General features: G+C 37.8%; 53 protein-coding genes (2 of these 53 cut by a window edge). 51 read left to right on the forward strand and 2 right to left on the reverse strand.

The genetic code is table 11. The features are described from left to right. The 43 genes from V7108_RS08840 to V7108_RS09050 all read left to right on the forward strand — a co-directional run. A protein-coding gene (locus V7108_RS08840) for a TRAP transporter substrate-binding protein (RefSeq protein ID WP_335567948.1) crosses the window boundary here: on the forward strand, positions 1-818 show its 3' portion. It extends 259 nt beyond the left edge of the window; the window shows 818 of its 1,077 coding nt (coding positions 260-1,077); its start codon lies beyond the left edge, outside the window; the stop codon is at positions 816-818. Between the two features lie 123 nt (positions 819-941). Further along, complete coding sequence (locus tag V7108_RS08845; RefSeq protein ID WP_335567949.1) at positions 942-1,490, forward strand: TRAP transporter small permease; 549 nt, start codon at positions 942-944, stop codon at positions 1,488-1,490. Positions 1,491-1,517: 27 nt separating this feature from the next. Next, positions 1,518-2,801, forward strand: coding sequence for a TRAP transporter large permease (locus V7108_RS08850; protein WP_335567950.1), 1,284 nt, complete (start codon positions 1,518-1,520; stop codon positions 2,799-2,801). An 839-nt stretch (positions 2,802-3,640) separates the two neighbouring features. Continuing rightward, positions 3,641-5,227: an AMP-binding protein gene (locus V7108_RS08855; RefSeq protein ID WP_335567951.1), complete on the forward strand. Its 1,587-nt coding sequence runs from the start codon at positions 3,641-3,643 to the stop codon at positions 5,225-5,227. Between the two features lie 135 nt (positions 5,228-5,362). Further along, a complete protein-coding gene (locus V7108_RS08860) occupies positions 5,363-6,535 on the forward strand; it encodes a thiolase C-terminal domain-containing protein (RefSeq protein ID WP_335567952.1) in 1,173 nt (390 codons plus the stop codon). A 16-nt stretch (positions 6,536-6,551) separates the two neighbouring features. Further along, the gene (locus V7108_RS08865; protein WP_335567953.1) at positions 6,552-6,980 is read left to right on the forward strand and encodes a Zn-ribbon domain-containing OB-fold protein; all 429 of its coding nucleotides are present in this window, start codon (positions 6,552-6,554) and stop codon (positions 6,978-6,980) included. 144 nt (positions 6,981-7,124) lie between these two features. Beyond that, positions 7,125-8,711, forward strand: coding sequence for an ATP-dependent acyl-CoA ligase (locus V7108_RS08870; RefSeq protein WP_335567954.1), 1,587 nt, complete (start codon positions 7,125-7,127; stop codon positions 8,709-8,711). Positions 8,712-9,130: 419 nt separating this feature from the next. Continuing rightward, complete coding sequence (locus tag V7108_RS08875) at positions 9,131-9,919, forward strand: SDR family NAD(P)-dependent oxidoreductase (RefSeq protein ID WP_335567955.1); 789 nt, start codon at positions 9,131-9,133, stop codon at positions 9,917-9,919. 33 nt (positions 9,920-9,952) lie between these two features. Next, on the forward strand, positions 9,953-11,008 hold the full coding sequence (locus V7108_RS08880; protein ID WP_335516852.1) for a TRAP transporter substrate-binding protein: 1,056 nt from the start codon (positions 9,953-9,955) through the stop codon (positions 11,006-11,008). A gap of 90 nt (positions 11,009-11,098) precedes the next feature. Next, on the forward strand, positions 11,099-12,181 hold the full coding sequence (locus V7108_RS08885; RefSeq protein WP_335567956.1) for a TRAP transporter substrate-binding protein: 1,083 nt from the start codon (positions 11,099-11,101) through the stop codon (positions 12,179-12,181). Between the two features lie 217 nt (positions 12,182-12,398). Further along, the gene (locus V7108_RS08890) at positions 12,399-13,004 is read left to right on the forward strand and encodes a TRAP transporter small permease subunit (RefSeq protein WP_335516845.1); all 606 of its coding nucleotides are present in this window, start codon (positions 12,399-12,401) and stop codon (positions 13,002-13,004) included. Next, positions 13,005-14,324 (forward strand): TRAP transporter large permease, encoded by a 1,320-nt coding sequence (locus V7108_RS08895; RefSeq protein ID WP_335516842.1) that lies wholly within the window; start codon positions 13,005-13,007, stop codon positions 14,322-14,324. Positions 14,325-14,458: 134 nt separating this feature from the next. Continuing rightward, positions 14,459-15,541 carry a TRAP transporter substrate-binding protein gene (locus V7108_RS08900; protein ID WP_335567957.1) on the forward strand — a complete coding sequence of 361 codons (1,083 nt, stop codon included), beginning with the start codon at positions 14,459-14,461 and terminating at the stop codon, positions 15,539-15,541. Between the two features lie 91 nt (positions 15,542-15,632). Continuing rightward, a complete protein-coding gene (locus tag V7108_RS08905) occupies positions 15,633-15,917 on the forward strand; it encodes a Dabb family protein (protein WP_335516835.1) in 285 nt (94 codons plus the stop codon). 451 nt (positions 15,918-16,368) lie between these two features. Beyond that, positions 16,369-16,722, forward strand: a complete 354-nt coding sequence (locus V7108_RS08910) for a Rieske (2Fe-2S) protein (protein ID WP_335516832.1) — start codon at positions 16,369-16,371, stop codon at positions 16,720-16,722. Positions 16,723-16,752: 30 nt separating this feature from the next. After that, entirely contained in the window at positions 16,753-17,883 is a 1,131-nt protein-coding gene (locus V7108_RS08915) for an amidohydrolase family protein (RefSeq protein WP_335567958.1), read from the forward strand. A gap of 261 nt (positions 17,884-18,144) precedes the next feature. Further along, entirely contained in the window at positions 18,145-19,215 is a 1,071-nt protein-coding gene (locus tag V7108_RS08920) for a TRAP transporter substrate-binding protein (protein ID WP_335567959.1), read from the forward strand. Between the two features lie 164 nt (positions 19,216-19,379). Continuing rightward, positions 19,380-20,987 (forward strand): MFS transporter, encoded by a 1,608-nt coding sequence (locus V7108_RS08925; protein ID WP_335567960.1) that lies wholly within the window; start codon positions 19,380-19,382, stop codon positions 20,985-20,987. A gap of 511 nt (positions 20,988-21,498) precedes the next feature. After that, positions 21,499-22,287: a glucose 1-dehydrogenase gene (locus V7108_RS08930; protein WP_335567961.1), complete on the forward strand. Its 789-nt coding sequence runs from the start codon at positions 21,499-21,501 to the stop codon at positions 22,285-22,287. A gap of 272 nt (positions 22,288-22,559) precedes the next feature. After that, positions 22,560-24,017, forward strand: coding sequence for a DUF1254 domain-containing protein (locus tag V7108_RS08935; protein ID WP_335567962.1), 1,458 nt, complete (start codon positions 22,560-22,562; stop codon positions 24,015-24,017). A 250-nt stretch (positions 24,018-24,267) separates the two neighbouring features. Then, on the forward strand, positions 24,268-24,819 hold the full coding sequence (locus V7108_RS08940; protein WP_335516813.1) for a TRAP transporter small permease: 552 nt from the start codon (positions 24,268-24,270) through the stop codon (positions 24,817-24,819). Position 24,820: 1 nt separating this feature from the next. After that, a complete protein-coding gene (locus V7108_RS08945; protein ID WP_335567963.1) occupies positions 24,821-26,122 on the forward strand; it encodes a TRAP transporter large permease in 1,302 nt (433 codons plus the stop codon). Positions 26,123-26,370: 248 nt separating this feature from the next. After that, entirely contained in the window at positions 26,371-26,814 is a 444-nt protein-coding gene (locus V7108_RS08950) for a nuclear transport factor 2 family protein (RefSeq protein ID WP_335567964.1), read from the forward strand. A gap of 83 nt (positions 26,815-26,897) precedes the next feature. Further along, positions 26,898-27,986, forward strand: coding sequence for an NADPH dehydrogenase NamA (gene namA / locus V7108_RS08955; protein ID WP_335567965.1), 1,089 nt, complete (start codon positions 26,898-26,900; stop codon positions 27,984-27,986). A 72-nt stretch (positions 27,987-28,058) separates the two neighbouring features. Next, complete coding sequence (locus tag V7108_RS08960; protein WP_335567966.1) at positions 28,059-28,493, forward strand: nuclear transport factor 2 family protein; 435 nt, start codon at positions 28,059-28,061, stop codon at positions 28,491-28,493. 210 nt (positions 28,494-28,703) lie between these two features. Further along, positions 28,704-29,774, forward strand: coding sequence for a TRAP transporter substrate-binding protein (locus V7108_RS08965; protein WP_335567967.1), 1,071 nt, complete (start codon positions 28,704-28,706; stop codon positions 29,772-29,774). Positions 29,775-30,012: 238 nt separating this feature from the next. Next, complete coding sequence (locus V7108_RS08970; RefSeq protein ID WP_335568140.1) at positions 30,013-30,492, forward strand: TRAP transporter small permease; 480 nt, start codon at positions 30,013-30,015, stop codon at positions 30,490-30,492. 42 nt (positions 30,493-30,534) lie between these two features. Next, positions 30,535-31,803 carry a TRAP transporter large permease gene (locus V7108_RS08975; RefSeq protein ID WP_335567968.1) on the forward strand — a complete coding sequence of 423 codons (1,269 nt, stop codon included), beginning with the start codon at positions 30,535-30,537 and terminating at the stop codon, positions 31,801-31,803. A gap of 145 nt (positions 31,804-31,948) precedes the next feature. Continuing rightward, positions 31,949-32,302 (forward strand): Rieske (2Fe-2S) protein, encoded by a 354-nt coding sequence (locus tag V7108_RS08980; RefSeq protein WP_335511383.1) that lies wholly within the window; start codon positions 31,949-31,951, stop codon positions 32,300-32,302. A gap of 24 nt (positions 32,303-32,326) precedes the next feature. Beyond that, the gene (locus V7108_RS08985; protein ID WP_335511381.1) at positions 32,327-33,457 is read left to right on the forward strand and encodes an amidohydrolase family protein; all 1,131 of its coding nucleotides are present in this window, start codon (positions 32,327-32,329) and stop codon (positions 33,455-33,457) included. A gap of 139 nt (positions 33,458-33,596) precedes the next feature. Beyond that, on the forward strand, positions 33,597-34,040 hold the full coding sequence (locus V7108_RS08990; RefSeq protein WP_335511380.1) for a nuclear transport factor 2 family protein: 444 nt from the start codon (positions 33,597-33,599) through the stop codon (positions 34,038-34,040). A gap of 778 nt (positions 34,041-34,818) precedes the next feature. Then, positions 34,819-36,438 carry an MFS transporter gene (locus tag V7108_RS08995; protein ID WP_335567969.1) on the forward strand — a complete coding sequence of 540 codons (1,620 nt, stop codon included), beginning with the start codon at positions 34,819-34,821 and terminating at the stop codon, positions 36,436-36,438. A 415-nt stretch (positions 36,439-36,853) separates the two neighbouring features. After that, a complete protein-coding gene (locus V7108_RS09000) occupies positions 36,854-37,153 on the forward strand; it encodes a hypothetical protein (RefSeq protein WP_335519686.1) in 300 nt (99 codons plus the stop codon). Between the two features lie 44 nt (positions 37,154-37,197). Next, the gene (locus V7108_RS09005) at positions 37,198-37,980 is read left to right on the forward strand and encodes a GntR family transcriptional regulator (protein ID WP_335567970.1); all 783 of its coding nucleotides are present in this window, start codon (positions 37,198-37,200) and stop codon (positions 37,978-37,980) included. 92 nt (positions 37,981-38,072) lie between these two features. Next, positions 38,073-39,278, forward strand: coding sequence for an acyl-CoA dehydrogenase family protein (locus V7108_RS09010; protein WP_335519692.1), 1,206 nt, complete (start codon positions 38,073-38,075; stop codon positions 39,276-39,278). A gap of 53 nt (positions 39,279-39,331) precedes the next feature. Beyond that, positions 39,332-40,501, forward strand: a complete 1,170-nt coding sequence (locus tag V7108_RS09015; protein ID WP_335519695.1) for an acyl-CoA dehydrogenase family protein — start codon at positions 39,332-39,334, stop codon at positions 40,499-40,501. After that, on the forward strand, positions 40,488-41,555 hold the full coding sequence (locus tag V7108_RS09020) for an acyl-CoA dehydrogenase family protein (protein WP_335519698.1): 1,068 nt from the start codon (positions 40,488-40,490) through the stop codon (positions 41,553-41,555). The genes V7108_RS09015 and V7108_RS09020 overlap by 14 nt, the downstream gene beginning before the upstream one ends. Positions 41,556-41,925: 370 nt before the next feature. Further along, positions 41,926-44,067 carry an acetate--CoA ligase family protein gene (locus tag V7108_RS09025; protein ID WP_335519702.1) on the forward strand — a complete coding sequence of 714 codons (2,142 nt, stop codon included), beginning with the start codon at positions 41,926-41,928 and terminating at the stop codon, positions 44,065-44,067. Between the two features lie 115 nt (positions 44,068-44,182). Further along, entirely contained in the window at positions 44,183-44,971 is a 789-nt protein-coding gene (locus V7108_RS09030; RefSeq protein WP_335567971.1) for an alpha/beta fold hydrolase, read from the forward strand. A 67-nt stretch (positions 44,972-45,038) separates the two neighbouring features. After that, a complete protein-coding gene (locus V7108_RS09035; RefSeq protein WP_335519708.1) occupies positions 45,039-46,256 on the forward strand; it encodes an LLM class flavin-dependent oxidoreductase in 1,218 nt (405 codons plus the stop codon). 201 nt (positions 46,257-46,457) lie between these two features. Next, positions 46,458-47,531, forward strand: a complete 1,074-nt coding sequence (locus V7108_RS09040; RefSeq protein WP_335519711.1) for a TRAP transporter substrate-binding protein — start codon at positions 46,458-46,460, stop codon at positions 47,529-47,531. A 194-nt stretch (positions 47,532-47,725) separates the two neighbouring features. After that, entirely contained in the window at positions 47,726-47,908 is a 183-nt protein-coding gene (locus V7108_RS09045; protein ID WP_335519714.1) for an aspartyl-phosphate phosphatase Spo0E family protein, read from the forward strand. A 178-nt stretch (positions 47,909-48,086) separates the two neighbouring features. Further along, positions 48,087-49,604 carry a carboxylesterase/lipase family protein gene (locus V7108_RS09050; RefSeq protein ID WP_335519716.1) on the forward strand — a complete coding sequence of 506 codons (1,518 nt, stop codon included), beginning with the start codon at positions 48,087-48,089 and terminating at the stop codon, positions 49,602-49,604. Between the two features lie 46 nt (positions 49,605-49,650). Here V7108_RS09050 and V7108_RS09055 read toward each other — a convergent pair whose 3' ends face one another. After that, complete coding sequence (locus V7108_RS09055) at positions 49,651-50,445, reverse strand: GntR family transcriptional regulator (protein ID WP_335567972.1); 795 nt, start codon at positions 50,443-50,445, stop codon at positions 49,651-49,653. Positions 50,446-50,658: 213 nt separating this feature from the next. Next, on the reverse strand, positions 50,659-51,570 hold the full coding sequence (locus V7108_RS09060) for an EamA family transporter (RefSeq protein WP_335567973.1): 912 nt from the start codon (positions 51,568-51,570) through the stop codon (positions 50,659-50,661). 330 nt (positions 51,571-51,900) lie between these two features. Here V7108_RS09060 and V7108_RS09065 point away from each other — a divergent pair, with 330 nt between their 5' ends. The 8 genes from V7108_RS09065 to V7108_RS09100 form a co-directional block, all read left to right on the forward strand. Next, positions 51,901-52,500 (forward strand): short chain dehydrogenase, encoded by a 600-nt coding sequence (locus tag V7108_RS09065; protein ID WP_335516036.1) that lies wholly within the window; start codon positions 51,901-51,903, stop codon positions 52,498-52,500. A 250-nt stretch (positions 52,501-52,750) separates the two neighbouring features. Continuing rightward, a complete protein-coding gene (locus V7108_RS09070) occupies positions 52,751-53,350 on the forward strand; it encodes a TetR/AcrR family transcriptional regulator (protein WP_335516038.1) in 600 nt (199 codons plus the stop codon). Positions 53,351-53,366: 16 nt separating this feature from the next. Further along, complete coding sequence (locus V7108_RS09075) at positions 53,367-53,735, forward strand: DsrE family protein (protein WP_335516040.1); 369 nt, start codon at positions 53,367-53,369, stop codon at positions 53,733-53,735. 15 nt (positions 53,736-53,750) lie between these two features. Next, positions 53,751-54,461, forward strand: a complete 711-nt coding sequence (locus V7108_RS09080; RefSeq protein ID WP_335516044.1) for an isochorismatase family protein — start codon at positions 53,751-53,753, stop codon at positions 54,459-54,461. Beyond that, the gene (locus tag V7108_RS09085) at positions 54,458-55,267 is read left to right on the forward strand and encodes a DUF3891 family protein (protein ID WP_335516047.1); all 810 of its coding nucleotides are present in this window, start codon (positions 54,458-54,460) and stop codon (positions 55,265-55,267) included. Before V7108_RS09080 ends, V7108_RS09085 begins: the two co-directional genes overlap by 4 nt. 126 nt (positions 55,268-55,393) lie before the next feature. Continuing rightward, positions 55,394-55,624, forward strand: coding sequence for a hypothetical protein (locus tag V7108_RS09090; RefSeq protein WP_335516050.1), 231 nt, complete (start codon positions 55,394-55,396; stop codon positions 55,622-55,624). Between the two features lie 58 nt (positions 55,625-55,682). Further along, positions 55,683-56,780 carry a zinc-dependent alcohol dehydrogenase gene (locus V7108_RS09095; RefSeq protein ID WP_335516054.1) on the forward strand — a complete coding sequence of 366 codons (1,098 nt, stop codon included), beginning with the start codon at positions 55,683-55,685 and terminating at the stop codon, positions 56,778-56,780. 5 nt (positions 56,781-56,785) lie between these two features. Next, positions 56,786-57,671 carry the 5' portion of an aromatic ring-hydroxylating oxygenase subunit alpha gene (locus V7108_RS09100; RefSeq protein WP_335567974.1) on the forward strand. 272 nt of this gene lie beyond the right edge of the window, so the window shows 886 of its 1,158 coding nt (coding positions 1-886); its start codon is at positions 56,786-56,788; its stop codon lies off the right edge, out of view.

A 57,671-nucleotide genomic window follows, 5' to 3' on the forward strand; every position in this document is an offset into this window, starting at 1 on the left:
AGCAGTTAGGGAAAGGACATGATTTGCTAGACTTAACCAAAGATGGTGTAGCTGATATCGCTTATTATGCAACACCTTATTACCCTAGTAAAATGCCAATTGGAAGTTCGTTGACTGGAATGCCGGGTTTATTTGTAACTGCCTATCAGGGGACCATGGCATATCATGCTGTTATTCAACAAAGTCCTATATTGGAAAAAGATTTCTTGAATAATGGCGTTAGGCCTATTACGACCTTTTTAACCCCAACTCTAGAATTCTATACAAAGGGGAAGGAAATTAAAGTTCCGGAAGATTTAAAAGGATTAAAAGTTAGAACACCAGGTGGAGTAGCCAGTGAGATATTAGAGTTTGTCGGAGCCACCCCTATAAATGTTGCTGCTCCTGAATTATATGAGTCCTTTGAACGTGGCGTGGTTAATACCATGTATACCTATAATACCGCAATCGATAACTTCGGTTTAAGTGAAATAGTAAAGTATGGTACCCATGGTGCAAGTTTCGGTTCAAATGGTGTTGGACTTGTTATCAATGAAAATGTGTGGAAAGGTCTTCCTGAAGATGTTAAAGAAATTATTAGCCAGGTTGGCCAGGAAGTGACGGAAGAAAATGCAAAAAAAGCGGACCATGAAAATAAGACAGTAATTGATAAATGGAATACTAAAGGAATTACAAATTATGTATTCTCTAAGGCAGAAAAAGAAAAATGGCAAAGAGTTGCAGATGAATTTAATAAATATTGGCTAAAAGAACAAAATAGCCCGGATTTTAATAAAGCGTTTGAAATGTTTAAAGAAGAAGTAGAAAAACATAAATAAATATTGATAAATTGAATATCTTTTCATTATCCAGTCACCTTAGTCAGGAGCTAATTTTTACAAATTCTTAGAAAAGTATAAGGAAGAATGGAGCTGCCAAATAGATATAGAGGAGCAACAAAAATGAACAAACTAATTGGTATTTTTGAGAGTTTTGACAAGATATTATCAAGGATTTCCGCAGCTACTCTTTTTATCATGATGGTTTGGATTGTTATTGATGTCATGTTCAGAACCCTTTTTAACAGTCCAATTCAAGGAACAATAGAAATTTCGGGTGAGTATTTGATGGTAATACTCGTCTACCTTTTCATAAGTGACACCCATAGAGTTGGCGGACATGTAAGTGTTGACTCTTTGCAAAAGAAGTTCTCCAAACGCATGAAAAGTATTTTTAAGATTATAACAAACATCATCTCTGCTATATTTTTCTTCATTATCTGTATTATCAATTTTCAGGAAGGTTTAGATTATTTGGCTCAAAATATTAAATCTGTCGGGGTACTGCATTATCCGCTTGCACCTGCCTTATTCATTATATCACTTGGTCTACTCATGATTACCCTAAGATTAATCATTGAAAGCATCGTAATTCTTTTTCCAAGTTCGGCTGCATCCAGTACAACCGAGACCCGTACAGAAAATGATCAATTAAATACATTTGAGATTTAATAAGTTGTTTCCATCAGGAGGGAAGTTATGGTAACACTAAGTATTATTATTTTGTTGCTGCTACTGTTATTTATAGGAATGCCAATCGGGTTTGTTCTCATTATTACAGGAGCGATCGGAATTTACTGGGTTGGCGGATACGATACATTATCAGGGATTTTATCTACGACCGCTTACAGGAGTGTTAATGGTTTTACACTGACAACAATTCCATTGTTCATCTTAATGGCAAATTTTATTTCAAAAAGTAATATTGCCAAAGAATTATATGATTGTATTTTAAAATGGATTGGGCATATACCTGGTGGAGTAGGAATTTCTACTGTTTTTGCCAGTGCGGGGTTCGGAACCCTTTCCGGTTCAAGTGTTGCAGCAACTTCCATTATGTCAAAGATATGCGTCCCCGAAATGTTAAGAGCCAGATATACAGATTCTTTTGCTACAGGGTTAGTTGCATCATCTTCAGGAACTTTAGCCGTGATGATTCCACCCAGTGTTCCACTCATTCTTTATGCAGTTCAAACAGATACTTCAGTCGGACGATTATTAATGGCCGGGGTTATTCCTGGTATTTTGCTTGCTTTACTATTATGCGTGTATATTGTGATTAATTCATTGAGATTAGGCAGTAAAATAGAAAAAGCAACTTGGGTCGAAAGATTTGTTTCACTTAAATTCATTTGGCCAATGGTATTGCTTGTTGTTTTGGTATTGGCCGTTATGTACTTAGGAATTGCTACTTCCACTGAGGCAGCTGCTTTTGGAGCTATTGGTGCTCTTATTATAGGTTTAGTCATGAAGAGGTTGAATTTCAAAGATACAGTTGAGGCTCTTGTAGAGGCAGCTCAACAAACAGCGATGATTTTTGTCATTGTCATTGGAGGTTATATCTTTTCCTACTTCTTTACTTTAACTGGTATCGGACAAAGTTTAATTTCTACAATTGCTGAAAGCGGTTTATCTAAATGGACAGTATTGTTTTTAGTTATTCTTTTCTATATTATTTTGGGAACAGTGATGGAAGTAATCGGTTCTATGATTTTAACATTACCTCTTGTATTCCCTTTAATGGTTAATTTGGGATTTGACCCAATCTGGTTTGGTGTAATTGTTGTTTTATTATTAGAAATTGGTCTTGTTACACCTCCGGTTGGAATAAATCTTTATGTTACGAGTAAACAAACTGGAGTACCTGATGATAAAATTTGGCGAGGTTCCATACCTTTTCTTGGTGTCCTAATGCTTACTATTATACTAATGATTATTTTCCCTGAGATTGTTTTATACTTACCAAATAAAATGAATGGTTAAGCAAAATGAAGTACCAAAAAGATGAGTGGATCAAACTCTTACAAGAAATCTATCATTGCAAAACTGATACAGATTGGAAAAACCAAAGAAAGCTACCAGTTAAATTAGAGATATGTTCTAACTCTAAAAGCCCCTTTTATCGACAGCATCCTCAAGATGCTGTTTTCTTTTTAGTAGTATATTCACGAGTTTAGTAAATAGGGGAGGACAATAAAAAAAACATTATTTTCATAGTAGACTGCTAAACTTCACACATGAATTTCTAGTAGATTGATAGTGTCTGTAAACACTATTTGAATAAAAAAATGTTCCTTGACAAAATTCTTTATCTATACAAATAACACCTCATTCTTTGGTATAGTGAGATTGTCTGGAATCACTACCACACAGAAGGTCTCCTATATTTTGAAGTATTGAATATGAACAAAGTAAGGGAACAAAACAATTTTTGTTCCCTTACTGATTATAAGATTGAAAAGTAAGCAAACAAACAGTTTATTCTATATTACATAAAATCATCAATTGCCAGCGAGATAAAAAGTATTAAAAATAATCAGAAAATATTGTAAACTAATCCTAGCTGTATTATAATACAAACATAAGGTGGACCTGACAACCTGATTATCTGCCAGGAGTCTTTCTGGCTTAATGTTAGCCTGTTATAGGTGCAGAATAGCTGAGTTTGGTTTATCTGCTAATCACCAGTTCGAATTACCGAAGAGTTGAATATACAGGGGAAAGCCTATGTTGGTTTTGAAAATGTAAGAAACCGTGGGCGTGATAACATGCATTTTTTAACAACACTCACAGGAGAGCGTTTACTTAGAAAGGAGATTAAAATGTACAACGGATTAAAAACGTTTGGAAAAATAGTTGAACATCGTGCTAATGATAAGCCAAATACACGGTTTATTTGTTTCGAGGAAACTGATATTACTTATGGAGAATTAAATAGAAGCGGCAACAAGCTTGCAAATGTGATGGCAAAATTGGGACTGATCAAAGGTGATACAGCAGCGGTTATGTTACCTACCTGCCCAGAATTTTTAGCGTCCTGGTTAGGTCTGACAAGACTTGGCGTAGTTGAGGTTCCAATTAATGTGGCATATCGCGGTGACCTCCTTACACACATCCTCAATACAGCAGAGAGCAAGGCTATTATCATTTCATCGGAATGGGTTGATCGCTTAATGGACATCTCAGAAGAATTACTGCATCTTAAGCACGTCATTGTAGTGGGGGAAGACTATGAGCCGACACCAGGCCGAATCTCTTGGCACTCTTATGCAAGAATTGTGGATGCAGCAAGTGATCAGCCAGTGGAAGTATCTATCCAACCTACGGATCCATCGCTCATTCTATTTACTTCAGGAACGACGGGTCCGTCTAAGGGCGCTATCATATGTCATCAAGCAAATTTTAGAGCGGCGGAATTACAATGTGATTTTAGAAAATTAGGTCCGAACGATAGGTTATTTACTGTTTTTCCACTTTTCCATGTCAATGCCCGCTATACGACGATTCTCCCCGCTCTCATAGCGGACTGTGACGTTGTAATGCATAACAAGTTTTCGGCTTCGAGATTCTGGGACATATGCAGGAGAGAGGGAATCACCCAATTTTCTTATATGGGCTCAATGCTGACCATTCTCTTGAAACAGCCGCTACGGCCTGAAGATGCGGACAATCCAGTTCAACAAGTGACCGGTGCCCCATGCCCGCCTGAAATATACGATGAATTCCGAAGACGCTTTGATGTCAAGATTCATGAAGGCTACGGTTCAACGGAGACAGGTTCTGTGGCATATAATCATGCTGATACGTTCAAAAAAGGATCCTGCGGCCGGCCTGTTCCGACATATGAGGTCGAGATCCACAACGACAATGATGAACGTTGTCCGGCTGGTGTAGAGGGTGAAATTGTTGTAAGACCGAAGGAGCCCGGGATTATGTTTTCAGGTTATTATGGTATGCCTGAGGCAACAGTCAAAGCGTGGAAAAACTTGTGGTATCACACTGGCGACCGTGGTCGTATGGATGAAGATGGCTATCTATACTTTCTCGACCGAAAAAAGGACGCCATTCGTCGAAGAGGTGAGAATATATCATCGTTTGAGGTCGAGCGCATAATCAACAAACATCCTAAGGTCTTAGACTCGGCGGCAGTCGGTGTTCCTTCTGAATTAACGGAAGAAGAAGTACTTGCGGTAGTAATCGTGAAGGAAGGAGAAGATTTGAAACCAGAGGAACTGCTTGATTTCTGTCAGTCCCGAATGGCTCATTTCGCAGTACCACGCTATGTCCGATTCGTTTTGGAATTCCCGAGAACGCCGTCCCAAAGGATACAGAAGTATAAGCTTCGTGAGGATGGAGTCACCCCTGAAACGTGGGATCGTGAACTTATAGGGTATAAAGTACTGCATTGAAAAAGGTGAAAATACTTTAGTCTCCTTTTTTCCGATAAGTATGTTGCGCTTTTAGAACCATTTATCTTAGGTACTGAAGGTGCTTCAGAGATACAAGAATGACATAGTAACCAACAATTTGGAGGTGGGAAAGATATGAAGCCATCATTACGTGGTAAAGTGGCAATCGTTGGTGCTGCAGACACTGAGGTAGGAGTTGTCCCTCACATGACCTCGACTCAGATGTGTGCTGATGCGGCTCTTCGTGCAATGGCCGATGCCGGCATTAGTAAAGATCAAATCGATGGATTAATCACATGCAATTCGAGAGCGGAGTCCTATAAGTACCATGCAGAAGCCATGGCCGAATACTTACAAATATTTCCTAGTTATTGCATCAATGTTGCAACGGGGGGGGGAACGACTTTTTCTATTCTTCATCATGCCATAACTGCTATTGCCACAGGGGTTTGCAATACCGTACTAATAACCATGGCAGAAAGTTTAAGAAGCGGCTTATCAAAGGAACAGACTATGTCAGGGCAGGCTGCTGTTGGACATTCTCAGTTTGAAGTTCCATATGGTCCAACCGTTCCTTCTTTATATGCCTTAATTGGCCGCGCACATATGGAAAAGTACGGCACAACCCCTGAACAATTTGCAGCAATTGCTGTCGCTTGCCGCAAACATGCAAGTATGAATCCTAACGCCCAGATGAGGGATTTAATAACGGTAGAAGATGTATTAAATTCGCGTATGATTGCTGACCCGCTGCATCTATTAGATTGCTCGCTGATATCTGATGGAGGTTCAGCTGTAATTTTAACATCTGCGGAACGAGCTAAAGAGTTTTCAAGTAAACCTGTCTACATATTAGGGTTTGGAGAGGCTCATAGCCACGAACATATTAGCCAGGCACGAAATCTCACTACATCGGCTGCTGTCGAGTCTGGAAAGCGTGCATACGAAATGGCAGGTTTAGGTCCCCGGGATATGGATTTCGCTCAGCTATACGATTGCTTCACTCCAACAGCTTTGATTGAGCTTGAAGACCTGGGCTTTTGTAAGAAAGGAGAGGGAGGGGCATTCGTCGAGAGCGGGGCCATCGAGCTAGGCGGTTCCTTGCCAATGAACACACACGGAGGATTGCTCTCCCACTGTCATCCAGGTAATCCAGGTTCTATGTTCTTGTTGACTGAGGCAGTCTCTCAGCTTCGGCATCAAGCGGGCGAACGTCAGGTGACCGGAGCACAAGCGGGTATAGTGCATGGTCAAGGTGGCATTATGTCCAGCCATACCACACTTATACTAGGGAAAGAAATAAACTAAAGATAGGGTGGAGCATATGATCGATCATTCAGGGAAAAATTTCCCGAATATAAACGTAGAGACCGAGCCCTATTGGCAAGGTTGCCGCAATCATGAACTGCTCATTCAGCAATGCTCAGATTGTGGCAGGCACCAGTTTTATCCTCGAATCATTTGCACAGACTGTTCGAGTAAAAATGTGAAGTGGGTGCGGGCTTCTGGTAAGGGAAAGGTACTAAGTTATACCATCGTGCATCGAGCCATATCGAAGGCATATAAGTCGGAAGTACCTTATGTCATCGCATTAATTGATCTTGATGAAGGACCAACAATGATGAGTAACGTAATTCAATGCGATCCTCAAAATGTAAAAGTGGGAATGGAAGTTGAGGTAGTTTTTGAGGATTGGTCCGAAGAAATTACTATTCCTAAATTTCGTCCCGAGAACTTGAATCAAAACGAGTAACAAACAAAAGCGACAGAATACAAAAGAGGGCGGAAAATGTAAGTATATCTGAAAACAAGTTTAGAGAAATATCAATTATCGGGCATGGGTGCACTGAATAAAGGTTCAGTGTATCCATGCCCGATACAGGGGAAGGGGAGTAATATGTACACTGGATTAAAAACGTTTGGGAAAATAGTTGAACAACGAGTTAAAGAAAAACCAGATGCAAGGTTTATTCGATTCGAGAATTCCGAACTCACATATAGCGAGTTCGATAAAAGTGGAAACAAGATGGCAAATGTAATGAAGGGGTTGGGGTTATCCAAGGGTGATACGTGCGCAGTGATGTTACCTAACAGCCCGGAGTTCTTAGCCGCCTGGTTAGGTCTGGCAAAACTTGGTGTAATTGAAGTACCTGTTAATGTATCTTACCGCGGAGATCTCCTGGCACACATTCTCAATACAGGTGAGTGCAAAGCTCTTGTGATTTCCTCGGATTGGGTAGATCGTGTAAAGGAAATCTCCAATGAATTGTTACATCTTCGCCACGTCATTTTGGTGGGAGATGTCAATGAGGCTATGCCAGGCAAGATTTCTTGCCATTCTTATACAAAAATTATGGGTGAAGCAAGTGACCATACAGTGGATGTGGATATCCAACCGACGGACCCATCTCTTATTCTCTTTACATCAGGAACCACCGGTCCGTCTAAGGGTGCCGTCATTAGTCATATTGCAAATTTTAATCTGGCAGAAATCCATTGCAAATTTAGAGAAATAGGTCCAAACGACCGTTTATATACCGTTTTTCCACTTTTTCATTCTAATTCTCGGTATGCGACCGTCCTTCCGGCACTGATTGCAGACGGTGACGTAGTCATGCATAATCGATTTTCAGCTTCGAGATTCTGGGACATATGCAAGGAAGAGCAAATCACCCAATTCAACTTTATGGGCTCAATGCTGACAATTCTTTTAAAACAGCCGCCGCGCCATGATGATTCGGACAATCCGGTTCAACAAGCACACGGGGCACCAATACCGCCGGAAATATATGAGGAGTTCCAGAACCGCTTTGGTATCAAGCTTCACGAAGGGTATGGTTCAACGGAAACCGGTTCGATGACCTTTAATCCAGCTGAAACGTTTCGAAAAGGCTCTTGCGGCCGGCCTGTTTCGAGCTATGATGTTGAAATTCACGACGACAATGATAACCAATGTCCAAATGGTGTAATAGGTGAGATTGTAGTAAGACCGAAGGAACCTGGTGTATTGTTTTTAGGTTATTATGGGAACCCGGAGGCAACGGTAAAAGCATGGAAAAACTTGTGGTATCACACAGGCGACCGTGGGTACATGGATGAAGAAGGCTATCTCTACTTTGTCGACCGTAAAAAGGATGCCATCCGCAGGCGGGGAGAGAATATATCTTCTTTTGAAGTCGAGATTGTTATTAACAAGCATCCTAAGGTTCTAGACTCGGCAGTAGTCGGTGTTCCTTCTGAACTTACAGAAGAGGAAGTGCTTGCTGTGATCGTTGTGAAGGCTGGCGAAGATTTGAGGTATGAGGAGCTGCTGGACTTCTGTCAGTCCCGATTGGCTCATTTCGCAGTTCCACGCTATGTCCGGTTCGTATCAGATCTCCCAAGAAATCCGTCCCAAAAGGTCGAGAAATATAAGCTGCGTGAGGAAGGGATTACCCAAGACACGTGGGATCGTGAACATACGGGGTATAAAGTATTGCGTTAAATTAGATGTAGATTTGAGAAGTTTTAGTTTTTGAGTAAGATTGGAGTGTAAAATGGTTGGTCTTCGGCATATGTAAGACCAACCACTTAAGTTTCGGGCGTAACCACTAGTCTGCTCCTATAAGTACTGGTAATTCTTTGCTGTTACAGATTGTTAGATTTACATAATAGCAGCTTTAATGGATTAGGGTTAAAATAGTCAGAAAATATGTAATAGTATGACAATGAGAATAGACATTGTTTAAAAACGATTTTAATGGTCTGTACATCATGATGATATGATTGCGCAAGTATAGTAAAACAGTGTTAAGGTCTTAAATCTCAAATTTCGATAAAGGATATTTAAATTTTTATAGAAAAGTTTCATAAAACATAGTTTTATGCAGTTTATCTTTTAATCTTAGAAATGGGGCGGTAGATTTGGGCTTTTTTAATTTTACAAATAAAGTTGCTATCATAACAGGAGGTGGTGGAGGAATTGGCCGTGCAGCAAGTCTTAAGTTAGCCATGGGTGGAGCAAAACTAGTAATAGTTGACCTACATGAAGAGAGAGGAATGAAGGTTGTAAAAGACATAAACGAAGATGGTGGAGATGCCATTTTTATAAAAACTGATGTAACGAAAGAAGAAGATGTAATAAATTATGTACAAACAACGATTGATAGATACAAAAAAATAGATATTTTATTGAACAATGCAGGTTGGCTAGGAGCTGTAGCTCCCTTTGTTGATTATCCAGTAGATGTATTTGATAGAGTGATGGATATAAATGTAAGAGGTGTGTTTTTAGGAATGAAATATGTTCTGCCCCATATGATTGCTCAAAAAAGTGGGGCAATCGTTAATACTGCATCTGCTGCTGGGCTGCTTGGCACTCCCAATTTGGCTGCTTATGGTGCTAGCAAACATGCTGTACTTGGTATGACAAAGTCGGCTGGGGTTGAAGCAGCACCTCATGGGGTTCGCGTCAACGCGATTTGTCCTGGAGGAGTGGATACATCTATGTTAGATTCCGTGGTATTGGGTTATGCAAAAGGGAATTCAGAGGAAGCTGAGTTAAAAAGAACGGCTATAAAAGCAGCTTCTCCAGATGGAAGGTATGCAGATCCAGAAGAAATTGCCAATCTAATGCTTTATCTAGTAAGTGATTTATCCTCTCACATAGTTGGTCAACAAATTGTAATAGATGGAGGAGCAATATTAACTTAATTAAATTAGATAAAAAACGGAAGGGGAGTATTTGTGAAAAATATTAAAAATTTAATTATTATTGGTCTCTTATTAATGTGTATGATGGTTGTCACCGCATGCGGAGGAAATGCATCTAAAACTGCCAGCGAAGATAAAGTATATACATTAGACCTAAATATACCCTTACCAGATAATTCTGCAAACAGTAAAGTGCATTATTATTCCTATAAGTGGTTTACAGAGGAGATAGAAAAGCGAAGTGAAGGCAGAATGAAAATTAACGTATATTTCAATGGACAACTAGCTCAATTGCCTGAATTGCTGGATGCAGTAGCCAGCGGTACAGTCGATATGGGATACGCGACAACTTCGTTTTATGGAGATCTGGTACCAGAGGGGAATATAACGAACTTGCCATTATGGGCTAAAGATGTTGATGAAGCCTATGATTTATGGCATAACAAAGGAATAGGAGAGATCTATAACAATGCCTTTAAGGAATACGGCGTCACACCAATAATGAATAATTTCGTTGGAAACGGCGGCTGGTTATTGAACAAGCCTGTACACTCTGTTGAGGATATGAAAGGACTCATAATCGCAACTTATGGAGGATTATTCAATGCCTGGCTAAAGGAATTGGGAGCAACGGGAGTGGATCTGCCAAATGCAGACTGGTATGATGGTATGTCAAGAGGTGTTGTTGATGGAATCCCTACTGCCTTTAGCACGTTAAAAAATTTAAAATTAAATGAAGTGGTTGATTATGTTGTTGCTCCTCCGTTCAATAACGCCCTTATGGTAACTACGTTTATAAGCAATAAAACATTAGAAGAACTTCCTAAGGACCTGCAGGACATTCTCCTTGAGACAGCAAAGGAAGCAGAAACCCAAGCATTACAAGGCAGTAAAGAGGATAGTGAAAAGGTACTGCAAGAAGTGAAAGATTTCGAAAAAGCAAAAGCATTTGAAGTGATCACTTTGTCAAAAGAAGCAGAAAAGGAATTCTATGATAGTATCCAACCAATGTGGGATGAATTTGCATCATTGAGTGAAGGAAATGCAAAAATCATAGAAATTATCAGAGAAAATAGAAAGGAAAGATAATATAATTCGTTGATTTTCATAGATAAAAGAGTTGTTATATTAATCTATTTCACAATGAAGTTTATTTTATAAAAAAAAGGTGGAGTGTCTATGAAAAAATTTAAAAGTGTCATTCATAGAGTGATCTTATTAATGAGTATCCTTGCTTTAACAGCTTGTGGGTCCAATGCTACTTCATCTGAAAAAGGTTCTGAATCTCCTGATAAGGGTAAAGTGTATAACTTGAAATTTAATATTCCTTACCCTGATAACCAAGACCCTAATAACCCACGTTATTATGCTATGCATTGGTTTAAAGAAGAGATTGAAAAAAGAAGTGAAGGAAGAGTAAAAATAGAATTATATTTTAATGGCCAGTTAGCTCAAGTTCCCGAAATGTTAGATGCATTATCCAGCGGTACAATCGATATTGGGTATGCGACTGCATCGTATTATGGAGATCTCGTACCAGAAGGGTTTATCACATACTTCCCATATTGGGCTAAAGATGTCCAGGAAGCCTATGATTTATGGAATAATACAGAGATAGGTGAGATTTATAACAAAGCTTTCAAAGAATATGGTGCTACACCGTTATTGAACACTTATGCAGCTCTTGGTGGCTGGTTAGTAAACAAGCCTGTACACTCTGTTGAGGATATGAATGGACTATTAATGGTAACAATGGGAGGATTATATAATTCCTGGTATGAGGAATTAGGGATAAATGGTGTGGAAATCCCTCATTCAGATTGGTACGATGCACTTTCGAGAGGAATCATAGATGGGATACCTACTGGATTTCAAGCATTGACCATCTTTAAACTAAACGAAGTAGTTAAATATGTCATCGATCCTCCGTTTGTTGATGCTCAGATGGGAAATATGTTTATTAGTAATAAAACTTTGGAAAAACTTCCTAAGGATCTGCAGGATATTATTTTCGGGGTCTCAAAGGAAGCTGAACTCAAAGCGTTAGATGCAACTAAAAAGGATAAAGATAAGGTTTTACAGGATTTGAAAAATTATCAAAAGAAAAATGGCATTGAAGTAATTAAGCTGTCAGAGGAAGAACAACAGAAATTTGTTGAAAGTGTTCAGCCTATGTGGGATAAATTTGCTTCTTTAAGCAAGGGTAACGCAAAAATAATTGAAATAATAAGAAATAATATTGAAGAGAAAAAGAAAGAGTAATGGAGGACACTTAGATAATTTCGAAAGTCGGTACCAAAATTCTTTGTAAAAAATATTCAGAATTATCACCATTTTAAAAATATAGAGGGGAAATCGTTTAACTGTAAATAAAAAGGCCCTTTAAGTAAAAACCGAAATGATAATGATCGGTCTAAACATCATTTCCGTTTTTAAAAAAATACTTTTCTATAAGAATATCGAACGGAGAGGGTGTCCCATGAAAATTGTAAATAAAACGATTCGATTCATTAATTTTATTAATCAGCAAATGTATGTGGTGATCGGAATAATTATCACTTTCCTATCATTTATGATCTTTTACGATGTTATTGCCCGTTATTTTTTTGAAAGACCGACTAGATTTGGGTTTGACACTTCCGTTTGGCTGACAGCGGTTATGGCGTTTATAGGCGGCGGGTATGCCATATTGAAAAACGAACACGTACGAGTGGATATGTATTATGCAAAGTTTTCTGATAAAGGAAAAGCTATAGTGGATCTAATCTCTCACCTGTTTATTTTTTTAACGGTAATAGCACTGGTTTTTTGGGGCGGGCAGCACGTTTTAGATTTGTATAACAAAGGAATAGTTGCGACAACCGGCCTGAATATACCAGTGTGGATTAAATGGAGTATCCTTCCTATTGGTGGAACCCTGCTGGGACTGCAGGCATTGGTGACTTTGTTTAAAGATATTTACTTACTTATAACAGGTAGTAAATATGATGCTGACAATGTTAATACAGATAGAAAGTTTGACCTCGACAATAATAAAGAGATTTACCTGCCTAACACAGATATAAAGTTTGAGGAGGGGAAATAAATGGAACCTTATGTTATCGCTCTTATCATGTTTACGGCTCTAATGACAGGAATTATGCTGGGAATTCCGATTGCTTTTGTAATGTCCGGCATTTCCCTTATCGCTGGCTTTATTATATGGGGCGGACCTGCGAGTGTGAGCGGGTTTATCTTATCCGCATTCAATGATGTCAATCAATTTATTTATACTGCGGTACCCTTATATATTTTCATGGCAGGAATCTTGAGATACAGTGATTTGATAGATGGAATGTATGAAGCATTTTACCGCTGGTTTGGGGGCATGAGGGGCGGACTTGCTGTTGGTACAACGGCCATTGCTACATTATTCTCGGCAATGGTTGGGACAGCCATGGTATCTACAGCAACTCTCGGAGTTACTGCCCGTCCATCGATGCTCAGCCGCGGATACAATGATAGATTAACGCAAGGAATCATCTTGGCAGGCAGCGGATTAGGAATTCTTATTCCTCCAAGTCTTGTAATGATTATCTACGCTGTAATAGCAGAAGTTTCTCCAGGACAGTTGTTTATGGCTGGTATTATTCCCGGCATTATGATGGCCGTGATTATCGCGCTATACGCTTTAATTTTATGCTGGATTAAACCTAACTATGGTCCTGCTCTCCCAAAAGAGGAAAGGTTTACTTGGAAAGAAAAATTTGTAGCTCTAAAAGCTGTTATTTTACCATTAGGTGTTATTACTATGGTACTGGCTAGTATATTTTTGGGAGTTGCCACCCCAACCGAGGCTGCGGCAGTTGGAGTTATCGGGTCACTAATTAGTGCGGGAATCAATCGGAAGCTGACATGGGGAAATATTAAAAACATGTTCAGTATGACGATTGGATTGTGTGCTATGGTGTTTTGGATGGTTATTGGCGCCACTGCCTATGCCAAAATAATCAGTGTTACTAGAGTGGGTGAACAACTGGCAGGGATAATTGAAAGTATGAATTTGTCTCCAACCATGTTCTTGATAGCTGTCCTTATTTTCTTTTTCATCCTTGGTATTCCACTGGACGCTGTACCTATTTTGTTCATGACGGCGCCGATTATCCTGCCAATCTTAAATAGTATGGGAATAGATATGGTATGGTTTGGTGTTATTTTTGTAATCAGTGCGATAACAGCAAATTTATCACCGCCTTTTGGAATGCAGTTATTCGTTTTAAAAGGAGTTGCTCCAGATATTAATTTACGTGATACGTTTGCAGCCTGTTGGCCAATGGTGGGATTATTTACACTAGGTACGGCTATCTTATTTATTTTTCCTGAAATTGTAACATGGCTTCCGGAGCAGATGTTTAATAATCGGTAGGTTTAGAAATCAGCTGTATGCACTTTTTTTGGGAATTGTACTTTCTTTTACAGGAAACAGTTAATGCCAGAAAAACTGCATATGGCTTAATTTGGATTTTAGGTTAAATAAAAAAACAAAGGGGTGGATTTTTTGTGGAAAATGTCAGAAAAATGATTCATAATTTTGTATTAATCATATGCTTCATTACTTTAACAGCTTGTGGTTCAAATGCTTCATCTGGAGACAGTTCAAAAACTTCCGGCGGCAAGGAAGAAAAGTATAATTTAACCTTTAATGTTCCTTTACCGGATACTACAAAAAATAGTAAACCGATGTATTATGCTACTCATTGGATAAAAGAAGAGCTTGAAAAAAGAAGTGAAGGTCGATTAAAAATTGATCTATATTTTAATGGGCAGTTAGCACAACAGCCTGAAATGCTGGATGCTTTAGCCAGCGGCACAATCGATATGGGAAACCTTACTCCTACGTTTTATGGTGATACTGTTCCAGAGGGGTATATATCCTATTTTCCATACTGGAATAAAACTGCACAGGAAGCCTATGATTTAATGTATAAAACAGAGATTGGCGAGATTTTAAATAACGCTATGATGGATAACGGTGTAAAACCATTAATGTACACTTTTTTAACAGATAATGGCTGGTTATTGACAAAACCTGTCCACTCTATGGAGGATATGAAGGGAATGTTAATCGCATCTATGGGAGGTTTGTGGAATACTTGGTATGAGGAATTAGGAGTAGTAGGTGTTAATATCAGTGTTCCTGAATGGTATGACGGGCTGCAAAGAGGAATCATAGATGGGGTGCCTGTAGGATATCAAACGTTAAAAACTTTTAAACTAAATGAAGTAGTAAAATATGCTGTGGATCCTCCTGTTGTGAATGCGAATATGGCAAGTACGGTTGTAAGTCAAAAAGCAATGGAAAAACTCCCTAAAGATTTACAGGACCTTATTATAGAGGTCTCAAAGGAAGCTGAACTCAACGCGTTAGAAGCTGGTAAAGAGCATACAGCGATGGTAAAACAAATACTTGAAGAAAATGAAAAGTCAGGTGCTTTTGAGGTCATTCACTTATCAAAGAAAGAGGAACAGAAATTCTATGAAAGCGTACAGCCTATGTGGGATAAATTCGCTTCCCTTAGCGAAGGTAATAAGAGAATGATAGAAATTATCAGGAAACATAGAGAGAAAGAAATGAAAGAATAATAGATAAAGCTTCATTACTAACACGGATGCCTGAGCAGTTGTGTAATAGTAGAATATCTATTATAAATATTAAAATTGAGGAGGAATAGAAATGGTTGAACATTTAACGTTTATTAATTTTGCAAATGAAGAAATAGAGGGAAAAAAAGTTGAATTAATAGAAAAGATAAAAGCATTTAGTAACCATATACCTGGAGTTGTTGATGCTCAGGCAGGGGGGAATTTTAAAGAAGGTTTTGATTTTGGAATTTCAATCCGGTTTAGAGATAGAAAATCATTTGAAGAATACATTCCCCATCCGAAACATCAAGAGGTAGCCTCTTTATTAAGAGAAATGGGAATGAGCGATTTTACAGTAGTAGACTTTGAATTTTAATTTTGATTCTAGTAACCATATAAAAGCTAAACACCCAATTTTGTAAATGGCTTGGGTGTTTAGAGCTGTTGTCAGTCGCTATGATATTGGATCTATTCATTTATTCAATTTCGTTGTTTTGTTCAATAGTCGGAAAATTTGAAAAAATGTTTGACAGGTGTAAATAATGATGATAAATTAAAATCGTAGAGTCAATGGTACGAACAACCATATAATATATTAATGTGTTGTTTGTAAAAGAGGTTTTTTAAACAAATTTGAAAACGGTCTCAAAAGTTTGATTAAAAAAGGAATCTATCTAATGCTGATATTTCCCCAATGTCTAGGATAAAAATTACTTCGTTGTTTTTTGTCCGTTGTTATTTTTGGATGGTGATTAAACCAAGGGAGAGTAACGTAAAAGATTGAATGATTTAAAAGTAGATCTAAAGAATGTAAGGAGGTTTAAAAAATGAAAAGAAATGTTGTAGGTAAAATTGAAGAGATCCAGCCAGGGGAAAGAAAGGTTGTTCAAGTTGGAAGGGCTTCGGTTCTAGTCATTAGAAACGGGGATAGTTTTTATGCTATACGAAATTATTGCCCTCACCAAGGTGCAGAGTTTGAAACGGGCAGTTTAAGGGGGGTTGCACGTTCATCTAATGTCAAAGAAATTTGTTATGAGGAAAATGGTGGACACATTTATTGTCCATGGCATCATTGGAGTTTTGATGTGAAGACGGGATGTGCAGAGCATGATCCGGATCGGTTCAAAGTAAAAACGTATGATGTAAAAGTAGAGGGAAATGATTTGGTTGTCTATAGCTAATTATGAGAGAAGAGAGGAAAGCGATAAAAAATGACTAATTCCATTGAAAAAAAAGTAGAAAATACTGTGACGCAGAAGAAAAAAATTCCTGTTATCGATTGTGATCTCCATGCTAATCCACGTACGATGAATGATCTATTGCCATATTTGAGTGATTATTGGGCAGATTTTTTAGTCGATTCTCAGTGGATAGGCGTTTTTGCGGGGGCTCCTGCCATGGTTACTCCCACAAGGTACCGAAAAGATAGTATTAGCACTGAAGGAGAGAGGGCATGTTCTTCATTAAGTTTTTTTAAAGAACAAGTAGCGGATCGATATAACTATGCCTATGCCATTATTTACCCTGATGCCGTCTGGAACCTCTCTGCTTCTTCACAGCATGGAATGGCAACAGCAGTTGCTTCAGCCTACAATGACTGGCAAATTGAGCACTGGTTATCGAAGGATTCTACTATGCTTGGTTCTGTAGTTGTTGCCGCACAGGATCCAGAAGCAGCCGCTCGTGAGATTGATCGAGTTGGCGGTCACCCACAAATCGTTCAAGTAGCGTTACCGAGCTATTGTCCTTATGGGGGATGGGGAAATAAGCGGTATTTTCCTATATGGGAGGCAGCTGTACGAAACGGACTTGTCGTTACGTATCATGTAGCCATTAAAGGTGGATTATACACAGATGGGTTTGAAACAAGCTGTTTTGCAGAGAATCAAACCAATAATGGCTTAGCCTTTCAAGCAGCAATGTCAAGCCTTGTATTTGGCGGTGTATTTGAGACGTTTAAAGAACTGCGTATCCTCTTTAATGAAGGGGGCTTTGGCTGGGTTCCAAATGCCATGTACACAATGGATACCCATTGGCCAATGTCCAGACGCGAAATCCCTTGGATGAAACGCTCACCAAGTCAACAGATTCGAGAACAGATGTGGTTTGGGACACAGCCAATGATTGAACCACACAACCCGGAAAATGCAAAACATGTCATTGAACTGGCTGATATGATCGGACAGGATAAAATTGTATTTACAAGTGACTATCCGCATTTTTCCTTTAATCCACCGGAAATAACATTCAAACATTTTCCAAAGGAGTTTCGAGAAAAGATTTTATATAAGAATGCTGTAAAGTTATTTGGATTACCTGATCCGATGAAGGATAACAGTTAATTTTTTTAATAACTAGCAGATAAAATTTTTGTATGTTTTGTAATCTATTTTAATAAGAAGTGCAATATTAAGATGTAAGATTACTATTTTCCTATCAAGGTAGAAACTGATGGATTCTGTCGATTAGGTTTCTGTTTCGGGTGTTGGATCTCTCTATCAGGAGTGAAAAGTCGGTTGGTCTTACAGTTATAAGTTCAACCGACTTAGAATGTAATCAGTAACCGCTTTCCTTTCGGCTCGAAAAAACATTGGAGGTTAATAATGAAGAATAAAATTCTAAAGACCGTAATTTCAGGTTTTACTATTCTATTACTTGCTGCTTGTGGAAGTGATCAAACAACGTCAACGCCATCAAATGAAAAAGTTCAACTTACTATGAATTCACAGTTTGCTACAGTACATCATATTCATAGAAATGTTTATGAACCATTTTTAAAAATAGTAGATGAAAAAACAAATGGACAGGTTTCTGTTGAACTTCATCCTAATTCAGCTTTAGGCGCCCCAGATACTGCTTATGATGATATTAAAAATGGCGTTTATGATGTAGGGATGATTACTGCAACTAACGCACTTAACACCCCGTTTTTTCCATATACAATAGGAACTTTACCTTTTGCATTTCCTGATTTAGAAACAGCTTACAATGTACTAGAGAAATTCGAAGTGAAGCATCCTCCAAAAAAGGCTAATCAAGATCTCTATAATTTAGGACCTGTTGCTCTTACAGAACCCCAAACAATATTTAGTAGAACACCAATTAAAAGTGTTGAGGATTTAAAAGGGATGAAAATAGCTTTTCAGGGTGGAAAGGGAATTGAAAAACTTGTTACCTCCTGGGGAGCAACACCTGTTGTTATTAAAGGTGTTGATGTGTACCAAGCATTAGAACGTGGAGTTGTAGATGCAAGTCTTTATACAGTTCTGGGTGGAATGGGTTCCAAAATCCATGAAGTTGGTCCCTATCTTCTTGACTTAAATATTTTTAACACACCACTTATCACAGTAATGAGTAAGGATGTTTATGAGAGAATGCCAGATAATGTAAAAGAAGCTTTTGACAACGAAATATCAGGTCAGGTACCTACTATGTATAAGGGAAGCTATGATTCAGAACTGGCGAAAGCTAAGGAACAATTAACCCAGGAGCTAGAAGGTAAAGGTGGATGGATAAAGCTTTCTCCTGAAGAAGAAGCAAAAATTAAACTGGGAGCAAAGGCTGCCTGGGACGCGTGGATTGAAGAAGCGAATAAAAAAGGATATGACGGAGAACAATTAGTGGCAGACTTTAAGGAAATTCTGAAGGAAGAGGGAGTGGAACTCCCATTCTAAGGTTATCGCACATATAGATTTCGGCCCGTACCTTACTATATTTTTACTGGAATTTTCCCCATTGATTAAGCAGTTTAATGCGCAAAGCAAAATATAAAAATCAATGGGGATTGATTATTTAATGAAAAATAAATACTTGTTAAGCAATGAAGGGAGAGGAAATATTGAAAGATACTGCTGCAAATAACGTTATGGAAGAACCTCTAATAAAATTAAAAAAAGGACCGCTGATTACTGTTACATTAACCATTCTATTAACATATGTATTCGATTTATTTGTTGGGTCGGTTACTGGTGTAGCGACCCCAAGTATTATAGCAGAACTTGGCGGAATGCATTTTTATGCTTTAACCATTACAACATTTATGTTAGGGGGCAGTATCGGCAGAATTGTTTCTGGTAAATTAGGTGATTTATACGGTAGAAAATTAATTTTACAAATTGCCCTGCTTTCATTTGCCATAAGCAGTATACTTTGTGGACTTTCCAATTCAATCATGATGTTAGTCATTTTTAAGGCCCTTCTCGGTACGGCGGGAGGATTTTTATACACGACATGTTATGCTATGATCGCTGACTTTTATGGTCCGACAAAAAGGGTAAAAGTTTTAGGATATTTAGCATCCATGATTGGCGTATGTTATATTTTGGGGCCTCTTGTAGGAGGATATATTGTGGATACGCTCAGCTGGCGCTGGCTATATATCATCCCTGCACCTTTCTTATTGCTTAGTAGTTTATTAATTCATAAAACTCTTCCTTCGGTTAAAAAAACAGTTAAAGTAACGATTGATTATACTGGTATTTTGTTACTTTGTACCGCAGTTGTCCCTTTCCTTTTAGTCCTGACTTGGGGTGGAACCAAATATTCATGGGGATCACCCATTATGATTGTATTTTATTTAATTTCAATCTTATCGTTAATTGCATTTGTTTACGTTGAGCGTAAAGCTGTTGAACCCTTATTACCTCTAAGTTTACTTAAAAATCGTTCCTTTTTGTTACCAACGTTTTGCTATGCTATAGCATGTTATGGAGTTGTTATTTATGTAAGTTACATTCCATTGTATGGGCAGGCGGTTAAAGGAATGTCAGCCTCGGCCTCAGGGTCTCTCATTACACCACTGATGATATTCACCATCATTTCTACACAAGTAACAAGTATGATTATAGCTAAAACAGGCCGGTATAAAACAATGCTTTTATTTTTATTTGTATGGACATCCATCATCATGTATCTGATTTCAGGATTTAACGAAAACTCTAGTCTTCCGTATTTGTACAGTGTTTTATGTATGGTTGGTGTGTCTATGGGCGCATTTAATGTAATATTTGTTACTTATCTGCAAAATCATCTGCCGCATAAGCAAGTGGGTGTGGCGACAGGTGCCTTGTATTTTTTTGGAAATATTGCAGGGGTAATCGCATTATCAATCGCGGGACTTATCATGAATACAATGTGGCAAATTGATAAATACATGCCGCAACGACTTAAAGAGGAATTACCTGACTCAGGAATCAATCTGATGTCAAGTACACAGACGCTTACGAACAAGCAGGCTGCTGCAGAACTGAGAAGCCAGCTTCCATCCGAATTGCATGGTGTATTTGACAGTACCATTTTAGAAATGAAAGCGGTTTTGGTTCAAATATTTGATTATGTGTATTTAATAAATGCAGGATTAAGTATTCTCGCCGTTTTCGTCATTGCCATCTTTTTCAAAGAAAAGAAAGTTAGAAAGCAGAAAATAGAAGCGGAAGAATCAGTTTAAAAAAGAATAGGCATGGGCAAACCGTTTTTAGAAATGGATCCTGAAGCCTACCATAAAGTAATCGATGTGTACCAGCATGGAGTCTATTACGGAATGTTATAGTGCAAAAAAATGGTTGAGTTGGGAATTAAGAACGGTGTAATCGTCAATACGCATCCATTTATGAAACGATAGTCTCTACAGGAAGTTTTAATTACCATACTGCAAATGCAGTAGTAGTCATCATGACCAAAGCTGGTGCACTTGATTATTGGTACGCCCATATTTAAAACCGTTGAACATTTGAAAAACACTTTTGCTAATCAACATACAAGAAAAAAACTTAAAGAATCATGGAACTTTGCCGAGGTTGTTGCATTCTTATTCTCGTCTAATTTCGATGCAATAAATGGAAGTTTATTCCTGCAGGCGATAGATTCTTAAGTTTTAAGAATCATATTTTGTAATGTGTTTTTACAATTATCACGTTTTTTATATTATTTTTATAAAAAATTATCTTAGGAGGATTGGAATGCAGAAGTTTGATTTTACAAATAAGGTTGCCGTCGTAACAGGAGGCGGTGGAGGAATTGGGCGGGCAGTGAGCCTGAAATTAGCTGAAGCGGGTGCAAAGGTAGTCATTGTTGATATTTCTGAAGATGCAGGAATGGTCACTGTCAATCAAATCACAACACAAGGCGGCGAGGCCATATTTATTCAAACTGATGTAACAAAAGAAGAGGATATACAAAATTATGTGCAAACAACGATTGACCGATATGGAAAAATAGACATCTTTTTGAATAATGCCGGTTGGGAAGGAAAAATAAGTTCACTAGTTGATTATCCAACTGAAGAATTTGATAGAGTTATGAGCATAAATGTCAGAGGTGTATTTTTAGGATTAAAATATGTAATGCCATATATGATAGCTCAAAAAAGTGGAGCGATTGTTAACACTGCATCCGCAGCGGGACTTCAAGGAACTCCGAATTTGGCAGCATACGGTGCCAGCAAGCACGCTGTACTCGGCTTAACGAAAACTGCTGGTTTTGAAGGAGCAATCCATGGTATACGTGTAAATGCTGTATGTCCGGGTCCTGTAAACACTGAAATGATGTGTTCCATTGAAAGAGGATTTGGAAAAGGTGATCCGGAAGCAGCATTAATAAGCAGAAAGGCAATGGCAGTTAAAACACCAACTGGCCGTTACGCTAAGCCAGAGGAAATAGCAAACCTTATGATGTACCTTGTATCGGACTTCTCAACTCATATTATTGGCCAACAATTTGTAATTGATGGTGGGTTAATTTTAACATAATAGCCATCAGAGAATGGAACTGGTCCGGTTATCCGTGTATTATTAATGGTTTCCTAGTATTTCAGGGGTTCAAGAATCCATTCATTTTATAGGATATTTCCTTCAATAAGTAGAGAATAATTTTAATCATTATCTGTTAACGATGAAGGGAGAGGAAACAAACCTTTAGGAATCACTTAATTTAATAGCTTTTTATAATTTTGTTAAAAAGACAAAATCCCCAAAATTCGTAATCATTTCCTTTGAATAGTAATAGGAGGGATAGAAGTAAAATGAAGAAAAAATCATTATCCGTTTTTTTATGCCTGACAGCGATTCTTACTATTATTGCTGGGTGTAAGCAGCAGGAACCGGTAAAAAACGAGGTAAATAAAGAGAAAGAACAACCGAAAGAGGTTGCACTTACGACAGAGGTACTTTTTAAAGAAACCGATGATCTTACTAAAATTGCGACCCAAACCTATATTTGGGGTTATCCGCTGGTAAGTGCTGCAAATATTCGTCAAAATAAAACATTGTCAGACCCTACAGTAGGTCGTAACGGGACACCAATTAACTCATTTGGTCATGCAAAGCAGCTTGCGGATCCTTCTAATCGGTCTGGACCGGGACCAAATAATGATACTATGTATAGTATTGCATGGATAGACCTTGAGGATGGGCCATTTGTTATAGAAACACCGGATTTTGGTTCGAGATACTATACATTTTCTATAAACTACTCAGATTCCAGCGCCGATAAATCTCTTGGACAACGAACTCATGGGGGTCAAATGCCGCCTTTGTTTATTACCGGTCCAGATGATGAAATACCAGTTCCCGATGGTATGGAGGCAGTTGTTAGTCCAACACGTTACTTACTTATAGCAGGACGTATTTTGGTAGATGGTGAAAAAGATCTTCCTAAGGTACATGAATTACAGAAACAAATAAAGCTTCGAACCTTTGAAGACTATAAAGCAGGAATAGACCGGCAACCTCTAATTTCTAATCAACGCCTTCTTAATGAAGGGATTAATGAAGGTGATGAATTTGCTTTCCTTTATCAATTAGGAAATGTACTAAAAGATTGGTGGGTACGTGATGAGGAAAAAGCGCTTTTGGATAGATTTTCAGCTATTGGTCTAACTACGGTAGGATTTGATCCAACTGTTCTTAGTGATAAACAAAAGCAAGAAATCCTTCATGGATTGGAACAAGGTAAAGAATTCGTTAACGAGAGATCCAAAAATTTAGGACGGAATATTAATGGCTGGACAATCAATAACCTTGGACCGCGATTCGGTGATGATTATCTTCTTAGAGCGGCAGTTGCAAAGGATCAAATTTATGTTGCGATACCAGAGGAAGCCGTCTATCCAATCGGCCGTGTTGATGTTAATGGTGACCCACTTACCGGAGAAAAAAGCTACAGGATTGTTCTTGATAAGAATACAACGCCGCCTGTAAAAGCATTTTGGTCTATTACTTTGTATAATGACCAAGGATTTATGGTGGAAAACGAAATTGACCGGTTCTCGATTGGAGACCGTACAGAAGGATTGATCATAAAAGAGGATGGCACTATCGAAATTCGTATCCAAAAGGATAAACCATCAGAAGAGGATGTTAACTGGCTCCCGGCTCCTGAAGGAATTTTTTATTTTATGATGCGTCTGTATATACCGGAACAGCAGGTTATTGAAGGTAAATGGGTTCCAGCTCCGATTGTTCCGATAGAATCTAAATGATGCGAATTTAAGTACAGATAAAAGAAGTTACTGATATTCTGCTCTTGAAGCTAATGTTGCTAAGGTAGAGGGAGTAGAGTTTCCATTCATATTAATAGTAGATATAGGGTTGAATTTTCTGAACTTTATTTCTTCGGTTTCCCTATTGATAAATAACACTAAAGTGCAATCCAATATCAGAGTAAATCAATAGGGGATTTATCTATTTTTAATGGAAATTGAATTGAAAGTAGGGGGAGGAGCCATGCATATGAGGAATACATTTAACGTTATCAGATCCTTAACAAAGATTTCTATGTATTTAGGTTTTGCCACATTGGTGTTGATGGTTTTATTACTTACAGCTTCATCTATTTCCAGAAACGTAGGCAGTCCGATTTTGGGGGATGTTGAACTTTCTACTTTGTTAATGGTTGTTTTAATTTTCCTAGCAATACCATACACCCAAAATATGGATGGACATGTAAAAATTGGACTTTTAGTGGACCACTTTCCACAAAGAATTCAAAAATGTTTAGATATCATCTCATCCGTATTAACCTTTTTCTTTGCCATTATGATTTCGGTTGTTTACTATCATACGGCTGTAGAACTTTTCATTGAGAATCCCCAGTTTTCAGATCTTTTAGGGATTCCATTGTACCCATTTAAATTTCTGATTGTATTTTCTACTATATTATGGGCTTTGGAATGTGCCCTGAAAGTTGTTGAAGATGTATTAAGTTTAGTAAAGAACCGGGTCAAATTAGTTGAGAATGTAACAAGTTTGGGAAATAGTCAAGTGGAAAAGGTAGGGGAATAAAATGTCCTTGGAAACTATAGGCTTTTTAGTAATTGGTGCAATGTTTATTTTGATGTTTTTAAGAATTCCAATCGCTATTGCTATGGCAGTTCCGTCTATTATTGCAATCTATTTTTTAAGAGGTGAACGGGCTATATTTGGTGCAATTGAGAGTATTTTATGGACTCATAGCGCTAATTATAATTTAATTACCATTCCAATGTTTATATTAATGGGACAATTAATATTTTATTCTGGAATCGGTGAAGAATTGTTCTCAATGTTTAGAAAACTTTTTGGCAAAATAAGAGGCGGAATGGCGATATCCTCAATTGGTGCCTCAGCCATGTTTGCTGCAACTTCTGGTTCAAGTTTAGCGACTACAGGTACAATGGGTGTTATGGCTACAAAGCAGATGTTGAATGCTGGTTATAGCAGGTCATTAACAGGTGGAGCCATAGCGGCTGGAGGAACACTGGGGATATTAATTCCACCAAGTAATATATTTATCATTTATGGGATGCTTACAGAACAGTCAATTGGTCATCTTCTTATGGCGGGAGTTATCCCAGGGATTATTTTGACTTTATTATTTATGTTAACCATTAAGATTGTAATTGCCTTAAACCCAGGGATGGCTCCTGAGGGAGTATCTTATAGTTTAAAGGAAAAATTATCAAGTCTTCGGCCAACATTGTGGACTATAGCATTATTTGCTCTTGTTATTGGAGGGATGTATTTCGGTCTTTTTACTCCGACTGAGGCTTCTGGTGTTGGTGCTGTTGGTGCATTTCTAATTGCATTAATCAGAAAAAAATTAACATTAGTAAAACTTAAGGATACTCTTGCCGAAACACTTAAAACTACTGGATTTATTTTTACCATTGTGATTGGTGCCTTTTTTCTAAGTTTCGTAGTATCGATAACACGGCTGCCTTTGATTTTAGAAGGATTTTTTGCAGATCTTTCTTTACCGCCTTTTGCAATATTTGCTTGTATTATCCTTATGTATGTTGTATTGGGCATGGTATTGGACACAATGGCAATGATTGTTGTAACCATACCAATTGTATTACAAATTATTCAGATGTTAGGATTTGATCTTATTTGGTTCGGGGTTATTATTGTATTGGTTGTCGAAATGGCAATGATTACACCACCAGTTGGTATGAATTGTTTTGTTCTTAATAGTGTGGTACCAGAATTAAATCTTAAAGAGATTTTCAAAGGCGCTTTACTATTTGTTGTCCCAATATTGGTTTTAATTGTGTTACTTTTCTTTTTCCCTGAGATCGCGTTATTTTTACCTCAAACCATGAAGTAACATTTAGGACATCCTGCTGTTCAATAGACAGAATATTAAATATACTTTGACGGTTATAGAAGGCGATGCTAGAATTAACATATATTTCTAGTGGTGCGTATAACCATATAATATATTAATGCGGCATTCGTATAATATTATAATTAAAAAAAGAAGGATGAATCGCCATTATTATCTTCAACAATTAGAGATCGTAGAAGGTCCAAATTAATATGTTGTGAAAATTATAGTGAGGTGTGGACTGAATAATGGAAAATGGCATTTTAGATTTATTGGAGCAAGTACAGCGTTTACGAAGTATTCAAGATATAAGAAATTTAATTACAACTTATTGTCAAAGTGTTGATTCATGGGATAAAGAGTCTTTTTTAAGTATTTGGGATAAAGAGGCAGTCTACATGGTTCCTAGAGGTGTTTCAAATGGAAAAAAGGAAATTGCAGAAATGTACGATAAGATAACATCAGCTGAACAAAACCATCACCATCATGTAACCAACTCTAAAATAGAAATTAATGGGGATAACGCTACAGGTGTTTCTGATGTTTTATATTATCGTTTGATAAATGGCGAGTCTACCTATTTATCTGGAAGGTATTATGATGAATTTTGTAAAAGCTCAGGAAAATGGCTGATTAAGAGACGAGAATTCAAACCTCAGGCAACGATAAGCCCTCTTTTTAATAGAGTCTGAAAGCAAAGAGAAGGAACGATTACCGAGATTGAAAATCAAGATTATGGTGCACTAGAATTAAGGATTTAAGGATGTGAATTGAAATGAGTAAGCTATTTTCTCCCTATCAAATTAAAGATGTCACATTAAAAAATCGGATCGTCATGTCTCCAATGTGTATGCATTCAGCTAAAGACGAAGATGGGACAGCAACAGAGTGGCATAAGCTCCATTATGGAATTCGAGCGGTAGGCCAAGTAGGACTCATCATGCTGGAATCTACATCTGTACATCCCCATGGAAGAGTTTCATTTACTGATTTAGGGATCTGGGATGATAAACATATCGAAGGTTTAAGGAGTATTGTAAATACAGTCCATGAAAATGGCTCGAAAATTGCGATACAACTTTGTCATTCAGGCAGAAAGGCAGTAGGTGATAGCGTTTTTGGCCCATCACCAATTGCTCATAATAAGGAAAAGAGAACACCGAAAGAAATGAGTATCGCAGATATTAAAGCAGTGGTCGAATACTTTAAGAATGCTGCAATCAGGTGTAAAGAAGCTGGTTTTGATTTAATCGAGTTACATGGTGCACATGGATATTTAATTAGCAGTTTTCTATCACCATTGTCAAATAAAAGAACGGATCAATATGGAGGTTCAAGAGAAAATCGCTATCGTTTCTTAAGGGAAGTTATTGAGGCCATTAATACGGTTTGGAGAAATCCTTTGTTTGTCCGCTTATCTGTAAATGAATACCATCCAGCCGGAAATTCAATCGAGGATTTTATTTATTTCTCACAACAGATGAAAAGTCAGGGTGTTGATTTAGTTGATTGCAGTTCAGGCGGGGTTGTCCTCGCTGAAATTGATTCCTATCCAGGTTATCAAGTTCCATTGACAGAGAAAATAAAAAAAGGGGCTGATATTGCTACCGGAGCGGTAGGCTTAATCACACATGCACTCTTGGCAGAGGAAATGCTAAAAAATAATCGTGCTGACTTAATTTTTATTGGCAGAGAGTTGTTGCGGGATCCATTTTGGCCGCTAACCGCTGCTCATCAATTAGGAGAGTTTATTCAACCGCCTTTCCAATATGACCGGGCATGGAAGGAAATGTTAATAAAGGAAAACAGTTCAATCGTTCAAAGATGGGTCCCTGGGCATGAAGCATTAGCGCTTAAATTATAAAGCAAATATAAATGAAGCAATATTTTTAGAGTAGAGAAATGAGCTGTTAGCTAGAGAGAGGTTCGTGATAAAATGGAACATTTGCTGATACAAGAGAGAATACACCAGCTAGAGGCCATTAATGAAATTAGAAAATTAATAGCCAACTATTGCCATGGTGTTGATAAAAGGGACCGGGAGACTTTTTCAAGTATTTGGCATGAAGAAGGGGTTTGGGTGGTTCCAAAGCATCGAACTTGCTCTGGGAAAAAAGAGATTGAAAGTTTGTTTGATTCTATTTTGGCTAGTAGAGAAGAACAACACCATCATACAACGAATTCTTTGATCGAAGTGAATGGAGATTCTGCAACAGCCCTTTCTGATGTTGTCTATACCTATACAGATAGAAAAGGGAAATCAGAATTATTATCTGCATCTTACCGGGATGAATATACAAAGAATACAGGGAACTGGCTATTAAAGAGAAGAGAACTTTTTTACTTTAACATTAAAAGCCCTTTATTTTAAAAAAGGCGGGCATGACACTTGGCTAGATTCACATGAAAACAACATCATTAGATTGTATACCATGGCCTCGCTAACTTGAGGATTCCGAATATTCGGTCATATTTGTCTCAGGCACTATTTCTAATTTAGCCATCTTTTACAAAAACAAAAATAAGAGATAGTGGTTTGGCGACAATGGACATTAAAACTGATAGGTAAAGGGGGATTCTAATGAAAAAGAAATTGTATGTGTTAGGGCTTATGGTTTTGATTCTTTTGTTGGCAGCTTGTGGAAGTGAAGAATCTGCTGGTAAGGAAACAAAAAAAGGAAATGATTCTGCAGGAACAAGTGATAAAACATATGTTCTTAGAGCATCTCATAGTTACTCAGGACAAGAAATAATGGGGAAGCTTGCAAATTCCTTTAAGGAAGAGGTAGAAAAACAAAGTAAAGGCAGACTCAAAATAGAGGTATATCCAAGTGCTCAGCTTCTTCCTTATGATCAGGAAATTCCTGGGTTACTTAATGGTCAAATTGATATGGCTTTTAATGGTTCTTCTGGATTAAGTTCCATAGAATCAGCTTTTGACGTATTGGCATTACCATTTTTATTTGATTATGATCCTGACAATTTTAATGTAGCTATAAATAGTTTAAGAGACTATATGGAACAAGAAAATGGCGGAAAACTTTTATTGAAAAAAACGGAAGAACGCGGAATAAAACCTTTAGGCACCTTTGTTGGAGCAGACCCTGGTCTTATCTGGACAAGAGACAAGGAAGATATGGTTACGAATAAGGATAGTATGAAAGGGTTAAAGGTAAGGATTTATGGAGGCAAATTGGTTTTAAAAACATTTGAGAGTTTAGGTTCGAGTGGTGTTCCAATTGTATCGACAGAACTTATTCCAGCGTTACAACAAGGGATTATTGATGGGACGATTGCCTCTATTGTACAAACGGCTGATCGAGACTTACCAGTAAAGGCAGGTACGTTTTTACCGGTTGTTTATTCTATTAACCCTGTAATTATGTCTAAAGCAAAGTTTGATCAATTGCCAGCTGATCTTCAAGAAATTTTGTTAGAGGCTGGAAAAACTATTCAAGAGCAAAATGATGAAATGCTAACAACACATTATAAAGAAGCTAAGAGCAAACTTGAAGCACAAGGGGTAGAGCTTTACTATCCTACGGATGAAGAGATGTCAGAGTATAAAAAAGCAGCAAGCCCAGTCTATGATATGTTCAAAGAAACTGTAAAAGATGGGCAAAAGTTGATTGAAGCCGCCCAATCTAACTAACTTATAATAAACATTTGCTTTCCCCATCTTATAAACTTTAATAATCTAAGAGGCATGCTAATGAAATAATCGAGTTTATACTAACCCGGTATAAACTCGATTCATTTCAAATCGAATATGATCAAGAGGTGGATAAAAATTGAATTTTATTCCTAGGATTGAAAATTACACTCGCTGGATTGATAAAAGTCTGTCTTTCATAGCGTGTACACTCTTAGTATTTAGTGTATCACTCGTTATGTACAGCGTAATTATGAGATACTTTTTTGATATTTCGTATCCAATGATTGAAGAACTGTCCCGATACTTCATTATTTATTCTGTCTTTGCATATATAGGACCTTTAATTAAAAATGGGGAGCATATAAAAATGGATATGTTACCCAATTATCTGAAAGGTAGAAAGAAGTATGGGTTAGATTTATTCATTAATATCTTATTATTATTGGCTTTTATATTTCTCTTTTGGAACGGTATCAAATGGGTAGATTCGTTAGTTCAAATGAATATGAGAACGAACTCAGGATTAGTATTAATGGCTTTGCCTGCGATAGCAGTTCCAATTGGTATGTTTTTCTCTTGTGTATATGTTTTTCAGCAAATCATTTTGGATATTTATAAATTTCGTGTAAATTATGAAAGTCATTCTTCAATTGAAGAGAATTCTTCAAAATCCATTAATGAAACGACACAGCAAGAAGAAATTGCAACACCTTAGAAAACGTAATACTTTTTAGATGAACAAAGGAGGAAAGTCATTTTGTTAGCTATAGCGATTATAATTTTTTTAATCCTACTATTTATTGGGGCTCCAATATGGTTTGTATTGGGGATGAGCGGAGGATTTCTAGCTGTATTTGGAATGAATTTACCAACCGCCAATGTGCCTTCACATTTTTTTATAGCTGCAGATAGCTGGATTCTTTTAGCTATACCATTTTTTCTACTTGCGGGCAATTTAATGACTTTTATGGGTACAGCTCATAGGATGCTGTCGTTCATTGTTCATGTAGTCGGCCATTTTCGCGGGGGCCTTGCAATAGCTGCTGTCATAGCATGCGCCATATTTGGGGCACTTTCAGGATCAGCAGTTGCCACCGTTGTTGCAGTGGGTACGATGGTTATTCCACATATGTTAGAAGCAGGCTATTCCAAAGAAAATAGTTTAGGTATTATATCGGCATCAGGTACATTAGGTGCAATGATCCCTCCAAGTATCATTATGATTTTGTATGCGTCTATCGTACAGGTAAATGTTTCCGATCTTTTCTTAGCAGGTATCGCACCAGGTATCATGCTTACCATTCTACTTGTTATCACAGCAATCATCGTTAGTTATCGGGAAAAGGCAGTAGGTAAATCGAGGAGTTCCAGTAAGGAGATAAGTTCATCATTTGTGCAGGCTATTCCAGCCTTGTTAATGCCAGCAGTCGTTTTAGGGGGAATTTATCAAGGAATCTTCACTCCTACCGAAGCGGCGGCCATTGCAGTCTTTTACGTATTATTGATTAGTTTTATCTTTGAACGTAAAAACTTTACAAAAAATAATTTAATAAAAAGTATAAAAGGTGCAGTGGTTACAACCGCAGCAATTTACATCATTCTAGGTGGAGTATCATTATTTTCTCAATCTCTTACTTTTTCTCAAGTTCCACAGCAGATTACGGAGTATGTCGCCACAGTTAATGTACCGGCATGGTTAGTGATGTTAGTTATTGTGTTATTTCTATTATTATTAGGAACATTTTTAGAACCGGGTCCGATCCTTTTTATCACCGTTCCTATTTTATTACCAACCATTTTGAATTTAGGAATTGATCCAATCCACTTTGGGATTATCATGGTTATTTGTTTAATGATAGCGCAAATCACACCTCCCGTTGGTATGACGCTATTTGTATTAAGTTCAAATTTCAAAACAAATGTGGGCGTAGTGATACGAGGTTCACTTCCTTATATGTATGCTCTTATAATCGGTTCAATCATTATTTTGTACTTCCCTTGGTTAAGCACATTTTTAGTAGATTAATGATTTATTTATTGGATGAAAAGGTATCTAAATAAGCATTTCTTCATTCTCCGTTTTGTACCAATTCAATTTTAGGGGGTGAGGTTAGCATAATAGTTAATAGATTATTTCTATAATTACTTAGTATGCTAGGAGGGTTAATAGAATGGGAAAGAATATATTATGTAATAAAGAAGACATCAAGCCAGGAGAAAAGAAGGTTTTTCAAGTTGGAAGGGCCTCTGTTCTTGTTGTTAGAAATGGAGATAAGTTTTACGCAATACGAAATGCGTGCCCTCATCAGGGGGCAGAGTTAGATAAAGGCTTTTTAGGGCCAGTTGCTCGTTCTTCCCAAGTAAAAGAATTCTGTCTTGAGGAACATGGCGGACACATTTATTGTCCATGGCACCGATGGAGTTTTGATTTGGAGACAGGATGTTCAGATCATGATCCAGTTAATGAAAAAGTGAAAACGTATGATGTAAAGGTAGAGGGGAACGATTTGGTAGTATATGCCTAGTATGAAAGAAGAGAGGGGATTCATATGACTAACACGGTTGAAGAAAATATCGATAATACTTTGAACCAAAAAACAAAAGTACCTGTCATTGATTGTGACCTTCATGCCAATCCTCATTCGCAAAATGATCTATTGCCATATATGAGTGATTATTGGAAAAATTTTATGATAGATTGTGGATGGAGAGGAGTTTTTCAAGGGGCGCCTGCAATGGCAATTCTCCAACGGAACTGCCTTGACAGTGATACACCTGAGGGCGGCACGGGAGCTTCTTCATTACGTTATTTTAGAGAACAAATAGCCGATAAATATAACTATGCCTATGCAGTTATTAACCCTGATGCTACCTGGTTTATTTCTGCTTCTCCACAACTTGAAATGGCAGCGGCAGTAGCTTCCGCCTATAATGATTGGCAAATTGAGCATTGGTTATCGAAGGATCCGAGTATGCTTGGATCTGTTGTAGTTGCAGCTCAAAATCCTGAAGAAGCAGCTCGTGAGATTGATCGCGTCGGCAGTCATCCTCAAATCGTTCAAGTGGCATTACCGAGCTTTAGTCCTTATGGGGCATGGGGAAATCCGCGGTATTACCCTATATGGGAGGCAGCTATACGAAACGGACTTATCATTACTTATCATGTATCAACCCGTGGGGGATTATATAGAGATGGTTTTGAAGTTAACAATTTTGCGGAGAGTCAAACAGGTAATGGAATACCACTTCAAGTAGCAATGTCGAGCCTGGTATTTAGCGGTGTGCTTGAGAAATATAAAGAGCTGCGTTTCCTCTTTAATGAAGGAGGTTTTGGCTGGGTTCCAAATACTATGTACACAATGGATACTCATTGGCCAATGTTAAGACGAGAGGTTCCTTGGGTAAAACGTCCACCGAGTGAACAGGTTCGAGAGCATTTTTGGTTTGGAACACAACCATTGATTGAACCAAACCGGCCAGAGGATACAAAACATGTTGTTGATTTGGCAGAAATGATTGGCAGGGATAAAATTGTGTATACAAGTGACTATCCGCATTTTACCTACAATCCACCGGAAATTACATTCAAACATTTTCCAAAGGAATTTAGAGAGAATATCCTCTATAAGAATGCAGCTAAGTTATATGGATTACCAGTTTCAATGGAAGTTAACAAATAAATTATTTGTGAGTTTAAATTTACCAGCTCTGTTTCTACTTCATATTTTATCGGGGATTTCCGACTTGTAAATTCTAAATATTCGGTAACCTCTTAAAGTAATTAGAGCAATAGCAAGATGAATCCAAGGAGGATAATAGATGAGTATAATACAAGTATCACTTGAAGAAAAAATTGAGAGATTAGAAGCAATTGAGGAAATTCGAAAATTAATTGCTAATTACTGTCATGGAGTGGACAAAAAAGAATATGACCTGTTTTTAAATATTTGGCATAAAGATGCCGTTTTTGATGTTCCACATATTCGTGTAGGCAGTGGCATAGAAGAAATCACTGACATGTTAGAAACGATTAAATCTAATTCCAAGGAATCCTATCATCATATTTCGAATTCGGTAATCGAAGTCAATGGAAATACAGCTAGTGGGATTCATGATGTGCTTTTTGGCCGTTTACTTGCCAATGACACGTATTCTCTTTTATCGGGTACGTACAGAGATGAATATGTAAAAGAAAATGGCAGATGGTATGTAAAGAAACGCGCATTTACACCACACCCAATTAAAAGCCCAATCTTCGATTAACGATCATCTTTTCCTTGTGGTCTATTAATTTTTGAAGTGGTTTAATGCCGTAAATGAAGTTGTAGAATAACCCCAATGTAACGGTTATATTTCCTAAACAGGAGGCATGTATCCAATGCCTCCCGTTTCTGTTTTGATAGTATGACCTCGTGAAGATTCGAAGTCAAATCGGCCTGTCGAAACAGCTGTACTCGCCAACGTATGGTGAGTAGGATATAAGATTCATCTTTTTCGAAGTTACAAAATAATTAAAAATATTTTTAAAATATTGTCAATTTGTCTATGTTCCATTATAATACAAACAAAAGGTGGTCCTGACAACCTTATATTATTTAAGGGGTCTTACTAGCATGTCAATGCCTAGTAAAGGAGACGAAGCTGAGTTTAGTTAATAAATGGGTTTCTTTTAGATTTACTTATGGAACTTATTATGACTGACTAAATTTGTCCATGAGGACCAGTCCATTACAAAGGGAAGGAGATGATATATACATAAAACAGTAGACTGGTTTATATTTGAAACGGTTTAATATAAAGACAATCTAATAATATGAAAACGTTTTAATGATTTGAATTAAAGACCTTCTGCTTATTTAATTTCATTTATAACTTTAACCTTGAGGAGGCAGAAAATTGATAAATACAATACATAGTCTTATAGAGAAATTAAGATTGTATAGAAAAATTTAGACTGAGTAATTTTTACCTTAATAAAGGTGCTAATAAATAATGTATTTTGTAATTTTTTATACTAGATAACCTTAAGGGAGAGAAGGATTTGAAAAACGAGAATGTGAACGTTCCTATTGAAAAACCTATCATTCATTTGGAAAAAAAGCCCTTATTAATTGTTACGATAACCGTCCTCATGACTTTTTACTTTGATATATTTGTGGGATCCATTCACGGAGTCTCAACCCCTAGCATTATCGCTGATCTTGGGGGAATGCAGTTTTATGCCATGACCATTACGACTTACATGCTGGGTGGCTCTATCGGGAGGGTGATTTCAGGTAAACTAGGGGATTTATACGGGAGAAAGCGAATTTATCTAATTTCCCTGGCTGTCTTTGCTTTCGGTCTTATACTTACCGGTTCAGCCCATTCTATTTCGGTATTAATTGCATATAAGTTAGTTCTTGGGATCGCCGGAGGCTTTTTATTTGCAACTGTTTTTGCGGTTATTGCTGATTTATATGTTTCAGTAACAAGGGTAAAAATATTAGGGTATTTATCTGCCATGCTTGGTGTTACATACATTACCGGACCCCTGCTGGGAGGATTTATCGTTGACACTATAGGTTGGCGCTGGTTATATTACTTCCCATTACCCTTCATGCTCATCGTCTTTTTTGTAGTTAACCACTACATGCCCACAGTAAAACGTGAGGTAAAAGTAAGAATTGATTATGCGGGAATTTTCCTTCTTTGCACAGCTGCGATCCCGTTCCTTTTGGCATTTAGTTGGGGAGGATCCAAATTTTCATGGGGCTCAGGTACGATGATAGCGCTTTATTTAATTTCCTTCGTTTCTATTATCCTTTTTATACAGGTTGAGCGCAAGGCGGCGGAACCTATCTTACCATTAAGTCTTTTAAGAAACCGATATTTTCTGATTCCTGTGATCGGACATTCCCTTGGGGCAGTTGTTGTTATTACTTATTTAACCTATGTTCCGCTATTTGGACAAGCAGTCAAGGGCATGTCAGCTGCTGTCTCTGGATCCTTGATAACGGCGTTAATGACCGTGCATATTATCTCTACTCTTATCTTAAGTAAGATTATAAGAAAAACAGGAAAATATAGAATGGTCATCGCATTGATATTTCTTTTTGATGCAGCAATGATGTACTTAGTATCAGGGTTTAATGATAATACAAACATTGTGTATATTTACACAATTATAGGTTTGATGGGCGTGAATTCGGGGGCCATTAATGTCGTATTCGTAGCCTATTTGCAAAATCATTTGCCGCATAATGTGGTAGGAACTGCAACAGGGGCGGAATATTTTTTCACCAATTTAGCGACTGTCGTCAGTTTATCCATTACCGGACTTATTATGAATCTAAATTGGCAAGTGGGTAAGTATTTGCCTGCAGAGCTAAAAGGAGCGTTATCTGAAGCGGAAATAGGTGTTATGTCAAGTACCCAGGCGCTCACAAACAAAACGGCAGCTGCAGAGATAAGAAGCGGACTTTCACCAGAGCTGCAGCAAACCTTTGATAGCGTGATAGTTAATATGAAGGATATAATGGTTCACATTTTTCATACTATGTTCTTGCTGAATGTCGTTGTTTTAATTATTGGCGCAATCTTCCTTGCATTATTTATGAAAAGTAAGAAAGAACAACAGGCAGGAAAAGAAACACAGGAAGTTGTTACTGACGCGGTATAACAGTCCTAATGACTTTAATCTAACGAATAATCTGGACCTAAACAGGAGGCAGGTATAATCCTATCCTCCGTTTAGGTTTTTCTATTTCGAACTTGTTGTTTCCTTTGGATGCTATTACAAACTCGTATAGTAATATTTCTTACTGAAGAGCAACAAGAGCAAGAATTCAGCCTCCTTCATTCCAGTTGGTGCATTCTTTTAAAGAAAAAAGGGAAAGAATTAGATTTTAATAGTCAGAAAATTAAAAAGCATTTGACAAATGGAGTAAAAGGATGCTAAATTTAGAGTATAGGTCAGGTGGTACGAACAACCTTATGACATATTAACGAGAGATGCTTATACACGCTATGTTAGGGATGCAATGAGAGATTGGCTAGTTAATAGTAAAGGGTGATCAAAGGGGGCTTAAAAAGCGATGAGTAATATCAAACGGGAAAGATTAGCTCAAAACAATATCAGCTTACCAGATTGTTTATTTTCAGATTATGTTGAGAAGGAGTACGGGATCAACAGAGGGGTCTATAATACTATTGATCTGTGGTTTTATAAAAATGGTCTAAAGGATTTGTTTAGAAGAAGAAAAGAAATTATTAATTTTCTTCATAATGTCCACGAAACCAGCCATTTAGATAATAAACGATTAAAATTCGGTCATGGTGGACTTTCTAAAAAATTGACTGATTATTGGAAAACCGTTTATAACACGACAGCATAAAAAGTATAATTATTATCTTGTTACTTTCGTTTAAAGGAATGATCATGATGTTGGACGTAAGCAGTATTATTCCCCTTTATTATCAATTAAAGGAAGTACTAAAAGAGACAATAAAGGAAGGTTCATGGGAAGAAGGGCAAAAAGTACCCTCTGAGAGAGAATTAATGGAAACATATAAAGTAAGCCGTGCCACAGTAAGAAAAGCATTAAATGAACTTATGGTAGAAGGAGTCATTTATCAAAAACAAGGGGTCGGAACCTTTATTTCTAAATCCAAAGTGACCCAGAATTTGATAGGGGAACTGAGTTTTAATCACCAAGCGATAAAGCAAGGGTTAATACCAAGCTCTAAAATTGTTTATAGTGCAGTAGAGAAAGATGTTCCAAATCGAATTTTAGAAATATTCCAGTTACCTCGATTTCATAAAACGATTAACATCGTCCGAAATCGTTTAATAAATAATGAGCCTTTAATGCTCGAGTCTTTATACATTCCACAACATTTTGCGCCCAACCTCTTAGATCAAGATTTGGAAAATACAACTATATTTGAATACTTAAAAAAAGAATGTAATTTAAACTTTACCCACTCCACATTAGATATCGAAGCTAACTCAATTAGTGAATTTGAAGCTCAATATTTAGGTTTTGATCTTGGGGTTCCAGCTCTATCGTTAGAACGGGTTGTTTACTCAGGTGAAAATGCCGTTATTGTTCAGAAACGAAAAGTAAGGGGAGATTGCTTAAAGCTATCCTTGACAGTTGGACTAAGTTTAGAAAGAGAAGATAATTATATTTTAGGGTTAGAGTTTAACCAACATTCCTAGGAATCTTAAGTAATAGCTTTGGCTGCAAAAGATTTTTGTAGAAAATTATAGGAATCATTCTTAAAAAAATAAATGAAACTGAGGTGTGTGTTGTGAATTTTGAATATTCGGATAAAGTGGTTCATCTGCAAAAAAAATTAAATCAATTTATGGAAGAAGTTGTCTTTCCAAACGAAAAAACGTATCACGAGCAGATGGAACAAGCTGAAAATCGTTGGGTATCACCTCCGATTATGGAAGAAATGAAAGGAAAGGCGAAGGCAGCCGGGCTTTGGAATTTATTCCTTCAAGATCCGGAATATGGAGCTGGGTTGAACAATCTTGAATATGCTCCTTTATGTGAAATAATGGGCCGTTCCCCTATCGCACCGGAAGTGTTCAACTGTCATGGTCCAAATGCACCTAATATAGAAATGCTGGTTCAATATGGGACTGATGAGCAAAAAGAAAAGTGGCTTCCTCAACTGCTAAACGGGGAAATTCTTTCTTGTTTTAGTATGACTGAGCCTCGAGTCGCTTCATCTGATGCGTTAAATATTGAGACGTCTATTGTCAGAGATGGAGATCAGTACGTAATTAATGGCAGAAAGTGGTGGTCATCAGGTGCGGCCTCTCCAAATTGCAAGTTTGCAATCGTTTTAGGGAAATCCAGTACCTCTGGGGAACGGCATAAACAACACTCGATGGTCATTGTACCGTTAGACACTCCAGGGGTAAAGATCATTCGAACTACACCAGTGTTTGGATATGACCGTGCTCCTATTGGTCATGCAGAAATTGAATTTAATAATGTTAGAGTCCCTGTCGCCAATATTCTTGTTGGAGAAGGGGAAGGGTTTGCGATTGCGCAAGGAAGGCTTGGTCCAGCTCGTATACAGCATTGTATGAGATCAATCGGGACGTCTGAACGTGCTCTTGAAATCATTTGCAAGCGTTCCATGGAGCGTGTTACTTTTGGTAAGCCTTTATCTGAACAAGGAGTTGTCAGAGAATGGATTGCCAATTCCCGTATTGACATTGAACAGTCTCGTTTATTGGTCTTAAAAGCAGCCTATATGGTAGATAAAGTTGGAAATAAGGCAGCAAAAAAGGAAATTGCCATGATTAAGGTAGCGGTGCCAAACATGAGCACAAAGGTTTTGGACAGGGCGATTCAAATACTAGGCGGAGCTGGAGTAACAGACGACTTCCCTATTGCTCACATGTGGACTCATGAAAGAGGATTGCGAATCTATGACGGTCCGGATGAGGTTCACCGTGCCACGATTGCTAAGTGGGAGCTGCAAGATTATCTGTGATGAGCTTTTCGATAGGAAGGATTTAATAGATAACGATAGACAGGAGTATATATATGAATTTATTACATGAAGCCGATCTATGGAATGCGAAAATGAGAAAGTTTGTTGAAGAAGAAATGGTTCCCTATGAATATTTGCTTCCAAAGTTTTTAAATGAACTGCCTGAGGACATTGTTAATCACATCTTTTCCGAAATGAAAAAACAAGGTTTATGGGCTCCTTCCGCACCAAAGGAATATGGGGGTCAAAGCTTGCCAAGCGTTACCTATTTAGGCTGGCGGGAAGCTTTGGGTCGAACAGCCCTATGGAGTGTGATGGGAGTTGTTTTGGAAAACCCTATGTACATTCTCTATTCTGCTAGTGAAAAGCAAAAGGAACGTTATTTGTATCCGACCATCCGTGGAGAAAAGCTGGGCGGGTTTGCTCAAACGGAACCAGAGGCAGGGGCAGATCCAGCAAGGATGACATGTTATGCCACTCGAAAAGGTTCCGGTTGGGTTATAAATGGAGTGAAAAAATTCATTGGGTATGGGGGATATGTGGATTATTGCCTCGTATATGCAAAAACGGATCCAGAAAAAGGGCGAGACGGGATTACCTGTTTTATTGTAGACAAGGATACGCCCGGATTTAACCCAACTGAGCAAATTGCAACTATGGGTGGAGATCAGCCTTGGTATATCAGGTTTGATGATTGTTATGTTTCGGATGAGCAGGTGTTAGGAAATATTGGAGAAGGATTCAATATTGCTCAAACCTGGTTTACCAGAAATCGCTATATGCTCCAGTCACCAATTTGTTTAGGGGCTGTGTCAAGAGCAATAGATGAGCTTTTAAAGCATTTTCCAGATAAAGTCGATCCTGAGTGGCTAGGGCGTGTTCAAGCAGAATATCGTCGTGCGCGTTTCTTGATGTACAATGCAGCATACAAATTTGATAATGGCGAAGATGCTCGTTATGATGCTGCCCTTAGTAAGCTAGCCAGCAACAAACTTTCCATGGAAGTATTTCGCAGAGCTTTAGAAATTAGCGGCCCCTATGGTTATGCTGTTGGCACGGTTTTCGAGCGTTATTATCGTGATCTTCGACGGTTCCCGATTACGGAAGGATCCACAGAGACCATGAAGCTGTTAGCAAGCCGTTCATTAATTCGTGGCTATGAAGAGGTTGATCGTCTTAGTCCGTACAATGTGCATGAGGAGGTAAAACATGTTTCGCAGTAGAGAGGATTCACTATTAAGAAAAATGCTACGGAATTTTGTTGAAACAGAAATGATTCCAGTAGAAAAAAAAAGAATGGCAAACGGAAAGGTTCCTCAAGAAATTTCAACAACTCTTCGTTCTAAACTATTTGCAGAAGGTTACTTAGGGAATGGAATAGGAGATTTGGAATCCTTATCCGCTTATTCCAGCTTGACGGTTTATGAAGAATTGCATCGATCTCTCTTAGGATTTTTGGGAGCAGGCGTAGTCGATGGGGCAGAACCAATGAATTTAGTTTCCTCTGATTGGTCTTCTGATACTCTTAAAGAGGGTGTCTACCCTGTTACAAATGTAACTTGGTGTGAAACCATCCCTGTGGAGAATGGTGTGGTTGTTTCTGGAAGCTTTTCGGCAATCGGGGATGAGAATTGTCAATGGTATTGGATTGATTCGAAGCAGGTCCTCATTAACCGTTCCAGCCCAGGAGTAAGAGTACTTACTCGTGAAGGAATAGGTATTCTAGATGTAAGTGAAGTCCATTTAGATAAAGTTCACGGTCAAAAAATAAATTCTAATAAAGACTTGAACAACGAAAAGAATCCACAATTGGTATTCATGTATTTACAACTGGCCGCAGGTGCTGTTGGAAGTTCTTTACGAGCGATTGAAGAGGCAGTTGAATTCACGAAAACCAGGGTAACCTTTGGAAAGCCGTTAAGTGACAGACAAGCGATTCAATGGAAATTGGCAGACGCGTCTGTCACTGTTCAAGGTGCACGATTGTCATTATTCGAAAGTGCTGTGTCTTTGGAACAGGATCCCTCAAATGAGAATCTACAAGCAATCGCCAAACTTTCTGCAGCAGACGCTGTTCAGGTTGCTATCTCTATCTTTGATGATATCATTCAGATTTTCGGTGGGAAAGGATATTCCCAATATTTTTGGATTGAAGAAGCGTTCCGTAATCTTCTTGGTTATCAGGCAATATTGAATTCAAGCGAAGTTTATAAAGCGGTTGGCGAACGCATTAAACATCAAAAAAAATTATTTAGTAATCTTGCAGAAATTAAATAGTATAGGTTTGGTTACCAATCTATTACTATCTACATGAAGTTAATAGATAAAAAAATAATGCAGATTTTCTCTGCCACTCTTTTACAATGAGACAAAAGGTAAGCGTTGGTTGCAGACTAATGCTTACCAAAAAACTATAATAAAAATTTTTAGAATTGTTTGACACCTATTTATTCATCGTGGTAAAGTATAAGTATACATTAGGTGGACCGTACAACCTTACAATATATTAACATGGTGTTCGCGCATGAATTGATAAAAAGACAACTAGACTCTTAATACATTTTGTTGCTGAAAGTAGAATCATAGAGATTTTAGACGTTTTCCGATAGGAGAATCATTAATCTAAAAAATTTTGAGGTGTTCTTGCATGATTGAATTTGATTTAAAACCAATGTTTTCCCCACAATCCATCGCAATTATTGGTGCATCATCTGATGAAAGCAAAATTGGCGGCAGACCCTTATATATGCTAAAACAGATCGGATTTAAAGGAGAAATTTTTCCTGTAAATCCAAAATACGAGGAGATTGCTGGGTATAGGTGTTTACCAGATATTCAAAGCCTCCCGGAACATATAGATTTAGCCATCATTGCGGTTAAATCGAATGCAGTCTTATCTTCTTTAGAATTACTAGCTGCTCGCTCAATTAAAAGCGCTGTCATTTTTAGTTCCGGTTTTGCTGAGGTAGGAGCAGAGGGCATTGAAATGCAGAATAAATTAACTGAATTTATTAAGAAGTCAGGTATCCCGGTTGCTGGACCGAATTGTAATGGTTTTACGAATTTAAAAGAAAATGTAATCGCTTCTTTTTCTCCAGTAAACCTTGACCAGGTCGATCCGATTGCGTTTATTTCTCAAAGTGGAGCAGTTGCCACGGTTACAACAAAATTAATCCGTGATATTGGATGTGGCTATCAATATTTAGTTGGTACCGGGAATGAAGCCGGAGTTGATTTCTTCGATTACGTCAATTATTTTGCACAGCAGCAGGAAGTCAAGGTAATAGGTGGATATCTAGAAGGAGCAAGAAACAAGGAGTCGATGGAAAGAGCATTAGCTTCATGCCTTGAAAATGAAAAACCGCTTGTGCTTTTAAAGGTTGGCAACTCTGAAAAAGGTGCCGATGCAGCAACGTCGCATACGGGATCACTTGCAGGGAACTCAGCGATTTATAGTAGCTATCTGAAGAAGAAAAATGTGATTCAAGTCAATAGCGAAGAAGAATTAGTTGATACGCTTGCCCTATTTAATAATGCCAAGCTGCCTTCAAGTTTTGGGGATGTTGCCTTAGTCACTGGATCTGGCGGTGCCGGGATTATAATGGCGGACAAATGTGAAGAGTACGGTGTTCCACTGGCCAAATTACAACCAGAGACCACGGCAAAGTTAAAAGATTTATTGCCTTCCTTTGCTGCATTTGGGAATCCAATTGATGTCACCGCTCAAGTCTTGCAAACGCTGGACAATTTGTTTGAATCCATTGAGGTTATTTTAAATGATGATAACGTTGGGACAGTTGTGTACTATATGCAGCTTTGGGACCATTTAGCCCCAACTTTTATCCCGAGATTGGAGCAAATTGCTGCCAATACGGATAAAACGTTCATTGTATGTTGGTCAGGTGTAGCGGATGAGACAAAACAAAAGTTTCGTGAGAGCGATTTTTGTTGGATGCCTACTCCAAGCAGAACGATTAGAGCGCTCAAAAACATAAATGAATATAACCGAACTCGATTAACTGGCTCTTATAAAAAGTTTAGCAGCGAAGAGCGAATGACAGTTCCGCAAGCATTGGAAGCAGTTTTTGGTAATGCAAATGAGCACACAGGCAAAACCTATCTTGCAAAGTATGGGATTTCAGTTCCAACTGGCAAAGTCGTAACAAGTAAACAGGATGCCGTAAATACAGCTGAAGAAATTGGTTATCCTGTCGTCATGAAAATTGCATCTGAACAAATTGCGCATAAGAGTGACGCAGGAGGTGTGAAGATTAATGTGAAGTCTGACCTAGAGGTCAAGGCTGCTTATGATGAAATATGGACCAATGCAAAGAACTATAATCCTAATGCACAACTAGAAGGAATCCTTGTAGAGAAGATGATAGAGGACGGAATTGAGGTTATTATTGGTTCCGTACAAGATCCATTATTTGGTCCATGTATACTGTTTGGGATTGGCGGGATATTTGTTGAAGTATTCAATGACGTCGTTCTCCGTCCAGCTCCACTAACTCGAGAAGATGCTTATGAAATGGTTCAATCTATCAAAGGTTATACCATTTTAAAAGGTGCAAGAGGAAAAGGTCCTTATGATATTGCTGCTCTTGTGGAGACATTGGTGAAAATATCCGAATTTAGTTTTGATCAAAGTGAATGGTTGAAAGAGCTAGATATTAATCCAGTGATTGTACATGAAAAAGGGAAGGGTGTCACAGCAGTCGATGCATTAATCGTTGGAAATGAAAAGAAGGTTAGCCATTCTACTCCTGCCATTGAAGCAGTTCGTTGATACAAGCCGGCTAAGTTTCGCAAGTAAATAATAATGTACTAGGAATTACCTTCGTTATGTGGTTCCATGTGCCATTTGTTTGTATAAATAAAATTAATTAGGAGGGGTTTGAAGGATGTTTAAAAGCGAGATTGTACAAATTGGAGAGGTAAAAGCTCATGTCTTTACTGCAGGTCAAGGGGAACCATTAGTCTGGTTAAATGGAGCTGGGGCTGTTAATCCGGATATTAGCTTCTTTTCAAAGCTAGCAGAAAATAATAAGGTTTATTTGGTTGAAAATCCTGGTTTCGGGCAATCAGAAAAAATTAAATGGGTGAAGGAAGCAGCAGATTATAATTACTTTTATCGGGATTTCCTAGATTATTATAATCTAGACAAAGTAAATCTCGTTGGACATTCCATTGGTGGAAGAATCGCTCTTGAATTTGCCATCAGCCATCCGCATCGCGTGGGAAATTTAGTATTAATCAGTCCGCAAGGGGCGTATGTGAACGGTGTGAAGGTACCTGATTACTTCCATGGAGACAAGGAGTACCAAGCAAAATTAATTTTTCACGATGAAGGTTTATTAAAGCAAGCAATTAATATTCAAAATACCAGAGAAGAAGTGGCAAGAAAAGATAAAAATGAAGCGGCATTAGCAAGATTAATCTGGGAAAGAAATTACAATCCTAAGTTCCCAGTGCTATTAAAATATGTAACTGCACCAACCTGCATTATTTGGGGTAAAGAAGATCGATTATACCCAGTAGAGCATGGTACATTTTTTAATCAAAACATTAAAAATTCTACACTTCAAATCATTGAAGACACAGGTCATGTCCCACATATTGAAAAAAGTGAGGAAACGAATCGAATCGTTCAGGAATTTCTCACAAAAAAGTATTCAGTTAATACATTCTAAAATATTTTAACCATTTATCGTTTAGTAAAAGTAGGATAATAGCTAACAATTCAAGGGGGTAAAAACAATGACAAAAGTATTTTCTTTTCATTTAATGCCATATTTAGACGCTGATATTGAGGGGTATAATCAAAATAAATATGATTCTGCATGGGTAACATACCCTAATAAACATTACGATCCAGTAAAAGGGCATCAATATTATAACGAATTTCTAGAGCAATTAGAATATGCAGACAGAATGGGATTTGATGCTGTGTGTGTTAACGAGCATCATCAGAACTCTTACGGTAACATGCCATCACCAAATATTATGGCTGCAATGTTAGCTCGTAGTACAAAAGGGAAGATTGCCATTTTGGGGAATGCTACATCGTTACACAGCCTCCCACAGCGCGTGGCTGAAGAAATTGCAATGCTGGACGTGGTTACAGGTGGAGACCGAATTATTTGCGGCCTTGTACGAGGAATCGGAGCCGAATACTTTAACTTCCGTAATGTAAACCCGAACGAATCAAAAGACAGATTCTATGAAGCTCATGATTTAATCTTAAAAGCTTGGTATGAAGATGGTCCGATTGAATTCCATGGTGAATATTTTGATGTTCCATTCCTCAATTCATGGCCGAGGCCAATTAGTAAACAGATTCCGATTTTCCTTCCGTCAACTGGAAGCCGGGACACCGTTAAATTCGCTGCAAGACACAAATATCCTTATATCGTAACGGTTTCTTCTTTACCTACCATTAAAAAAATCTATGATGATTATCGTGAGCAAGCGAATCGATTTGGATACACTGCTGTCCAATCTCAATTAGGATTAAACCATAAGATTTATGTGGCAGAAACGGATGCTAAAGCTTGGGAAGAATTTGAAGAGCATATCCGATTTTGGTATAAATACCAAATTAATTTCAAAGGTTATCAGGCCTTCCCTCCAGGATACATTGGAGCAGAAGCAAGACAATTTGCCATGGAAGCATTGGTTAATGATAATATTGCAGACATGTCTCCTCAAGAAATGTTTGATAAAGGTTATGTCACAGTAGGATCTCCTGAGACTGTGAAACAAAGATTAACAGAACTACAAAAAGAAACAGGTGTTGGTGTAATTAATGCATTTATGCAAATTGGTAATATGCCACATTGGAAAGCAATGAAGAACATTGATCTATTCTCACGTTATGTCTTAAAAGACATTCAAAAGCTGGGTGATGATACAGAGTTAGAACAAGGCGACACGCTCGCAGGAAAGAGTAAAGAAGAGGTTGCTTTATTCTATTAAAAGGTCCGTTGTAAAAATTATTCTGTATATTCGGGTTGTAACCGAATATACAGAATAATTTTGTGATTCAATGAAAAAGAGATTCCCTTCTATTAATGATTATTAATCAAAGGAGACTAAATTGGCTGTTTAATAACATTTTAACCGTACTAATAAAATTACGTTAATTTAATAGACCAATTGAAGGGTTGAGGAGCAATTATGAAGAAAATTCATCTATTAGGCGTTTTACTTTTAGGTATTCTTTTAGTTTTATCAGCCTGTGGCGGCGGGGCTTCGCAATCAAATGGAGGAGCCGAAAGCAATGATGATAATTCGTCCACAAACAAAAATAAATACGTATTAAAAGCAGTTCATGGTTATTCTACTAATTCAACCATGCATGATCTTGCTACATGGTTTAGTGACGAGGTTGAAAAGCGAAGCAATGGAAGACTAACGGTTGAAGTATATCCCAATGGCCAAATCGTTCCTGTAGATCAAGAAATACCAGCCATGCTAAATGGTCAAGTGGATATAACTTTAAGTAGTTCCAATGCTTTAGCCGCGATTGAAGATGGCTATTATGTCTTAGAGCTTCCATTCTTGTTCGATTACGATCCAAAAGACGTCTCAGTCTTTCTAAAAGATATGAGAGCCTTTTTATCCCACGAAAATGGAGGTCAACAGTTTGCTAGTAAGCTCGAAAAAAAGGGACTTATCGTATTATCTAACACAGCCAATGCGGATCCCGGAGTTCTTTGGACAACAAAAAAAATGGTTACAAACGTGGAAAGTATTAAAGGAATAAAAACGCGAGTTCCAGGAGGACTTGGTATCCCTGAAACGTTAAAGGTAGTAGGAGCAAGTGGGGTTTCGATCCCTGCCTCAGAACAGATTACTGCTTTACACCAAGGTGTTGTTGATGCAACAATCAATCCTGTCATCTATGCTCTTGATTATAAGATACCAGTTAAATCAGGAACATTACTACCATTAGCTGCCTATGGAAATCCACTAGTAATTTCTAAAGCCAAATATGAATCATTACCTGCCGACCTTCAAGAGATTTTAATTGAAGTTGGTAAAGACCTAGAACCTTACTCGGATGAAAATGTAAAAAATCGCTATGCTACTGTTTTTGATGAACTAGAAAAATCTGGAATTGAAGTGCATTATCCTACTAAGGAAGAACTTGAAGATTGGAAAACAGCAGTAGAGCCTGTTTATAAATGGTTTACAGATAAAGTAAATGGTGGTCAAGAATTAATTGATGCTGTATCAAAAGACAACTAAAATAACGTCAAATTCTTCTTCCTAATTGAAGGCATTTTACATTTTCGGTCAAAGTAAAATTTCTTTGAGATATCTGGCCATAACTATTGTTCATTTTTATCTTTGAAAACCTACATTGTACCTCGTTATAGAATATATAAAATTAATTAAATATTAAATATTCCCTTGTATAAAGTTAGAAAGGAGAAGAGCTGATGCAGCTAATGGAATATATGAAAAAATACTATCATTTAAAAAATGTGATGGAATTGTCAGGGGTAAGATTCGGTATGACTGATCAAAGAACGATAGGTCATAGTAAAGAATTAGATTTGTTAATAAATGAAATCTTGAAAATTAAATATCCGGGAAGCTCCAATCGGAAAGAAACTCACTAGCAATCCGTTTAAGTTAAATAGTTAGTCTGTGAAAATACAAATTAACATTCGAATTCTATTATTTTAATTCGTAAAGAAGGGAAAGAACCTGAGATTCTTTCCCTATCTTCGTTTAATTAACTGTCTTTTTTAGTAGTTTAAATACTTGATTTTAAAAGAGAGGAGATAGAAAAGATTAATGTGCACTTTAGTTGAAACTTCTAATGGAAAAATTGAAGGGAAAATGGAGAATGGAATCACTGTTTGGAAAGGGGTTCCTTACGCGAAACCACCTATCCAAAAATTGCGTTTTAAGCCTCCTGAACCACCTGCCCCGTGGAATGGTGTATATGATGCGACTCAGTTTGCACCAGGATGCCCTCAACCCAAAAATCCTTTTGCTAACATTCTTGGCGAAAGGAAGGAATTAGAAACCAGTGAAGACTGCCTTTATCTAAATATTTGGTCACCGGCTGCCGATACGAAAGGACGTCCGGTAATGGTTTTTATTCATGGCGGTGGTTTTTGGTTTGATGCGGGATCAAACCCATGGTATGACGGAACTTCATTTGCTCAACAAGGGGATGTTGTCCTCGTAACGATTAATTATCGTTTAGGTCCTCTTGGATTTTTACATTTAGCCGAAATAGGTGGAGAAGAGTATGCTTATTCTGGAAATTGTGGTTTATTAGATCAGGTCCAAGCATTAAAATGGATACAAGAAAATATTCATCATTTTGGCGGTGATCCTGAACGGGTTACGATTTTTGGTGAGTCAGCTGGGGCAACCAGTGTTGCCTTGTTAATGGCCATGCCTAGTGCGAAGGGATTATTTAACCAGGCAATTTTACAAAGCCATGCTGGTGATTTTTTTACGAAATCAAAAGAGGCAACGGAAGTGGCGAGGAAATGGTTGGAGATTCTTGGTATACAGGAGAATGAGTTATGGAAATTAGAAAATGTACCAGTTGAAGAGCTTTTAAAAGTGACGGATACACTAAGAGTGAATGCAGCAAAATCCGCAGTTTTTCAGCCCGTTATCGATGGTACCCTTATTCCGATGGAGCCACTGCAAGCCCTGCAGTCCGTGGCTTCAAACCATTTATCTGTTTTATTAGGGACAAATAAGGACGAAGATCGGTTGAGGGCAGCAGTAACACCTGGATGGAATTCAATGAGTGATCAACAAATTTATGAATCCATTGAGAAGACGATAGGACAAATCTGGTCGGAGGTCTCAAGTCACTACTTAAACAGAGAGAAAGACGAACAAAGTTTACGAGATTCTGTTGAATGTGCAATTGGCGACTTTCGATTTTGGTTTCCAATGATTAAAATGGGGGAGCGCCTTGTTGAAGCAGGAGCATCTGTTTGGATGTATCGGTTTGATTGGCCATCTCCAGTCCTTGAAGGACAATTAGGGTGTTGCCACTATATGGAAATTCCATTTGTTTTTCATCACTTAAATCATCATGATGCTCTTATCTTAACTGGTGATTCCCCTCAAAGAGAAGATATATCCTTGCAACTGCATCGTGCTTGGATTGCTTTTGCACATAGTGGAAATCCTAATCACGCTCTCATTCCAGAGTGGCCGCACTATGAGGTAAATAACCGGCCAACCATAGTTTTCCACGAGAAGAGCAAGATCGAGAACGATCCTCGCAGGGGAGAAAGGTTGGTATGGGAGGAGGCATGGAAGTTACTAGAATCTTAAATTAAACAGAAAGAGTACATATTACTATAAAAAAAAGAGCGGAAGATTATTCCTCCGTTCCCCCGTACTCTTTATCTAACTTCATTTTAAAAGAATAATCTTTGTCTTTATCCGAACCATGTTTTAGTGTAAACAGGTATTTGGTTCTTTCACCAAGTACCACTCTCTTTTCAATTAAAATAAGGTTTTCTCCTACATAAAACAGTCTTTCAACAGATAATGCTGGTTTTCCAACTGTTGAATTTAAATAATAGGCACTAAAATCATCTAATAAGATTGGATCCATTTCTAAAGTTGAGTGAGTAAAACGGATGTTAAGGTCATTCTCCAAATACTCATGGAACACAGTTTTTTCAAAATCTATCGATTCAATTTTTGGTGCAAATTTCAAAGGAATGTAAGTTGTACCTAAAATTAGCGGGGAATCGTTAGCATTTGCTACAGCATTTATTTTAAAAACACTTTCTGAAGAATCCATTTTAAAAAGGCTATATATACGATTTGGGACATCCTTATCTATGGATGCTTTAATCACTTTAAGGCTTGGATTAAGTCCCTGTTCACGTGCCTGACGAGCAAAGGCGATTTCTCCCGTTAAATCCTGTAATACCTTTTTTGGTGAGACAAATGTCCCGATTCCTTGTTTTCTTTCGATGAGCCCCTCGATCATTAGGTCATTCAATGCTTTTCTAGCGGTTGCGCGGCTAATATTGTACATTTCCATGAGCTCTCTTTCGGAAGGCACCATTTCACCTTCTTTCAAAGAGCCATCCTTTATTTTTTCTTTTAAAATTTCTTTTAACTGATAATACAGTGGGATTATACTTTTTTCATCTAACATTTAATCACTCTTCCATTAATTATATTATTAACTTAATATGTTATACGTACCATTAATTATATTTTAAATTCAAAATAAAGATAATACAAGAAAGATTTATTGATATAGGTGATTAACCTGTCTGAACGGGAAGAGTGAAAAGATCCATATAAGACCAAAAAATAAAAAGGGGAGGGAATCCCGAAAAGGACCACCCACCCCTGAATACCAACCTTATAAGCTAGACTCCCTTTCCGCATAGGAAGACTTTATTTTTGTTTTAGGTAACCTCAAATTTCCTGCTATTATTCCGCCTAATATTAAAACAACTCCGAGCCATTGGAACATACCTACCTGTTCTGATAAAACTAGCGATGATAAGATGACAGCAATAGGAAGTTCAGCAGATGTTAAAATGGTTCCCAGACCTGGTCCGATATGTGGCATACCGATTGTAAAGAGGATTGGCGGTAATACTACACCTAATAAACCAAGGTAAAAACCGTACGGTGCAATTTCCATTAATACTGGCAATTGCAGCAAATCCGTTGGCGGACTGAGGAGGAAGACGGTAATCATGCCCCCAGTGGTAAACAAAGCACTTTTTTGCACAACTGGTGTATCTTTCTCCACACTGCTGCTAAGAAAGATAAAAGTTGTATAGGTTAGTGCAGAAAGCATTCCCCAAATAGTACCTTGCCATGTCATTCCTCCGCTGCCTTCAGCGATAATTCCTGAAGCAAATATGGAACCAATCACGAGAATCGAAATTGAAACAACCTTCCCCATGGTTGGTTTCTTTTTATAAAAAAACCATTCAAATAAGCTGCCAATCCAGACAAATTGAAACAAAAAGATGATTGCAAGCGAAGCATTAAGTGATTGCAGAGATTGGTAATAAAATAGACTCGTTAATCCAAGTGGAATCCCCGATAAAAGCAATTTTCCTATTTTCGGCAGCGTAAGTTTCTTCTTTTTCGTAAAGAGAGCTGCGATCCAGATTAAGAGAGTCCCCATTAAGAATTGACTTCCTGTTACAGCTGCACTGCTAAAACCAGCCGAATAAGCTAATTTTACAAAAGTGGATAATGCGCCGTAGCAGCATCCCCCCAATAAAACAAGTAATGCGTAATGCCAAGTTTTCATTTTTACATACCCCTTTCAGTCTATAAAACATAAAAAGCCACACAGCTTATATTAGCTGTGTGGCGAAAATAGAGAATTCTCTAGAAAAGTCCACGAACAATTTTTTTGGGTTCAATATTACTTTGTTTATTCTAAGGGTATTTACAGTGGATGTCAATCAACAACTTTCATTTCAGAATCTCCTAAGTGAAACAATCTAGTGCCATTTACCCTTTTTTTATTGAGAAAAAGGGATTGGAAGATATAGTATATAATTATCATCTTGATAGGAAGGAAATACCAAATAGGAACATAAATTAGGTAGATACTTAATTTGAGGAGGGTTTTAAAGTGAAAGTTCTTTTAATAGGAGCAAATGGGACAATTGGTCGTGCGGTTCGTAAAGAATTAGAAATGAGACATGAAGTGGTGACAGCTGGGCGGAATGGAGCAGAGTTGCAGGTCGATATCACATCGCCGGATAGCATCAAAGAAATGTACGTAAAAATAGGGAAGGTTGATGCCGTGATTTGTGCAGCGGGTGCCACATTTTTTGGCCCACTGACAGAACTTACGCCTGAAGAGAATGAACTATCGATTCAAAGCAAGTTAAAAGGCCAAGTAAACTTAGTTCTTCTTGGTCATAAACACGTAAATAATAGTGGTAGTTTTACCTTAACAACCGGTATTATTATGGAGGATCCAATTGTGGGTGGTGTGTCTGCTGCTATGGTAGGGGGTGCAATTAAGGCCTTTGTGGAATCAGCAGCGATTGAGTTACCTAGAGGAATTCGGATTAATAATATTAGTCCGACGGTCTTATCTGAATCAATTGAAAAATATGGTCCTTATTTTCCTGGATTCGAGCCTGTTTCTGCATACCGAGTGGCTAAAGCCTATCAAAAGAGTGTAGAAGGTGGTCAAACAGGGAAGACATATCGTGTTTACTAGGTGAGGAAAATCATTTAAGTAATCACCTGAGTTATTGGAACGCTATGCACCTTAATAAACAATTAAAAGTACCAGTACAAAGTTGTACCGGTGCTTTTTTGTATTTTAATATTTATTATATGTCAATCATTTATTTAAATTTTTAAATAATTCAGAAAAAATATTGACACAATTTTGTCACTGTTATAACATTCTTATTAGGAGAAAGTTAGTGAGTACTAACAAACATAGTTAGGTAGGTAGAAGGCATATGACCACGGATGAAAAAATCTTGAAGGTCGCAATTGATATGATTGCGAAAAAAGGATTTAAGGGAGCAACCACGAAACAAATAGCTGAAAAAGCTGGTGTGAGTGAAATGACTCTTTTTAGACATTTTCCGAACAAAAAAAAAATATTAGAAGCAGCAATTGACCGTTACTATTATAGTTTTCAGATGAAGGAGCTGTTTGAGCATAAGTTAATTTGGAATCTAGAAAAAGATTTATTGATGATTGCCCAGACATATCACACCATCATGAAAAAAAATAAAAACGTCATAAAAATTGCCATTCAAGAAGGGCATAATGTGCCGGGACTGCTTGAACAGGTTAATAAGCACCCAAGGCAATTAAAGGAATTGATTGAAAAATATTTAGAAGAGATGAATAAAAGGAAACTTATCAGAGATTGTGATTATGAGCTCACAGCCATGAATTTTCTTTATATGAGTTATGGTCTTTTTATATCACGATCTTTCGTTTCAGGAGAAATCATTACTTCCCTTTCAGAAGAGGATGTAATAAAAGGAAGTGTCCATGTATTTATCGATCACTTAACATCCAGTAAGGTAGATGAAAGAGTCCATTAATGAAGGAGGAAAAAACATGCATTTATTAATTCACTTAACACATGGTCCAGAGGCACCAACCCAAGCAGACCGGGCATTTCTAATTGCTAAAACAGCTCTTCGGGATGGACATCAGGCCTCAATGTTTCTTGCAGGAAGTGCAGTCCAATTACTAAAGGAAGAAAATCTTGACACGGTATTTGGGGTAGGGGTAACGGCAACGGAGTTACGAAACTCTGTTAATGAAATACTTGAACGTGGAGGTCGAATTGTTCTATCACAAGTATCCTGCGGGGCCAGAGGTATTACGGAAGATGATTTACAAGGGAAAAAGATAGAATTAGGGTCTCCCAGTGTCCTAGTCGAAATGACCGCAGCTTGTGATAAGGTCATAACTTACGGGTAAGAGAGGTGAAGTCAAATGACTGGAATTTGGGAAAAATACTTAGATGAACGTGACTCAAAAATATACTCTGGAGCTGGACTAGGGAAGACATATGGTTTAGGCAAAAAAACAGCACTCATCATTGTCGATGTGCAATATGGATTCACTGGGGATGTGCCAGAGGAAATTGAAGAGGCAATTAAAACATATCCAACCAGTTGTGGAGCAGCTAGTTGGGAGGCCATTCCACATATTAGAAGAGTACTAGAAATATTCCGAGAAAAAGGACTTCCCGTGATTTATACCATTATCGAAGGCTCCAAGAGCAGTGATAATGACCGTGTAGCAATTAAAGGTCAGATTTTTGATCACCCGCTGCTCCTGGAAGGAGAAAAAGGGACTAAGGTAGTTGAAGAGTTAGCACCGATCAATGGTGAAATCATTTTATCGAAGAAAAAACCTAGTGCGTTTTTTGGAACTCCATTGGTTTCTCTTTTAACAGCAAAGGGAGTAGATAGTGTAATCGTGACAGGCTGCACAACAAGCGGATGTGTTAGAGCAACTGTAGTTGACGCTTTTTCAAATAATTATAAAGTTGTCGTTCCAGAGGAATGCGTATTTGATCGTGGTATTACGACCCATGCGATTAACTTGTTTGATATACAACAAAAGTATGGTGATGTCATACCTGTAGAACAGGTTATATCCCATTTGAAAGCGCTTAAACTTGAGGGGGAAGGTAAATGATTATCTCAAAGCAGGACGGAAAATTAGTGTTGGTCAGGCAAGACGAACATGCCATCCAAATGGGAACAGTATCCAGGTTATGGGGAAACGAACAGTTTCAAAAGTTAGTAAATCATGAATCTGTTAGTCTTGGAATTGAAAAACATGATGCTGGTTGGAGGCAGCCTGATGATGAAGTATTATTTAACGAAGCAACAAAACGACCAACCAACTTTTTAGAAGTTAATTTACCTGAACATGTTCGTTTCTATGAAATTGGCTATCGTGACACATTAAAACAAGATCAATATGCAGGAATGATGTTAGGAATGCATTGGATTGGTTTATATACAAGTAGGTTTGGATACGATCCAACCTTTACGTATAAAGTTTCCGATGATCTCAGAGGCTTTATGAATGAAACGATTAACACAATCCAAAAGGAATGGGTTGATATCAAGCAGCAATATTGGGCAGCACAACTTAAACGCAGTGAATTTGAAGATAACATATGGATGCAATATGAGTATTTTCAGGTTATGGATCGCTTAGGGTTATTCATGGGATTAAATAATCCAAAAGAAAAGAATGAAGTTACATTAGGTCCAGTTAGAATGACAAGGGAAAGCGAACCGGTTCACTTAACAGTAAAATCAAAAGGAAATGGAGAAATTCTTATTCAGCCATTCCCATTTGCGGATGAATTTAATACCTCCGTCCCCGGAAGAAGAATAGATGACCGTGACTATGAAAATCACCAAGAAGCAAAGGAAATCATCGAAGGTACTGAAAAAGAAGATATTCAATGGAGAATTGTTGCTAGCTAATCTAACACATTATGGTTTTTGTTATCTGAACCTTGCTAATATTCAGGTAACAACCGATGAAAATGTGCAAAAGTATAAGGTAATGATGTTAGTGGGTACTAACTAACTTCAATCGAATGCAGGTGAATGAAATTGAGCGAAGGCTTTATCCTAAAAAATGAATTTGCACATGTTTCCGTAAAACTAGACAGATCTGCTAATGGGGATCGGTTATTAATAGAGGATATCCGAACCGGAAAAGTTTCCTTTTTCGATCCCCTTGAATTAGAAAGTTTATTATGGAGTACGCACAAGGATCTTACTACTCTATTAGATCCATCACAAACAAGATGGATTGATGAAGCAGACGACATATAGCAATTTTGTCAGTAAAATTGGTTGATAAGAGCGGATAAAAGGTAGGAGGTAAAAGCATTTGAATAAAGTAAAAGCAGCTGTACTGACAGAAAAAGAAACGATAGAAATAAAGGAATTTCCAATCCCTGAAACAGGAGAAAACGACGCCCTCCTCCATGTGGAAGCCTGCGGGGTATGCGGATTCGACAGTGAAGCATATTTAAATGACGGAAATGGGGTTTTTCAACTCCCCTGTGTTATTGGCCATGAAATAGTTGGCAGGGTAACAAATTTAGGTCAAAGGGCTGCAGAACGATGGGGGTTAAAAGAAGGCGACCGAGTGGTAGTCGAAGAGTATATCCCATGTGGTTCCTGTAATAATTGTCTGACCGGAAACTATCAACAATGTTTTGATTTACGATATGGGGCAATGCGGATAGACAATGAGAAAACGGCTTTATGGGGAGGATTTGCAGAATATATGTATCTGCACCCAAATTCTATTATTCATAAAGCGAGTGCTGATGTTTCTCCAGAACTATTGCAATTATATATTCCGATATCGAATGGAATTCACTGGGTTCAAGAAGTAGGGAATACGAAAGTCGGTGATACCGTTCTTATCCAAGGACCAGGACCAATGGGCTTAGGTGCAGTAATCGGAGCTAAAGAAGCAGGAGCGGGTAAAATCATTGTTACGGGTATGTCAAAAGACGAACATCGTCTAAAATTAGCAAAGGAGTTTGGTGCGACTCACACGTTTTTTGCAGATACTCAGGATCTCGTTAAAGAGGTTCATGCAGTAACGGATGGGAAAATGGCAGATACCGTTATTAACGCAGCAACTGCCCCGCAACAGCTCGTAACTTCATTAGATCTTGCTGGACTTAGAGCAACCATCGTTCACTCTGGGACCGATGATAAATTATCCCAAAATCTCATGTCTAGTAAAATCACTTGGAAGCTGCTGACTGTAAAAGGAGTCCTTGGCCGGCCAAAGAAAGCAGTCGGAGTCGCATTAAGGGTCATTGAATCAAGGAAATACCCTCTTGAAAAGATGGTTACGCACAGTTTTTCTATTGAAGAGGCAGCCAAAGCAGTCAGGACCCATGCATACGGTGAGGATGGGTGTATACATGTTGCAGTTGTTAACGAATCTTTAAAGGAAGATAGGTGAAAATAGTGAACATTTCTGATCTCGTAAAAGAAGGCGCAGTACACGGAGATGTCTATAAGGATGAAGGTATTTTTCAAAAGGAAATGAAGAAAATCTTTGAAAATACTTGGGTCTATGTAGCACATGAAAGCGAGATTGCTAATTCAGGTGACTACAAGACAACAGTTATAGGTTCCAATCCAGTCATCGTGACCCGCGACTCTGACACAGATGAGATACATGTTGTTTTGAACCGCTGCAGACACAGAGCTGCTACGGTTTGTCAGCAGGAACAAGGAAATGCAAACTATTTCCGCTGTGCCTATCATGGATGGACATATTCCAATAATGGCGATTTGACAGGAATGCCATTTCAAGATGGATATGATGAAAAATTTGACCGCTGTAAAATGGGGTTAATAAAAGTTCCTAAGGTTGGAGTGTACCGGGGCTTTATCTTTGCTAGTTTATCGGAAGACGTTCCTAGTCTAAAAGACTACTTGGGGCATGCCCGTAAATATATCGATTATGTCATAAATACAGGACCTGAGGGCATTGCACTAAATGCAGGTGTTCATAAATACAGCTTTGACGGCAATTGGAAGCTACAAGTAGAAAATACCATCGACCCTTATCATTTAAGTGTCACTCATAGAAGTTTCTTTAATCTTGTCGCCAACAAAACCGGAAAAAGAATAAATTTTTCTAAAATGCACAAAAACGAAAAAATACGTGACTTGGGTAATGGACACTCCTTATATGAATTAGATGGAGACCTTGGTATTGGTGCATTACCATTTAATTTGATTATTTTTCCTAACCTCGGCTTTGTAGGTTCTCAAGTTCGTGTAACGAGACCAATATCCGTTAATAAGACTCACGTAAGCTTATACCCGATCATGCTGAAGGGTG

The sequence above is a fragment of the Neobacillus vireti genome (genome assembly GCF_036962345.1).
Classification (GTDB): Bacteria; Bacillota; Bacilli; order Bacillales; family Cytobacillaceae; genus Neobacillus; species Neobacillus vireti_A.

Bases quoted from the DNA above. Each gene is read 5' to 3' on its own strand.
- V7108_RS08920 (WP_335567959.1), top strand. From the start codon at position 18,145: ATGAAGAATAAAATTCTAAAGACCGTAATTTCAGGTTTTACTATTCTA.
- V7108_RS08910 (WP_335516832.1), top strand. From the start codon at position 16,369: ATGAAAAGAAATGTTGTAGGTAAAATTGAAGAGATCCAGCCAGGGGAA.
- V7108_RS08870 (WP_335567954.1), top strand. From the start codon at position 7,125: ATGTACACTGGATTAAAAACGTTTGGGAAAATAGTTGAACAACGAGTT.
- V7108_RS08885 (WP_335567956.1), top strand. From the start codon at position 11,099: ATGAAAAAATTTAAAAGTGTCATTCATAGAGTGATCTTATTAATGAGT.
- V7108_RS09000 (WP_335519686.1), top strand. From the start codon at position 36,854: ATGAGTAATATCAAACGGGAAAGATTAGCTCAAAACAATATCAGCTTA.
- V7108_RS08845 (WP_335567949.1), top strand. From the start codon at position 942: ATGAACAAACTAATTGGTATTTTTGAGAGTTTTGACAAGATATTATCA.
- V7108_RS08915 (WP_335567958.1), top strand. From the start codon at position 16,753: ATGACTAATTCCATTGAAAAAAAAGTAGAAAATACTGTGACGCAGAAG.
- V7108_RS09045 (WP_335519714.1), top strand. From the start codon at position 47,726: ATGCAGCTAATGGAATATATGAAAAAATACTATCATTTAAAAAATGTG.
- V7108_RS08855 (WP_335567951.1), top strand. From the start codon at position 3,641: ATGTACAACGGATTAAAAACGTTTGGAAAAATAGTTGAACATCGTGCT.
- V7108_RS09070 (WP_335516038.1), top strand. From the start codon at position 52,751: ATGACCACGGATGAAAAAATCTTGAAGGTCGCAATTGATATGATTGCG.
- V7108_RS09035 (WP_335519708.1), top strand. From the start codon at position 45,039: ATGACAAAAGTATTTTCTTTTCATTTAATGCCATATTTAGACGCTGAT.
- V7108_RS08990 (WP_335511380.1), top strand. From the start codon at position 33,597: ATGAGTATAATACAAGTATCACTTGAAGAAAAAATTGAGAGATTAGAA.
- V7108_RS08860 (WP_335567952.1), top strand. From the start codon at position 5,363: ATGAAGCCATCATTACGTGGTAAAGTGGCAATCGTTGGTGCTGCAGAC.
- V7108_RS08895 (WP_335516842.1), top strand. From the start codon at position 13,005: ATGGAACCTTATGTTATCGCTCTTATCATGTTTACGGCTCTAATGACA.
- V7108_RS08930 (WP_335567961.1), top strand. From the start codon at position 21,499: ATGCAGAAGTTTGATTTTACAAATAAGGTTGCCGTCGTAACAGGAGGC.
- V7108_RS08945 (WP_335567963.1), top strand. From the start codon at position 24,821: ATGTCCTTGGAAACTATAGGCTTTTTAGTAATTGGTGCAATGTTTATT.
- V7108_RS09090 (WP_335516050.1), top strand. From the start codon at position 55,394: ATGAAATTGAGCGAAGGCTTTATCCTAAAAAATGAATTTGCACATGTT.
- V7108_RS09020 (WP_335519698.1), top strand. From the start codon at position 40,488: ATGTTTCGCAGTAGAGAGGATTCACTATTAAGAAAAATGCTACGGAAT.
- V7108_RS08940 (WP_335516813.1), top strand. From the start codon at position 24,268: ATGAGGAATACATTTAACGTTATCAGATCCTTAACAAAGATTTCTATG.
- V7108_RS08890 (WP_335516845.1), top strand. From the start codon at position 12,399: ATGAAAATTGTAAATAAAACGATTCGATTCATTAATTTTATTAATCAG.
- V7108_RS09075 (WP_335516040.1), top strand. From the start codon at position 53,367: ATGCATTTATTAATTCACTTAACACATGGTCCAGAGGCACCAACCCAA.
- V7108_RS08985 (WP_335511381.1), top strand. From the start codon at position 32,327: ATGACTAACACGGTTGAAGAAAATATCGATAATACTTTGAACCAAAAA.
- V7108_RS09085 (WP_335516047.1), top strand. From the start codon at position 54,458: ATGATTATCTCAAAGCAGGACGGAAAATTAGTGTTGGTCAGGCAAGAC.
- V7108_RS09060 (WP_335567973.1), bottom strand. From the start codon at position 51,570: ATGAAAACTTGGCATTACGCATTACTTGTTTTATTGGGGGGATGCTGC.
- V7108_RS09030 (WP_335567971.1), top strand. From the start codon at position 44,183: ATGTTTAAAAGCGAGATTGTACAAATTGGAGAGGTAAAAGCTCATGTC.
- V7108_RS08950 (WP_335567964.1), top strand. From the start codon at position 26,371: ATGGAAAATGGCATTTTAGATTTATTGGAGCAAGTACAGCGTTTACGA.
- V7108_RS08970 (WP_335568140.1), top strand. From the start codon at position 30,013: ATGTACAGCGTAATTATGAGATACTTTTTTGATATTTCGTATCCAATG.
- V7108_RS09055 (WP_335567972.1), bottom strand. From the start codon at position 50,445: ATGTTAGATGAAAAAAGTATAATCCCACTGTATTATCAGTTAAAAGAA.
- V7108_RS09080 (WP_335516044.1), top strand. From the start codon at position 53,751: ATGACTGGAATTTGGGAAAAATACTTAGATGAACGTGACTCAAAAATA.
- V7108_RS08980 (WP_335511383.1), top strand. From the start codon at position 31,949: ATGGGAAAGAATATATTATGTAATAAAGAAGACATCAAGCCAGGAGAA.
- V7108_RS09015 (WP_335519695.1), top strand. From the start codon at position 39,332: ATGAATTTATTACATGAAGCCGATCTATGGAATGCGAAAATGAGAAAG.
- V7108_RS08865 (WP_335567953.1), top strand. From the start codon at position 6,552: ATGATCGATCATTCAGGGAAAAATTTCCCGAATATAAACGTAGAGACC.
- V7108_RS08965 (WP_335567967.1), top strand. From the start codon at position 28,704: ATGAAAAAGAAATTGTATGTGTTAGGGCTTATGGTTTTGATTCTTTTG.
- V7108_RS09025 (WP_335519702.1), top strand. From the start codon at position 41,926: ATGATTGAATTTGATTTAAAACCAATGTTTTCCCCACAATCCATCGCA.
- namA (WP_335567965.1), top strand. From the start codon at position 26,898: ATGAGTAAGCTATTTTCTCCCTATCAAATTAAAGATGTCACATTAAAA.
- V7108_RS09050 (WP_335519716.1), top strand. From the start codon at position 48,087: ATGTGCACTTTAGTTGAAACTTCTAATGGAAAAATTGAAGGGAAAATG.
- V7108_RS09005 (WP_335567970.1), top strand. From the start codon at position 37,198: ATGATGTTGGACGTAAGCAGTATTATTCCCCTTTATTATCAATTAAAG.
- V7108_RS08935 (WP_335567962.1), top strand. From the start codon at position 22,560: ATGAAGAAAAAATCATTATCCGTTTTTTTATGCCTGACAGCGATTCTT.
- V7108_RS08960 (WP_335567966.1), top strand. From the start codon at position 28,059: ATGGAACATTTGCTGATACAAGAGAGAATACACCAGCTAGAGGCCATT.
- V7108_RS09040 (WP_335519711.1), top strand. From the start codon at position 46,458: ATGAAGAAAATTCATCTATTAGGCGTTTTACTTTTAGGTATTCTTTTA.
- V7108_RS08850 (WP_335567950.1), top strand. From the start codon at position 1,518: ATGGTAACACTAAGTATTATTATTTTGTTGCTGCTACTGTTATTTATA.
- V7108_RS08905 (WP_335516835.1), top strand. From the start codon at position 15,633: ATGGTTGAACATTTAACGTTTATTAATTTTGCAAATGAAGAAATAGAG.